47 protein-coding genes and 1 pseudogene (1 of these 48 running past the window's edge) are annotated in these 57,671 nt (G+C 56.6%); 18 read left to right on the top strand and 30 right to left on the bottom strand.

Translation table 11 applies throughout. The annotated features are described in order from the left end of the window. Positions 1-312, top strand: partial view of a copper/silver response regulator transcription factor gene (locus tag C5687_RS12870; RefSeq protein WP_059386697.1) — the 3' end only. It extends 372 nt beyond the left edge of the window; only the last 312 of its 684 coding nucleotides appear in the window; its start codon lies beyond the left edge, outside the window; its stop codon occupies positions 310-312. Beyond that, on the top strand, positions 302-1,756 hold the full coding sequence (locus C5687_RS12865; protein ID WP_104557064.1) for a Cu(+)/Ag(+) sensor histidine kinase: 1,455 nt from the start codon (positions 302-304) through the stop codon (positions 1,754-1,756). The genes C5687_RS12870 and C5687_RS12865 overlap by 11 nt, the downstream gene beginning before the upstream one ends. A gap of 3 nt (positions 1,757-1,759) precedes the next feature. Here the strand turns inward: C5687_RS12865 and C5687_RS12860 are convergent, their stop codons facing one another. Beyond that, entirely contained in the window at positions 1,760-2,665 is a 906-nt protein-coding gene (locus tag C5687_RS12860) for a LysR family transcriptional regulator (protein WP_104557063.1), read from the bottom strand. A 117-nt stretch (positions 2,666-2,782) separates the two neighbouring features. Between C5687_RS12860 and C5687_RS12855 the strand changes: the two genes are divergently transcribed. Next, the gene (locus C5687_RS12855) at positions 2,783-4,186 is read left to right on the top strand and encodes an MFS transporter (protein ID WP_104557062.1); all 1,404 of its coding nucleotides are present in this window, start codon (positions 2,783-2,785) and stop codon (positions 4,184-4,186) included. A 91-nt stretch (positions 4,187-4,277) separates the two neighbouring features. Here C5687_RS12855 and C5687_RS12850 read toward each other — a convergent pair whose 3' ends face one another. Genes C5687_RS12850 through C5687_RS12840 form a run of 3 tightly spaced genes read right to left on the bottom strand, consistent with a single transcriptional unit; the run spans position 4,278 to position 6,988 of the window. Continuing rightward, positions 4,278-5,273 carry a DUF2891 domain-containing protein gene (locus C5687_RS12850; protein ID WP_104557061.1) on the bottom strand — a complete coding sequence of 332 codons (996 nt, stop codon included), beginning with the start codon at positions 5,271-5,273 and terminating at the stop codon, positions 4,278-4,280. A gap of 9 nt (positions 5,274-5,282) precedes the next feature. After that, positions 5,283-6,269 carry a DUF979 domain-containing protein gene (locus C5687_RS12845; RefSeq protein ID WP_047958615.1) on the bottom strand — a complete coding sequence of 329 codons (987 nt, stop codon included), beginning with the start codon at positions 6,267-6,269 and terminating at the stop codon, positions 5,283-5,285. Next, a complete protein-coding gene (locus tag C5687_RS12840) occupies positions 6,266-6,988 on the bottom strand; it encodes a DUF969 domain-containing protein (protein ID WP_104557060.1) in 723 nt (240 codons plus the stop codon). The genes C5687_RS12845 and C5687_RS12840 overlap by 4 nt, the downstream gene beginning before the upstream one ends. A 198-nt stretch (positions 6,989-7,186) precedes the next feature. On the opposite strand from C5687_RS12840, the gene C5687_RS12835 reads away from it, so the two are divergent. Then, positions 7,187-7,732, top strand: coding sequence for a winged helix DNA-binding protein (locus tag C5687_RS12835; protein ID WP_047958616.1), 546 nt, complete (start codon positions 7,187-7,189; stop codon positions 7,730-7,732). A gap of 2 nt (positions 7,733-7,734) precedes the next feature. Here the strand turns inward: C5687_RS12835 and glgX are convergent, their stop codons facing one another. From glgX to treZ, 3 genes are read right to left on the bottom strand one after another with little or no spacing between them, the layout of a single operon-like run. Then, positions 7,735-9,807, bottom strand: a complete 2,073-nt coding sequence (gene glgX / locus C5687_RS12830; protein WP_059386692.1) for a glycogen debranching protein GlgX — start codon at positions 9,805-9,807, stop codon at positions 7,735-7,737. A 15-nt stretch (positions 9,808-9,822) separates the two neighbouring features. Continuing rightward, a complete protein-coding gene (treY, locus tag C5687_RS12825) occupies positions 9,823-12,291 on the bottom strand; it encodes a malto-oligosyltrehalose synthase (protein WP_104557059.1) in 2,469 nt (822 codons plus the stop codon). Continuing rightward, positions 12,288-14,075, bottom strand: a complete 1,788-nt coding sequence (treZ, locus tag C5687_RS12820) for a malto-oligosyltrehalose trehalohydrolase (RefSeq protein ID WP_104557058.1) — start codon at positions 14,073-14,075, stop codon at positions 12,288-12,290. The genes treY and treZ overlap by 4 nt, the downstream gene beginning before the upstream one ends. Before the next feature lie 132 nt (positions 14,076-14,207). Here treZ and C5687_RS12815 point away from each other — a divergent pair, with 132 nt between their 5' ends. The 4 genes from C5687_RS12815 to C5687_RS12800 all read left to right on the top strand — a co-directional run bounded on the left by C5687_RS12815 (position 14,208) and on the right by C5687_RS12800 (position 17,607). Next, entirely contained in the window at positions 14,208-14,735 is a 528-nt protein-coding gene (locus tag C5687_RS12815) for a GNAT family N-acetyltransferase (protein ID WP_104557057.1), read from the top strand. A gap of 77 nt (positions 14,736-14,812) precedes the next feature. After that, positions 14,813-15,565 (top strand): 5'-nucleotidase, lipoprotein e(P4) family, encoded by a 753-nt coding sequence (locus tag C5687_RS12810; RefSeq protein ID WP_104557056.1) that lies wholly within the window; start codon positions 14,813-14,815, stop codon positions 15,563-15,565. Positions 15,566-15,707: 142 nt separating this feature from the next. Beyond that, entirely contained in the window at positions 15,708-16,694 is a 987-nt protein-coding gene (locus C5687_RS12805; RefSeq protein ID WP_104557055.1) for an MBL fold metallo-hydrolase, read from the top strand. Position 16,695: 1 nt separating this feature from the next. Continuing rightward, positions 16,696-17,607, top strand: a complete 912-nt coding sequence (locus C5687_RS12800; RefSeq protein ID WP_104557054.1) for a LysR family transcriptional regulator — start codon at positions 16,696-16,698, stop codon at positions 17,605-17,607. Here the strand turns inward: C5687_RS12800 and C5687_RS12795 are convergent. After that, positions 17,598-18,482, bottom strand: a complete 885-nt coding sequence (locus C5687_RS12795) for a LysR substrate-binding domain-containing protein (RefSeq protein WP_095440646.1) — start codon at positions 18,480-18,482, stop codon at positions 17,598-17,600. The two genes, C5687_RS12800 and C5687_RS12795, sit on opposite strands and share 10 nt — an antisense overlap. A 113-nt stretch (positions 18,483-18,595) precedes the next feature. On the opposite strand from C5687_RS12795, the gene C5687_RS12790 reads away from it, so the two are divergent. Further along, entirely contained in the window at positions 18,596-20,086 is a 1,491-nt protein-coding gene (locus C5687_RS12790) for a UbiD family decarboxylase (protein ID WP_104557053.1), read from the top strand. A 25-nt stretch (positions 20,087-20,111) separates the two neighbouring features. On the opposite strand, the gene C5687_RS12785 is transcribed toward C5687_RS12790, so the two are convergent. Genes C5687_RS12785 through opgC form a run of 5 tightly spaced genes read right to left on the bottom strand, consistent with a single transcriptional unit; the run spans position 20,112 to position 24,218 of the window. Then, on the bottom strand, positions 20,112-20,537 hold the full coding sequence (locus C5687_RS12785; RefSeq protein WP_021240154.1) for an ATP-binding protein: 426 nt from the start codon (positions 20,535-20,537) through the stop codon (positions 20,112-20,114). Then, entirely contained in the window at positions 20,538-20,876 is a 339-nt protein-coding gene (locus C5687_RS12780) for an STAS domain-containing protein (protein WP_025756479.1), read from the bottom strand. Continuing rightward, positions 20,860-22,080 (bottom strand): PP2C family protein-serine/threonine phosphatase, encoded by a 1,221-nt coding sequence (locus tag C5687_RS12775; RefSeq protein WP_104557052.1) that lies wholly within the window; start codon positions 22,078-22,080, stop codon positions 20,860-20,862. The genes C5687_RS12780 and C5687_RS12775 overlap by 17 nt, the downstream gene beginning before the upstream one ends. A gap of 9 nt (positions 22,081-22,089) precedes the next feature. Beyond that, the gene (locus C5687_RS12770; RefSeq protein WP_008501670.1) at positions 22,090-22,989 is read right to left on the bottom strand and encodes a hypothetical protein; all 900 of its coding nucleotides are present in this window, start codon (positions 22,987-22,989) and stop codon (positions 22,090-22,092) included. Between the two features lie 11 nt (positions 22,990-23,000). After that, on the bottom strand, positions 23,001-24,218 hold the full coding sequence (opgC, locus tag C5687_RS12765) for an OpgC domain-containing protein (RefSeq protein WP_023327506.1): 1,218 nt from the start codon (positions 24,216-24,218) through the stop codon (positions 23,001-23,003). Between the two features lie 281 nt (positions 24,219-24,499). On the opposite strand from opgC, the gene C5687_RS12760 reads away from it, so the two are divergent. The 9 genes from C5687_RS12760 (at position 24,500) to C5687_RS12720 (ending at position 37,508) form a co-directional block, all read left to right on the top strand. After that, positions 24,500-26,317, top strand: a complete 1,818-nt coding sequence (locus C5687_RS12760) for a glycosyltransferase family 2 protein (protein ID WP_023344169.1) — start codon at positions 24,500-24,502, stop codon at positions 26,315-26,317. Beyond that, positions 26,314-27,633, top strand: a complete 1,320-nt coding sequence (locus C5687_RS12755) for a DUF3131 domain-containing protein (RefSeq protein ID WP_104557051.1) — start codon at positions 26,314-26,316, stop codon at positions 27,631-27,633. The genes C5687_RS12760 and C5687_RS12755 overlap by 4 nt, the downstream gene beginning before the upstream one ends. After that, positions 27,630-29,177, top strand: coding sequence for a DUF3131 domain-containing protein (locus C5687_RS12750; protein ID WP_025756484.1), 1,548 nt, complete (start codon positions 27,630-27,632; stop codon positions 29,175-29,177). The genes C5687_RS12755 and C5687_RS12750 overlap by 4 nt, the downstream gene beginning before the upstream one ends. Further along, entirely contained in the window at positions 29,162-30,556 is a 1,395-nt protein-coding gene (locus tag C5687_RS12745; RefSeq protein ID WP_104557050.1) for a DUF3131 domain-containing protein, read from the top strand. The genes C5687_RS12750 and C5687_RS12745 overlap by 16 nt, the downstream gene beginning before the upstream one ends. Then, positions 30,553-30,978 carry a globin family protein gene (locus tag C5687_RS12740; RefSeq protein WP_104557049.1) on the top strand — a complete coding sequence of 142 codons (426 nt, stop codon included), beginning with the start codon at positions 30,553-30,555 and terminating at the stop codon, positions 30,976-30,978. The genes C5687_RS12745 and C5687_RS12740 overlap by 4 nt, the downstream gene beginning before the upstream one ends. A 10-nt stretch (positions 30,979-30,988) precedes the next feature. Further along, on the top strand, positions 30,989-33,655 hold the full coding sequence (locus tag C5687_RS12735; RefSeq protein ID WP_104557048.1) for a hybrid sensor histidine kinase/response regulator: 2,667 nt from the start codon (positions 30,989-30,991) through the stop codon (positions 33,653-33,655). After that, complete coding sequence (locus tag C5687_RS12730; RefSeq protein ID WP_104557047.1) at positions 33,652-35,826, top strand: glycoside hydrolase family 2 protein; 2,175 nt, start codon at positions 33,652-33,654, stop codon at positions 35,824-35,826. The genes C5687_RS12735 and C5687_RS12730 overlap by 4 nt, the downstream gene beginning before the upstream one ends. Before the next feature lie 94 nt (positions 35,827-35,920). Next, positions 35,921-36,208, top strand: coding sequence for a VF530 family protein (locus tag C5687_RS12725; RefSeq protein WP_025756489.1), 288 nt, complete (start codon positions 35,921-35,923; stop codon positions 36,206-36,208). A 7-nt stretch (positions 36,209-36,215) separates the two neighbouring features. Further along, a complete protein-coding gene (locus C5687_RS12720) occupies positions 36,216-37,508 on the top strand; it encodes a glycoside hydrolase family 10-like protein (protein WP_104557046.1) in 1,293 nt (430 codons plus the stop codon). A 40-nt stretch (positions 37,509-37,548) separates the two neighbouring features. Here the strand turns inward: C5687_RS12720 and dsbG are convergent, their stop codons facing one another. The 17 genes and pseudogenes from dsbG to C5687_RS12635 all read right to left on the bottom strand — a co-directional run bounded on the left by dsbG (position 37,549) and on the right by C5687_RS12635 (position 57,415). Further along, positions 37,549-38,307: a thiol:disulfide interchange protein DsbG gene (gene dsbG / locus C5687_RS12715; RefSeq protein ID WP_104557045.1), complete on the bottom strand. Its 759-nt coding sequence runs from the start codon at positions 38,305-38,307 to the stop codon at positions 37,549-37,551. Between the two features lie 41 nt (positions 38,308-38,348). Continuing rightward, entirely contained in the window at positions 38,349-38,960 is a 612-nt protein-coding gene (locus C5687_RS12710; protein WP_104557044.1) for a DsbA family protein, read from the bottom strand. Positions 38,961-38,967: 7 nt separating this feature from the next. Next, the gene (locus C5687_RS12705; protein WP_104557043.1) at positions 38,968-40,992 is read right to left on the bottom strand and encodes a protein-disulfide reductase DsbD family protein; all 2,025 of its coding nucleotides are present in this window, start codon (positions 40,990-40,992) and stop codon (positions 38,968-38,970) included. Between the two features lie 48 nt (positions 40,993-41,040). Further along, positions 41,041-41,412, bottom strand: coding sequence for a hypothetical protein (locus C5687_RS12700; RefSeq protein WP_047958637.1), 372 nt, complete (start codon positions 41,410-41,412; stop codon positions 41,041-41,043). A gap of 87 nt (positions 41,413-41,499) precedes the next feature. Next, positions 41,500-42,060 carry an RNA polymerase sigma factor gene (locus tag C5687_RS12695; protein ID WP_082137933.1) on the bottom strand — a complete coding sequence of 187 codons (561 nt, stop codon included), beginning with the start codon at positions 42,058-42,060 and terminating at the stop codon, positions 41,500-41,502. Positions 42,061-42,065: 5 nt separating this feature from the next. Continuing rightward, positions 42,066-42,485 (bottom strand): hypothetical protein, encoded by a 420-nt coding sequence (locus tag C5687_RS12690; RefSeq protein ID WP_025756496.1) that lies wholly within the window; start codon positions 42,483-42,485, stop codon positions 42,066-42,068. Positions 42,486-42,615: 130 nt separating this feature from the next. Beyond that, positions 42,616-43,044, bottom strand: coding sequence for a WapI family immunity protein (locus tag C5687_RS12685; RefSeq protein WP_104557074.1), 429 nt, complete (start codon positions 43,042-43,044; stop codon positions 42,616-42,618). 11 nt (positions 43,045-43,055) lie between these two features. Then, positions 43,056-43,727 carry a hypothetical protein gene (locus C5687_RS12680; protein WP_238380476.1) on the bottom strand — a complete coding sequence of 224 codons (672 nt, stop codon included), beginning with the start codon at positions 43,725-43,727 and terminating at the stop codon, positions 43,056-43,058. Between the two features lie 471 nt (positions 43,728-44,198). Then, positions 44,199-44,978, bottom strand: coding sequence for a hypothetical protein (locus C5687_RS12675; RefSeq protein WP_104557042.1), 780 nt, complete (start codon positions 44,976-44,978; stop codon positions 44,199-44,201). 70 nt (positions 44,979-45,048) lie between these two features. Continuing rightward, on the bottom strand, positions 45,049-47,643 hold the full coding sequence (locus C5687_RS12670; protein WP_104557041.1) for an AAA family ATPase: 2,595 nt from the start codon (positions 47,641-47,643) through the stop codon (positions 45,049-45,051). A 361-nt stretch (positions 47,644-48,004) separates the two neighbouring features. After that, positions 48,005-49,555: pseudogene (locus C5687_RS12665) on the bottom strand (methyl-accepting chemotaxis protein). Between the two features lie 89 nt (positions 49,556-49,644). Then, a complete protein-coding gene (locus C5687_RS12660) occupies positions 49,645-50,661 on the bottom strand; it encodes a LacI family DNA-binding transcriptional regulator (protein ID WP_095440632.1) in 1,017 nt (338 codons plus the stop codon). A 28-nt stretch (positions 50,662-50,689) separates the two neighbouring features. Then, complete coding sequence (locus tag C5687_RS12655) at positions 50,690-52,096, bottom strand: sucrose-6-phosphate hydrolase (protein ID WP_104557040.1); 1,407 nt, start codon at positions 52,094-52,096, stop codon at positions 50,690-50,692. After that, positions 52,096-53,466 carry a sucrose-specific PTS transporter subunit IIBC gene (locus C5687_RS12650; protein WP_059386675.1) on the bottom strand — a complete coding sequence of 457 codons (1,371 nt, stop codon included), beginning with the start codon at positions 53,464-53,466 and terminating at the stop codon, positions 52,096-52,098. Before C5687_RS12650 ends, C5687_RS12655 begins: the two co-directional genes overlap by 1 nt. Positions 53,467-53,533: 67 nt before the next feature. After that, positions 53,534-55,051: a carbohydrate porin gene (locus C5687_RS12645; protein WP_047958642.1), complete on the bottom strand. Its 1,518-nt coding sequence runs from the start codon at positions 55,049-55,051 to the stop codon at positions 53,534-53,536. A 173-nt stretch (positions 55,052-55,224) separates the two neighbouring features. Next, on the bottom strand, positions 55,225-56,115 hold the full coding sequence (locus C5687_RS12640) for an aminoimidazole riboside kinase (protein ID WP_104557039.1): 891 nt from the start codon (positions 56,113-56,115) through the stop codon (positions 55,225-55,227). Positions 56,116-56,203: 88 nt separating this feature from the next. Next, positions 56,204-57,415, bottom strand: coding sequence for a diguanylate phosphodiesterase (locus C5687_RS12635; protein WP_104557038.1), 1,212 nt, complete (start codon positions 57,413-57,415; stop codon positions 56,204-56,206). Between the last annotated feature and the right edge of the window lie 256 nt (positions 57,416-57,671).

The raw sequence follows: 57,671 nt of genomic DNA, 5'->3' as shown, positions 1-57,671 counted from the left end.
GAAAGCCAGCTTCAGGCGGCAGACCTGACGGTTGACCTCGTGTCGAGAAAAGTGAGCCGGGCCGGGAGTCGCATTCAGCTCACCAGCAAAGAGTTCAGCCTGCTGGAGTTTTTCCTGCGTCATCAGGGCGAGGTGCTTCCCCGCTCCCTGATTGCCTCCCAGGTGTGGGACATGAACTTTGACAGCGACACAAACGCAATAGATGTCGCGGTTAAGCGGCTGCGCGCAAAAATCGATAGCGATTTTGAACCCAAACTGATCCAGACGGTGCGCGGCGTGGGCTATATGCTGGAGGTGCCGGATGCCCGTTAAGCTTCCCGGGCGCCCTTTTTCTCTCGCCCTGCGGCTGACCTTTTTTATCAGCCTCTCCACGCTACTGGCCTTCTTCGCCTTTACCTGGTTTATGCTGCATTCCGTCGAAAAGCATTTCGCCGAGCAGGACGTCAGCGACCTGCAACAAATCAGCAGCGCGATGCACCGCATACTGCAGTCCCCGGCCGATCCCGATCAAAAGAAAATCAGCAAGCTCAAAGAGTCGCTTGCCGGCTACCGCAACGTTGCCGTCCTGCTTCTTGATCCGCAGGGCAATACCCTGTTTAGCTCGGCACAAGGCGCAGCATTACGCCCGGCGATGAATACGGCGAACTTTAGCCAACACCGTCAGGCACAGGATGTGTTTCTCTGGACGGTTGATGGCCCGGACATGGCCATGCATGCCGGGTCCGACATGAAGATGGAAACCTACCGGATTATCGCCTCTTCAGGAACGGCGACACTGCAGGGCAAAACGCAGAACTACGTTATGCTGATCGGGCTCTCCATTAATTTTCATCTTCACTATCTTGAGGCGCTGAAAAAGAACCTGTTCGCGATTGCCGCGGTGATTAGCGTGCTGATTGTGCTCATCATTCGCATCGCGGTTCGCCAGGGACATTTACCCCTGCGTAACGTCAGTAACGCCATTAAAAATATCACCTCGGAAAATCTGGACGCGCGTCTGGAGCCGTCTCGCGTGCCCGTTGAGCTGGAACAGCTGGTGATTTCGTTCAACCAGATGATGGGGAAAATTGAAGATGTCTTTACCCGGCAGGCCAATTTTTCCGCCGATATCGCGCATGAAATCAGAACCCCCATCACCAACCTGGTGACGCAAACGGAAATTGCGCTGAGTCAGCACCGGACGCAAAAGGAGCTGGAAGATGTTCTCTACTCCAGCCTGGAAGAGTACAACCGGATGACCCGGATGGTCAGCGATATGCTTTTTCTCGCGCAGGCAGACAACAACCAGCTGATCCCTGACCGGGTGCTGTTTGACCTCGGCGCGGAGGTGCGAAAAGTTTTCGAGTTCTTCGAGGCCTGGGCGGAAGAACGCCACATCACGCTCACCTATCACGGCGTGCCCTGCCTGATAGAAGGCGACCCGCAGATGTTCAGAAGAGCCATCAATAACCTGTTATCCAACGCCCTGCGCTATACCCCAACAGGGAAAACGGTGACGGTCTCCATCAGCAAACGGGGTAACGACGTTGAGCTGATCACAGAAAACCCCGGCACGCCGATCCCGCAGGTACATTTGTCGAAGCTTTTTGACCGCTTTTACCGCGTCGATCCGTCCAGGCAGCGTAAGGGGGAAGGCAGCGGGATTGGGCTTGCGATCGTGAAATCCATCGTCACCGCGCATCACGGAAAAGTCCACGTCGAATCGGACGCGGTGTCGACGCGCTTCATCCTCACCGTACCGGGAAAAGGGCTCTGAGCGTCAGCAAACCGTGCGGCACACCTCAAGGACCTTTTCCCTGAGCCAGCGATGCCCCGGATCCCGCTCCATACGCGGATGCCACATCTGTGAAACCGTAATGGTGCGGGTCTTAAACGGCAGCTCAAAGACGTGTACGCGCTCAGACATCGGCTGATTGAGCAGGTACAGCGCCGGTACCATGGCAATCAGATCGGACGCCAGCGCCACGGATAACGCCGTCGGAAAACCGGGCACTACGCTTGCGACCTTGCGTTTCATCCCCCGTTCCGCCAGCGCCTCATCGACAAAACCGCGTAACGAGCCGTCAGGCGAAGCCAGCACATGGCCCCAGGCAACGTAGTCACTCAGGGGGACCTCCGGCTGTAATGACAGCGGATGCCCCTTGCGCACCGCGCCAACGAACCGGTCCTGAAAGAGTCTTTGCAGACGTATTTCAGGCCCCATATTGCCCTGAACGCCAATCTCCAGATCGACAAGCCCCTCCCGCAAATAGCGCGACGTTTTTTCAGGTTTCGGCGAGAAACGAATACAGACCCCGGGCGCAACGCTCGCCACCGCGGCAATCAGCAGCGGTCCAAACGCCACCACAAAACCATCGTTCGCGCGGATGGTGAACAACCGCTCAAGGCTTTCCACCTTCAGCGTTTCAGTGGAGGGCTGGAGCACCGCCCTTGCCTCATACACGGCGCTTCTGGCGCGGTCCCGGGTGGCTTCTGCCCAGGGCGTCAGGGCCATATGACGCCCGGCCCGCACCAGAATAGGATCGCCGGTCACCTCCCGCAGCCGGCTAAGGGTACGGCTCATGGCGGAGGTGCTCAGGTTTAAACGTCGCGCCGCACCCGCCACGCTGGCTTCTGCCAGCAAAATATCGAGCGCAACCAGGAGGTTAAAATCAGGATCGGACACGGTGAATCCTCAGATATGGCGTTACATGCAATGATAAAGTGCAATTGCTGCGTCTTCCGCCCTGTATAGCGCATGAATATAGTTTCGTCATCAATATTCTTCTCTGGAGTGACGACGATGACGCTATTTTCAAACCATCCCGGCGATGAAGGTTTACCCGGACATGAACGCGCCCGGGTCCTGGCCGCCGTCATGACCACCACGCTGATGGGCGTGTTTGACGGGACCATGATCAACATTGCGCTCCCCTCGATGGCTGAGGCCATGGCGGTTCCCGCGAATATCGCGGTGTGGTTCGCCAACGGTTATCTGCTCTCCGCAGCGATGACGTTAGCCATCTTCGCGGCACTGGCTGCACGCGTGGGCTATCGACCGGTCTTTCTGGCCGGGCTTACCACCTTTACGCTCACCTCCCTCGGCTGCGCGCTGGCAACCACGCCGGAGATGTTAACCGGGATGCGAATTCTGCAGGGCGTCGGCGGCGCGGCCACCCTCAGTATCGCCCCGGCGATCCTGCGTTCCGTTTTCCCGGGTCGACTGCTTGGCCGTATTCTGGGGTTACACGCCCTGCTCATCGCCTCCAGTACGGCAATTGCCCCGGTTCTCGGCGGAACAATACTGGACGCCCTGAGCTGGCAGTGGCTGTTCGCCATCAACATTATTCCGGGCAGTATCGCTCTGCTGCTGGCATGGCGGGCCCTGCCGCGGGCTTCGGCGACTGACCGATCGCCCTTTGATGCACCGGGCGCCGTGCTTTCAGCCGTGCTGTTAGGTTCCGCGATCATGATGGCCGACAGCCTTCAGCACGTGACGCAACACCTTAACCGGGCCGCCGTGTGCTGGGGCGTACTTGCTCTGGTGAGTGCCCTCACCTTTATCTGGCATGTCCGTCGCGCGCGCAGTCCCATCCTGCCGCCCGTGATGTTCAAAAATGCACGTTTCACCCTCGCCGCGCTGACCTCGCTGGCGTCGTTTGTGAGCCAGGGGATCACGTTTGTCGCGCTGCCGTTCCTGTTTCAGAGCGTCTATGGCTACAGCCCGATGGTTTCCGCGCTGCTGTTCACCCCGTGGCCGATTGGCATTGTCCTCATCGCGCCGCATGCGGGGCGCTGGGCAGATACGATTTCCGCACCGCTGATCTCGACCCTCGGGCTGATGATTTTTATCGGTGGATTGGTCCTGCTGGCGACGTTGCCAGACAGCCCTTCCGCATGGAATATCTGCCTGCGCAGTCTGGTTTGCGGGATTGGGTTTGGCTGCTTCCAGAGCCCCAATAACCGGGAGATGCTCTCTAACGTGGCGCGGGAATATGCCAGCTATGCCTCAGGGGTGTTGTCTATCGTCAGGACGTTTGGCCAGTGTCTCGGCGCCGCCGCGGTGGGCGTACTGCTGGCCGCGACGGCGGGATGGGACCATCAACATGCCATCCAGGTTGCACTGTGGATAGCCGTCATCGCCTCGACGGGATCGGTGTTGTTTAGCCTGAGCAGGCTGCGCCCGGCGGTGAGGGCATCAGCCTGATTCGCCCTGCGGCGCTATGCTTGCACGGACCTACGGGTTTTATAGGCCGGGTAAGCGCAGCGCCACCCGGCAAGAAAGACGGCGCAATGGTTTACTCCAGCGCCAGCAGCGCAAAGCTCGCCAGCCAGTGTCCCCCGCTGTAGTGGCTGCCCACCACATGTCCGACGCTCGCCGTCAGGTGTTTCGCCACCGCATCACGCAGCGCCGATTGCGCCGGGTGGCTGGCAGGAAGCGCTTTCGCAATGTGCTTCATGCACCACGCGCGGCTGAGGTTTAACCCGTCAAGATGGGCAATTTTCGGGTCGGTACGATCGCTCACCTCTGCCGGGTTCATCAGTGCCGCAACGGAGCCAACATCCGGCAGAAACGCGTCAAACCACGCCGGGAAGTCCTTTGACACCTTGCTCATCAGCAGCGCTTCCGTCAGCGCACCGGAAATATACTCATCACCGCCGGGTTCGTAGTGGGCCGGATAGCGTGTGTCGGCAAGATAAAACCGCTCGGCCGAGGACAGAATAGCCTGCTCAAGCGCGCTGTCTTCTACGGCTCGGGCATAATCGAGCGCCAGCGCGAGCGCAAATGCAGTGTTGTAGTGCGTCCCGACGCGGATCGGATAGGTGAGCTTAGCAAGATAATCCACCAGCCGGTTGCGAATATCCTGGGTGAGCGGCGCCAGCGTCTGATACCAGCCTGCGGCCTGTGGCAACGACGACTGTTTCAGCTCCTGGGCCAGCGCCAGCAGCCAGCCGTAGCCATACGGTCGCTCAAACGAGGCGCGGAACGGCGCGGTAAAATAGGCCAGCTCCTTCGCCACGTTCTCTTCGGTCATGTGCTCGTCAAAAAGCGCGACGATCGCGTCCCGGCACGGTAATTCTGGATAGAGGCGTACGCAGCGCAGCAGCAGCCAGTAACCGTGCACCGCCGAATGCCAGTCAAAACAGCCGTAGAAAATCGGGTGCAGTTCACGCGGCGGCAGAACGTCACCATCATCATTAAGCAGGTGCATGATGTGGTTCGGGTATTCCTGGCGCAAATAGGTCAAAGGCATGCGGGCAAACGCGTCGGCCTGATGTTGCGTTAATTCCATGACAGCTCCTTAGCGAAACACGAGGAAATACATTAAGAACACGTTCACCACCAGCAGGGTTAACGCGGTCGGGATCTGGATCTTGATCACCTGATATTTGTCTTTCAGCTCCAGCAGCGCGGCGGGAACGATATTGAAGTTCGCGGCCATCGGCGTCATCAACGTGCCGCAGTAGCCTGCATACATGCCAATCGCCAGCAGCGGCGCAGGGTTGCCGTGATGCACGTTGATCAAAAACGGCAAGGCGATACCGGCACTTAATACCGGGAAGGCCGCAAAGGCATTACCCATAATCATGGTAAACAGCGCCATACCCACGCAGTAAATGACTACCAGCATAAAGCGGTTATCCGGGTTCACAAACAGGCTCACCACCTTTTGCACCGAGTCACCCGTGTTCGCCACCACAAAGACCCCGCCAAGCATGGCCAGCATCTGCGGCAGGATCACCGCCCAGCCAATGGTATCGACAAGGCGACGAGACTGGCGAACCGCATGCAGCGGCGTGCCTTTGGTCAGCCACCAGCCGGTAAGGATCGCCGCAACGCAGGCCACACAGAGCGCCGCCAGGGTAAGCTGTTTCTGATCGAGCAGGAACACGCCGCCAACCGACACCCCTTTCAGGAACAGGGTGCCGATCACCGTCACCACCGGGATCATCAGGGCGGGCAGGAACAGCCAGTTCTTGAGTCTGTTCGAAGAGGCGACGCGCTCCTCCTCGGTGGACATTTTATAGTGCCCTTTCCCGACCAGGCCAAAGCCCGCCAGCAGCGCGATAACAATGACGCCGCCGCCGATAATCCGGTACGCCAGGGATTTACCCAGCTCCTGCACCATCAGGTCGCCAAACAGGAAGATCCCGCCAAACAAGAACCAGAACAGCGCGGTGGTAAAACGCTTTGGATTGGCGCGATCGCGAAGGGTCATCACGACCAGCAGCATCACGACAAAGCCAATCAGGTAATACACGCGATTAATGGAGATAAGTGTCATCATTGCGCGGTCTCCTGCGTACCCTGTTCGGCGCGCCAGGCCATGACGTCGCGACGGATACTGGCATCGAGGCGCAGCAGACGCGTCATATGAATAATCAATGCCGCAATGGCGGTTGGAATGGCCCACAGGCCGATGTGCAGCGGTTCGATGCCCTCAATGCCGTTTTCCTTCAGGAACGCGTCAATCAGCAGCACCGCGCCAAAGGCAATAAAGATATCTTCCCCGAAGAAGACCGCAATGTTGTCACACGCGGCGGCATGGGCTTTGATTTTGTCTCGGATGTGCTGCGGGAGTTCGCCGTATTCGTTCAGCGCCGCCCCTTCGGCCATCGGCGCCAGCAGCGGACGGACCGTCTGAGCATGACCGCCCAGCGACATCAGCCCCAGCGCGGCGGTGCCTTCACGCGCCACAAAGTAAAGCATCAGAATGCGCGCCGAGGTGGCGCTGGCGATCTTCGCCACCCAGGCCTGGGCGCGCTCCTTAAGCCCGTAATATTCCAGCAGACCAATTACCGGCAGGATCAGAATGAAGGTGGCCAGCGAGCGGCTGTTCACGAACTTCTCGCCGAAGGTCTCCAGCAGCATGCCGAAATCCATACCGACCAGCAGACCCGTCGCCAGCCCCGCGACCACGACCACCAGCAGCGGGTTGAAGCGCAGTGCAAAACCAATGACCACGATCGGTATCCCGATCAGCGGCAACAGCGTAGTACCGTCCATAACGTTTACCCTATCGAAAGTGAGCGTTGCGCGCCGACGGCTATTTTTTTAATTTGCGGCGAGCGATGTTGTGTTTTTCGTCAGGTTTGGCAAACCTGCGCTAAAAAGCTATATCTGAACCTCAAAAACATGTAAACAATTTATCAATAAAATGTTCTTATTTTATCGATGAGTTTACATTTCTGGCTAAGGAACGTTATGACTTCAGAAAAGAGTGCTAGCCCCCATCACGACGATATCAACGACGGCCGGATCGTCTCCTCCCGCCATCTGGTGTCCGAGCGCTGCGCGGAGCTGTCAGAGCTGGAATACGCGCTGATCATGACCAGCAACGCCTTCAACAAATGGATGGTGCGCTGCATGACCGCAGCGGGCGAGCCCGACATGGGCGCCTTTGACGTCTCGCTGCTGCATCACGTGAACCACCGCGATCGCAAGAAAAAGCTGGCCGATATCTGTTTCGTTCTCAACGTGGAAGATACCCACGTGGTGACCTACGCTCTGAAAAAGCTGGTCAAAGCGGGCTACGTGACGAGTGAAAAAGCGGGCAAAGAACTCTTTTTCTCCACCACCGAGGAGGGGAAAGCGTTGTGCATGAAGTACCGGGACGTTCGGGAAGCGTGTTTAATTGCGATCCACGCGGAGAGCGGAATTGCCGGGAAATCGATTGGGGAAACCGCGCAGCTGTTACGCACGATCTCCTCCCTGTATGACACCGCCGCCCGCGCGGCGGCATCACTCTGAGGCTAAGGGCGTCTGAACAGGGTAATGCTGCGTCCGGCCAGTGCGTACTCGACGGTTTCGGTGATCGCTGTCCCCGTGGCGTCATCCGCCGTGGAGAGTTCCAGCACCCATCCCCCTTCGCCAAACTGTGGGATCTGGAACGGCACGGTGCCTTCAAACGGATTGAACAGCATCAGCACGTCGTGCCAGATGCCCTCCTCCTGCTGAAGATCCGGCCTGCTGATGGAGACCCCGAGCGTCGAGCCTTCATCCCACTGCTCTGCCTGCTGCGGACCGCCGCCGGCATTGAACCAGCGGATCTCCAGCCCGTCGCGCCAGCTTTCGCGACGCAGCAGCGGCTGCAGCGCGCGCAGGGCGATCAGCCTTTGGGTAAACTCGCGCAGCGCGGTGTCGTTTTCAGAGAGTCCCTTCCAGTTGATCCATGAGATCTCACTGTCCTGACAGTACCCGTTATTATTGCCCTTTTGCGACCGGCCAAACTCGTCCCCGGCCAGCAGCATCGGCGTACCGTGAGACAGCAGCAGCGTGGCCAGGAAATTACGCTTCTGCCGCTCCCGGGTGGCGATGATGTCCGGGTTACCGGTTGGCCCTTCCTCGCCGTAGTTGTACGAGCGGTTATCGTTGTGGCCGTCGTTATTGTCCTCACCGTTGTCGGCATTATGCTTCTCGTTGTACGAGACCAGATCGTTCAGCGTAAAGCCGTCATGGGCGGTGATGAAATTGACGCTGGCCCACGGGCGACGCCCGCGCAGATCGTACAGGTCGCCGGAGCCGAGCAGACGCGCGGCAAAGTCGGTAGAGACGTTATCTCCCTTCCAGTACTCGCGCACGGTGTCGCGGTATTTGTCGTTCCACTCCCCCCAGCCCGGCGGGAAACCGCCGACCTGATACCCGCCAGGACCGATATCCCAGGGCTCACCAATCAGCTTCAGTCGGGATAACACCGGATCCTGGGTCATGGCGTCAAAAAACCCGCCGCGCGGATCAAACCCTTCGGGCTCGCGACCCAGAATTGTCCCGAGGTCAAAACGAAAACCGTCGATATGCATCGATTCCGCCCAGTAGCGCAGGGAATCCATCACCATCTGCAACACGCGCGGGTGCGAGGTATTCACCGTATTCCCGGTACCGGTGTCGTTGATGTAATACCGGTGCTGGTCCGGCAGCGTGCGGTAATAGCTGTAGTTATCAATCCCTTTAAACGAGAGCGTGGGGCCAAGTTCGTTGCCTTCCGCCGTGTGGTTATACACCACGTCCAGAATCACCTCGATGCCCGCGTCATGGTACGCGCGCACCATATCGCGAAAGCCCTGGATCCCCGCGGGTCCGTAATAACGTGACGCCGGGGCAAAAAAGCCCAGCGTGTTGTAGCCCCAGAAGTTCTTCAGGCCACGGTCAAGCAGGTGTTGATCGTCCGGGAACCAGTGAACCGGCAGCAGCTCTACCGCGGTGATGCCCAGGCTCTTGATGTAGTCGACCGAGGCTTTATGCCCCATCCCCTCAAACGTGCCGCGCTGTTCGGGCGGTATGGCCGGGTTGAGCTGGGTAAAGCCTTTTACATGGCTCTCATAAACGACGGTATGCGGCCAGGGGACGTTTGGTCGGTTAGTGTCCTGCCAGTCAAAGGCATTGGGGTCGATGACCCGGCATTTCGGCGTAAACGGCGCGCTGTCGCGCGTGTCAAAGCTCAAATCTAACTCGTCGTGCCCCAGCTCATAGCCGAAATGGGCGTCGTTCCAGTCGATATCGCCCACCAGTTCACGGGCATAAGGGTCAATAAGCAGCTTATGCGGGTTAAAGCGATGACCGTTTTCCGGATCGTAAGGGCCGTAGACGCGATAGCCGTACAGCGCGCCGGGCTTCAGATCCGGTACGTAACCGTGCCAGATCTCGTGGGTATACTCCGGGAGTTCCAGCCGGGCGATTTCTGTTTTCCCGGACGGATCAAACAGACAGAGTTCCACCCGCTCGGCGTGAGCGGAGAACAGCGCGAAGTTGACCCCCTTCCCGTCATAATTCGCCCCCAACTGCTGGCCATGACCGGCCCGAATTTCAAACGTTGTATCCTTAGCCATTTTCGTTCTCCACGATTATTCGCAGGTAAGCAGAACCAGTACACATCCCTTTTCTGACGTTAAATCCAGCGTCTCTTGCAGAATGCGGCTTTCACCGCTGAACAGATCCCGATAGCGCTTCCCGGCCAGTTCTGCAGGGATTGCTACCGTGGTATTCACCCACAGCCTGTCGTGACAGGTGATGTCAAACACCAGACGCGGCACGGCAACGATCAGCGCCTCATCGTCCTTAACGCGGGCATAAACAATCAGATTCTCCTCACGCTCACCGGTCACCTTAAGCGGCAGCCAGTCACCGTAATGGAAAAGTGAGGCGTAATGCGGTCGAAGCCGTAACAGCGTGGCGGTAACGAACTGTTTTACCCTTCCGTCCCGCCAGCAGGCCGGGTCGTTAAACACGCGGGCATCCGCCGCGCTGAGGTGTCTTTCCAGGGCCGGGAAGTCCGGCTCCCGGCGGTTATCCGGGTCGACAAGGCTAAAGTTAAGCGCCTCGCTGCCCTGATAGATATCCGGCACACCGGGTGCCGTCAGCTTGATCACCGTCTGGCTGAGGCTGTTCATCAGCCCGGCGCGGATAAAGGGCTGCATCGCCTTGCTGAAATCCTCCAGAAACGGGCTGTTGTCCGGGGAAAGCAGGTGCCGCGAGTAGCTCAGCACCACGCTCTCATAGCTCTCGTTGCTGTCGATCCAGTCGGTGCGCTGTTTCGCCTCGCGCAGCGCTTTCTCCAGGAAACCGAGGAAACGCGATTCCAGTGATTTAAGCCCGTCCACGTCGTCGGGAGACAGCGTGGCAGGCCAGACACCCGCCAGCGCCTGATAGATCATCCAGGTGTCAGCGGCGTTCGGCGCGGTACCGTCATTAAGGAAACGCACCTGGGTCTGGTTCATCTGTCGCCAGCGGGCCAGGTTTTCCCCCCACTGGTCCGGGGCTTCCGTCAGGGTGTAAAGACGCGCCCGGGCATCTTCCCCGCGCTTGGTGTCGTGCGTGGAGGTGCCGAGCAGAGCGTCGGGCTGACGGGCAAGACGAATGCGCATCTCCTGGTGAAAGCGGGATAGCGAGAACGCGCGCGGCGTCGGGTCGGCGCCCACTTCATTCAGCGCCAGCTCCAGGTTGTGGCGAAAGAACAGCGTGTCTTCAACCGACTTCGCCATCAGCGGCCCGGTAAGCTGCTGGAAGCGGGTTCTGAACAGCGCGGCGCTCTCGCGGCAATCCTCCGGCAGGTCGCCGGTAAGAATGCGCACAATCAGGCTGAGCGCCGCTTCAGAGGTCTCCACGCTGGCGACCACGCGGTTGAGCAGCGCCACGTCCGGCGTGGTTAACCCCTCGCGAGTGCCATAGGTGCGGTACACCGGAAAAGCGATAAGCAGTTCGCGCAGCGCGTGGCGGATATCGTCACGCGGCAGCGCAACGTCATTGCGCTTGGCCAGGTCAGCCGCAATCGTGAGCAGCGTGGTGAATTCACCCTCAAAATTGCGATCGGTCATCAGGCCCTTAGCGTCCCGCAGTTCAGCGTGGCGATCGACCGTGCCCCCCAGCGTCTCGTCGTGGATTTTTTCCAGGCGCGGCAGGTTAGCGTCGTCGACCAGCACCTCCGCCAGCGAGGCGATAAACTCATAGCCGGTAGTGCCGGAGACCGGCCAGTCTGTGGGGAGCTGTTCTCCCTTCGCGAGAATTTTTTCGACCGTAATGTAGCAGTCGGGGCCGGTTGCCTGCCGCAGGCGCTGCAGATAGCCCAGCGGATCGGCCAGGCCGTCGATATGGTCAATGCGCAGGCCATCCACCACGCCCGCATGGACCAGTTCAAGAATAAGCCGGTGCGTGTCGTCGAAGACCGCCTCATCTTCAACCCGAACGCCAACCAGCCCGGTGATTTCAAAGAAGCGTCGCCATGAGAGCTGTTTTGGCGCTTCCCGCCAGGACATAAGCCGCCAGCTTTGTGCGTCGTGCAGCTCGGCAATGCTCTTCTCCTCGCTGTACGTGCCCGGGTTGAGCGGGTATGCGGCGTCATAGTAGACCAGGGCGGCTTTTTTTGTGACAGGGTCACGTTTTAGCGTGATGGCTCCCTTCTCCAGCTCCACCTCAAAGGTATCGCCAAGAAACGGCAGCGTGAGCGGTCGCGACCAGTCGATATCAAAATAGCGCGCGTAGCGGCTCTGCGGGCCGTATTCAATCACATCCCGCCACCAGGCGTTTTCCAGCGAGGTGGACATATGGTTTGGGACAATATCCAGAATCAGCCCCATGCCGGCCTGCTTAAGCGCCGCGGTCATGCGGTCAAACCCTTCTCGTCCGCCGATGGCGGGGTCAATTTCATTCGGGTTGGTCACGTCATAGCCGTGGGTAGAGTCTTTTGTTGCGGTAAACACCGGCGAGGCGTAGAGGTGGCTGATACCGAGATCTTTCAGGTATGGCACCAGCGCGACGACGCGGTCAAAGGTCATTCCGTTACGGAACTGAATACGGTATGCGGCGGAAGGGATCATAACGATGCTTCTCCATCAGCAAAGCGAACAACAATACTGTTCGGCGGTAAAACGTCGTCTACGTCCGGCCAGGCAAAGCGCGTCTCCCCCGCGAGCGCGGGCAGCCCGACGGGTCGGGTTCCGATATTCAACGCCAGAGAGAGTGTCCCCGACGGGAAGCGCCAGCTCACCGCCACCATGCCGGGGGCCGTCACGACCACCTTGCCTTCAACGGCGCCCCCCTGTTGCAGCAGCGGAACAATATAGCGATGACGCAGCGTGAGCAGGTGGCGCGTAAAACGCAGCCAGGTTTTGCCCTCGTCGGTGGCGATTTTATGCCAGTCGAGTTTTGAGCGGAGAAAGGTGTTCAGGTCATTCGGATCGGGTACGGCGTCATCGTGCCCCGCGTGGCCGGTAAACTCTTTCGCGCGCCCTTCCCGCACCGCCTTTGCCAGTTCGCCGTGAAAATCGGTGAAGAACAGGAACGGGTGCGTTTCACCGTACTCCTCGCCCATAAACAGCAGCGGGATATGGGGGGAAAGCAGCAGCGCGGCCAGCAGTACCCGCGTCTTGTCAGCGCCCGCCAGGGAGATGAGCCGCTCGCCCTGGGCGCGATTCCCGGTCTGATCGTGGTTTTGAATAAAATCGACAAAGAACTGCGGCGGCTGCGAGTGGCACTCCACCCCGCGGGATTCACCGGTTTGCAGGGACACTTCGCCCTGGTAGACAAACCCTTCGGCCAGCGCCCGGGCGAATTTTTTCTCCGGTTCAAAGGCAAAATCCTGGTAGTAAGCATGGGTTTCGCCGGTGGCAAACACGTGGGCAGCGTTGTGAAAATCATCGTTCCACTCGGCGGTAAACAGGGGCGTGTGGCCCTGTTCATCGCGCGGATGCAGGAAAATCACGTTGCGGCTGTCTTCCGTGGTCAGATGAACGTGCCGGTGCGGGATCGCCTCACGGATCTTCCCGGCTATCTCCACCAGAACATGCGTATCCGAGGCGTCTTTAATCTGGTCGATGGCATCAAACCGCAGGCCATCCAGATGATATTCCGTCAGCCAGTAGAGCGGCGCGTCGGTAATATATTGCCTGACCGGCTCCAGCTCATAGGCGATGCCGTTACCCCAGGGCGTCGTGCGCTGTGCATCGAAAAACGCTGGTGACAGCAGGGGCAGATAATTCCCTTCCGGGCCGAAGTGGTTGAGCACGATATCCAGCACCACGGAAAGCCCCAGCCCATGCGCGGCATCAATAAACGCGTGGAAATCCTCCGGTGTGCCGTAGGCGGCGTGCGGAGCATACAGCAGTACGCCGTCGTACCCCCAGCCGCGGGAACCGCCGGACTGGGAGACGGGCATCACTTCAAGCTGGGTGATCCCGAGCTCTGCCAGGTAAGGCAGCTTGTCGATGGCCGCCCGGAAGGTGCCCTCCGGGGTAAAAGTGCCGATGTGCAGTTCGTAGATGACCGTCTCTTCCCATGGCCGTCCGGACCATTCCGGGTTAACGGGCTGCCAGCGCCGGGGATCGATAACCACGGAAGGTCCCCTAACATCCCCCTTTTGCGCGCGCGACGCGGGATCGGGCACCGTCATCCCGTCCTGCAGGACAAACTGATATTCTGTCCCGTGTGTGACGCCGGGTACGTCTGCCTGGAACCAGCCACACCCCGTTGCCGTCATTGGCACGTCGGCGTTGGCCAGACGAAGCGTAAGTTTTTTCTGTCCTTCTGCCCAGACGCGAAAACGTACAACGTCATCGGAAATAAACTCAGCACCCCACTGCTTTTGAAATGTCCTGAATTCCATTCATTGTCCTCGAATGACCCACATTTTACGCGGAATGAAGTACAAGCTTAGTTCAGGATTAAAAGTGCGTGAGCTCAGCGGATTTATCCGCTTCGTCTATTCTTTATGAAATAACTCACTACAGAGAATACTATGCAGATTCGAAAAGGATTAAATACCGACCTCGTTCGTCTTGAATGTTGTGACTTTTCTTTCACCATAAGCCACATTGCCCGAGAGCCGTTTATCCACTGTGATTTGCATATCGAAGCCGTTGCCGAGCCCTGGATAAAAACCTACGAGCTCGACATACAAACCCTTGAAAATCACTGCGTTAATCCGGACGCCATATTTCTTATCGCGGAAACGGACGACGGTGAAATAGCCGGATTTATTACCGCGTCAGTCGGCTGGAATAAATTTATTTCAGTGGATTATATTGCCGTTGAGCGCACCAAACGCAGAACCGGCGCTGCGCATAAATTAATGGCCGCTGCGCACGTGTGGGCCCGCAGCGTAAACGCGCCGGGATTACGGCTTGAAACACAAAATGTGAACGTCTCTGCCTGCCTGTTTTACCGTCACTACGGATTTACCCTGGGCGGATACGATCGTTATCTCTACAACGCCCTACCGGAAAAAGACGAGGTCGCTCTGTTCTGGTATTACATGCTGGTATAGCGGCGCGGCATTCATCAATCTGTCATTAAATTTCACTACCCTTTCCGGATTTTAAACAAGGCGTTGAGGAAAGAAGTGTGAATTTTATGGCGAAGGCAGTACTGCTGGCATTACCTGTTCTGAGTGCGACGGCAACGGCCGCTGAGAGCAATCTGTGTGAACCCAAAGCGTACGAAATGGCGCTGCGCTATCAGCAGAAATCGGCTGAGATTATGGCCCTGCAGCTACAGACATATCGGTTTGCCACCGAGCGTTTCAATGAAAAATTAAAAAATCTGCAAACGCCCGAAAATTACGCCGTGGTGATGGATCTGGACGAAACGGTACTGGACAACACGCCTCTGCTGGTGCGCGACACAGAGCAGTGCCACGACTATACAAAATGGGACACCTGGAGCGACTGGGAGAAACAGGGGAAACCCGGTTTGATCCCGGGGGCGAAAGCGTTTCTTGACCACGTGAATCAAAGTAAGGTCCGTATCTACTATGTCTCGGATCGCATGCAGGAAAACAAAGCCGATACGCTCAATACCTTAAAAGCCCTCGGACTTCCGCAGGTCTCCGACGAAAGCGTGCTGCTGGATACCGTCAGCAAGGAAGAGCGTCGCCAGAGCATTCTCAAAAAGCAGCAGATCGTGATGCTGTTCGGCGACAGCCTGCCGGATTTCGCGGTGCAGTTTAAAAACAAAAAACCGAGCGAGCAGCAGCGTGAACTGGTTGAGGCCAGCGCGGAACACTTCGGCAATGACTGGATTGTGCTGCCTAATACCGCTTATGGCTCATGGTCCAAAGCCACGCCGGACAGATGGAACGCACCGCTGGAAAAATAATGTCTTACGGGCCGGGAAAGCTATCGTGCGCCTTCCCGGCCCTTCGGTTTCCTATCCATCCCGTTTATAGGTCCTATCATTTCTGGGCAGCTTCTTATAATTTTACGGAGCAGTAAGATGAGCACTTTCAAAGGAGACTCGTATGCTTACCGTGAAAAAACTTGCTCTTTCCACGCTGATTTCCAGTTCACTGCTTTTTTACCCTCTGCTACAGGCCTCTGCAGAAACGCCGCAGCACGTCGTTAAACAACCGGCGGGCGGTTACAGCGTGCAGGTCGGCGATGTTCTGGTCACCTCGTTTACTGACGGAACCGTCGCGCAGGATCTGCACACGCTGCTGCGCCGGACAACGCCGCAAAACATTGATGCGCTGCTCGCGAAAAACTTTCAGACCAACCCGGCTGAGGTGTCCATCAACGCTTTTCTGATTGCGATACCCGGACATAAAATCCTGGTGGATACCGGCTCGGGCCAGCTCTTTGGTCCTGATACCGGTGGACGTCTGGTTGAGAGCCTCGCCACGCAGGGAATAAAACCCGAGGACATCACTGAAGTCCTGCTGACCCACGCCCACTCCGATCATGCGGGCGGCCTGGTGAAAGACGGCAAGGTAGTGTTCAGCAACGCGCGCGTTTTCGTTGGCAAACCGGACATCGACTTTTTCTTTAACGACGACAATCAGAAGAAAACCGGCTACGGCAAGAACTACTTCGATGTCGCGCAGAAGACCTTAAAACCCTACCTTGACGCGGGTAAAGTGGTGCCGTTTAGCGGCACATCGGAGATTCTTCCGGGGCTTACCGGCACGGTTCATCCCGGGCATACGCCGGGTTCAGCCTTCTACACCCTGGAAAGTAAAGGCGAGAAGATCACCTTCGTGGGCGACATCATTCACGCCGCGGCGGTCCAGTTCCCGCAGCCTGCGGTGACCATCACCTACGATGAAGATGAGAACAAAGCGGCAAGCGTACGCGAGCAGGCGTTCGCTGACTTTGTGAAAAACAAGGACCTCATTGCCGCGCCTCATCTGCCGTTCCCGGGCATCGGCTATGTGACGAAAGGCGAGAAAGGCGGCTATGCCTGGGTCCCTGTGACCTATACCAACCGGGACGCCAGCAGCGCGAAATAAGATGACGCGGATATCTGACATGGATATAGACCTGCTCCTGACGCTGGACGCCCTGCTTCAGGACAGGAACATCACCCATGCGGCCGCGCGGCTGGGCATCAGCCAGCCCGCGTTGTCCGCTCGTCTCGCGCGTCTGCGCACGCTGTTTGGCGAACCGCTGTTTATCCCCTCCCCGCATGGACGCGGGGTGTTACCCACGCCGCGCGCGGAAGCGCTTAAGCCCCAGGTGACAGGCGTACTGCGCGGCATCAGCGCGATGTTTGCGCCCACCGCGTTTGACGCGCAAACCAGCAGCCGGACATTTGTCATCGCGCTGCATGAAAACCCGGCGCTGATGCTCGGCACCGGGCTGCTTAACCAGGTGGTTACCGATGCTCCCGGTATTCGCCTGCGCTTCGCCCTGCCCGAGATGGCCGAACTGCCGCAGCAACTGGAGAACGGCGATGTGGATCTCTACATCGGCGTAAGCGCGGGCGCCCATGACGGGTGGGTGAGGCGCAAACTCCTCGACGACGCGTTTGCCACCGCCCAGCGAAAAGGCCATCCGCGCGGAACGGGTCCGCTGGATCTGGAAAGCTACTGCGCGCTTTCTCATCTGGTGGTGTCGTCGGCGGGGGATCCGTTCACCGGCTTTGTCGATCAAACCCTCGCCGGGCTGGGCCATCAGCGGCACGTCGCCATGTCCACGCAGAGCTACGCCGTGGCGCCTGCGCTGGTTGCCGGTACCGACCTGGTATGCACCCTGCCGGAACGAATGCTGAAGCAGTTTGCCAGCACGCTGGATCTCTTTGCGCCGCCGCTGCCGCTACAGCCGATTACCATCAACATGTACTGGCACCCGAAAAACAGCCATGACCCGGCGAACGCCTGGCTGCGCGAGCAGTTGCTGCGGGCGGCTGGACGTCAGGTGTGATCGAGCGTAACCAGAAACTTTTTAAGCACCTCTGAGCGAATAATCCGGTGGCAAACCAGGGTGAGCTCGCTCTCCCGTAGTCGGTCGAGGATGTCCACGTAGACGACGTTCTCAACGCTCACCGCCTTTGCCGACGCGGGAAGCAGCGCCAGCCCAAACCCCGCCGAAACCAGGCTTATCACCGTGGGCACGTCGGTCGCATTTTGCACCACGTCCGGCTGAAAGCCCGCTCCGCTGCAGGCGTCATAGAAGTACTGCTCCAGCCCCATTCCCTCCGGGTCGCGCAGGGAGATCCATTTTTCGTCTTTCACCGACGAGAGCGTCAGCGCGGAGGACCCGGCCAGCGGATGCTGACGATAAAGCGCCAGCACCGTTTTCTCCGAGGTGAACGACCGGCTTTGCAGATCGTCCGGCAGCGACGGCAGCGGCGCGCGGATGATGGCCACATCCAGCTGGTTGCTCTGCACGGCGGCGTAGAGCGTCTGCACATTTCCCGTTATCAGCGACATGGTAATGGCGGGCCAGCGGCGGTGCATCTGGCGCAGCGCAGCGGGTAGCCTGCCGTCAAACATCGCGCTCGACACGCACCCGAGGTTTAACACACCTTGCTCGCCCCGTGCCGTTTGTCTGGCGTCCAGCACCGCCTGTTCGGTCAGCGAGATGGCAAGCCGGGCTTTCACAAGAAATGCTTCGCCCGCGGGCGTCAGGGTCAAGCGGCGGTTCGCCCTGCTGAAAAGCGTGACGCCTAAACGTTCCTCCAGGGCCTTTATCTGCTGGCTAAGCGCCGGTTGCGCCATGTTCAGACGCTCGGCGGCCCGGTGCATATGGAGCTCTTCGGCCACGACGATGAAGTGGCGCATCTGACGAAACTGCACGAGACGACTTCCTTTATTGATATAAATTTACTTATCAATTTAACAGTAATGATGCAATTGATGGTATTGGTCATTGCCATAAAAATGGAGGTATTCAACCGAGGGAGGAAAATATGGAAAACCAGATTAACGATCTCCGCAGCGCCATCGCCTTACTACAACGCCACGAAGGGCAGTACATTGAAACCGATCATCCGGTCGACCCCAACGCGGAACTGGCGGGCGTCTACCGCCATATCGGCGCAGGCGGCACGGTCAAACGTCCGACCCGCACGGGCCCGGCCATGATGTTCAACAGCGTAAAGGGCTATCCGCACTCCCGCATCCTGGTGGGCATGCACGCCAGTCGCGAGCGTGCGGCGCTGCTGTTGGGCTGTGAGCCTTCGGAACTGGCAAAGCACGTCGGCCAGGCGGTGAAAAAGCCGGTTGCGCCGGTTGTCGTTCCGGCCTCGCAGGCCCCCTGCCAGGAGCAGGTCTTTTATGCTGACGATCCTGACTTCGATCTGCGCAAGCTGCTTCCGGCTCCAACCAACACGCCGATTGATGCGGGTCCGTTTTTCTGTCTGGGGCTGGTGCTGGCAAGCGATCCGGAAGATAGCTCGCTGACGGATGTCACCATCCACCGCCTCTGCATTCAGGAGCGTGACGAGCTTTCCATGTTTCTTGCCGCCGGGCGCCATATCGAAGTCTTCCGCAAAAAGGCGGAAGAGGCCGGAAAACCGCTGCCGGTGACGATCAACATGGGTCTCGACCCCGCCATCTACATCGGCGCGTGCTTTGAGGCCCCTACCACGCCGTTTGGCTACAATGAGCTGGGTGTCGCTGGGGCGCTGCGCCAGCAGCCGGTTGAGCTGGTGCAGGGCGTGGCGGTCAAAGAGAAAGCCATCGCGCGGGCGGAAATAATCATCGAAGGTGAACTGCTTCCAGGCGTGCGCGTGAGAGAGGATCAGCACACCAACACCGGCCACGCGATGCCGGAGTTCCCGGGCTACTGCGGCGAGGCGAATCCCTCCCTGCCGGTGATCAAAGTGAAAGCCGTGACCATGCGAAACCACGCCATCCTGCAGACGCTGGTGGGACCGGGGGAAGAACATACCACGCTGGCCGGGTTGCCAACCGAGGCCAGCATCCGTAATGCGGTTGAAGAGGCAATTCCCGGATTCCTGCAAAACATCTATGCCCATACCGCGGGCGGCGGCAAGTTCCTCGGGATATTGCAGGTGAAAAAACGCCAGCCGTCAGACGAAGGACGTCAGGGCCAGGCGGCGCTTATCGCCTTAGCCACCTATTCGGAGCTGAAGAACATTATTCTGGTCGACGAAGACGTGGATATTTTCGACAGCGACGACATCCTGTGGGCGATGACCACCCGCATGCAGGGCGATGTCAGCATCACCAATATTCCTGGGATCCGCGGCCACCAGCTGGATCCGTCCCAGTCGCCGGATTACAGCACCTCAATTCGCGGCAACGGCATTTCCTGCAAGACGATCTTCGACTGCACGGTGCCGTGGGCGCTGAAGGATCGCTTCGAACGGGCACCATTTATGGAGGTTGACCCACTCCCGTGGGCGCCAGAGCTGTTTGCTGACAACACGAAATAGAAACAGCACGCGTATGGCCCGCAGGTCATACGCTGATTTTCTTTTCAAGCGTGGCAATATTTTCACCCGCCGCTCGCTCCACCGAGAAACGATCGACGCTCAGCAAAATGAGCATCAGCCCCCTGCCGCTCTCCAGCAGCGGCGAGATTTCACAAAAACGGTCTCGCCTGGCGGCCTCAAGCCGCGCCAGCGGAAACGCGTCACCCGCGTCGGTAAAAACAATGCAGACGTCGCTGTCGCGGATATCGAAACGTACGCTGAATGTGCGCGAGGCATCCTCATGCAGCGCGTGCCGGATGATATTCGTCGCCACCTCACAAACGGCGAGATCGAGCGCGAAACGCCACTCATCATCTACGGGAAGCGCGCTCAGCCGCGCTTCCAGCCAGCCGGCCAGCGGCGTCAGGGAACCGAGCACCGCCGGAAATTCTGCCTGCACCGGCGTCTGCATCTACTGCCCCAGCTGCGCAAGCGCGCTGCTTTTGTCCGGATAGATGCGGAATATGCGGTCCATGCGGGTCAGGGTGAACATATTCATGATCCCAGGGTTCAGAGAGCACAGCGCCATGTCGCCTTTCCCGTTCATCAGCTTAAACAACGACACCAGCATTCCCAGCCCGCTGCTGTCGATAAAATCCACTTTGCTGAAGTCGACAATCAAAGCCTTGCGATCGTCGCCAATTTCTTCCGTCACGGACGCTTTAAACGTCGCGGCAACGGAGGCATCCAGCCGCCGGACTGCGGGCGTGAGAATGTTGGCATGCGGTAGTCGTTCAGTGTGAATAATCATTCTGTTCTCCCTGACGCTCGATCACGAGCAGTGAAACGTCATCGGTTAAGGCGGTCGGTTCATCACGATTTGCGTTGCGCCAGCCGGTCAGGTGGTCACCGAACCGCGCCAGGAGCTGGTCAACCGGAAGTCGGGCATGGTCATGAAGCCAGCGTTCGAGACGCTGCGGGCCAAACTGCTCGCCGCTGACGTTCTCACACTCCGTAATACCGTCACTGAATAAGCATAAGCGATCCCCCGGATTGAGGGTAAACGCGACATCCTCCCAGCTCAGGTCTGGGATCAGGCCGACCGGCGGGCCGCCATCGCCCACGGACGTGACGGCGCTGTCTGCGTTCACAATGACGGGAGTAGGATGCCCGGCCTGACACAACACCCCTCGTCCGCTCTCGGGGTCGATCACCCCGTAGATAATGGTGAAATAGCTGGTAATGTCGCTCTCTTCACTGCAAAAGCGGCTGTTCAGGATTCCGATCACCTCCGCAGGCGACTGAATGCCGCCCTGATCGGTAAACAAAAAACGGTCTACCACCCGGCCATGTAAGAACTGACGCGCCACCGCGAGGGACATCATCGCGGCCCCCACGCCGTGACCGGACACATCCACGCAATAGAACCCAATGTGAGAATCGAGTGGAAAAATATTGAACACATCGCCTGAGACCCACGCAGACGGCATGAAAAGCCAGTCGGAAAAGTAGTTCCCAAAGCGTAAGCGGTGCGAAGGCAGCACAGAGTGCTGAACGCGCGCCGCGAGTTCAAGATCCTGTTCAATCTGATGCAACGCTTCACTCAGGCGTTTGTTGTGCGCCGCGAGGGTCGCTTCCAGCGTTAAAATACGGACCCCGGCGTGCAGACGCGCCCGCAGTTCATCCTGCTCGACCGGCTTGCTTAAAAAATCATCGGCTCCGGCATCAAAGCCCTGCGTTAAATCCCCGGCATTTTCGCGTGCCGTGAGCAGAATGACATAGACGTAGTGGCCAAACTGACGGTTGCGGATGGTCTGACAGAGCGTGAGTCCGTCCATTTCCGGCATGTCCCAGTCGCTTATCACCATGCTGATCGGCTGGCTGGACAGTATTTCCAGCGCGGCGACGCCATTTTCCGCCTCGCTCACGATATACCCCCACTGGGTGAGCATTCGGGAGAGTAACCGACGATAAATCAGCGAATCTTCAACGATTAACACGTGCAGCGCCGACATACATCCCTCCTAAAGCGGTAAGAACCAGATGAGGCTCACGGTCCCTTCCCTGAATTTTGCATTCCCGTTGCCGTGCCCCGGATAGCGCGTTCCCGCATAGTTCGCGTACTGGATGGAGAACGAACCCGGCGTATAGCCGGCATAACCGAAGCTGTAGCTGTAATCGCCGTTCCAGGGCTGCTGCTGGCTGCTGTCCGGGAACCAGAATGCCGTCGCGCGAACGAAGAAATGTTGTTTGAAGGTGTAGCCGCAGCCGCCGAGCATGACGTTTTTATTTTTGCGGATGTCATCGCTGCTGAGGTCGTAGTAGCGTGGCACCCAGCTGTACCCGACCTGGCAAATGATGGAATCCCCTTTATTAATCAGGAGCGTGTTTTCGACCGGTTTCGGTAGCGAAAACTTATAGGCCAGTGTGAAGGCGCCCTGTTCAAAATAGGTGTGTCGTCGGCTGCCCGATGTCCAGAAATGGTTATCGCCGTAGTTGCTGTAAACCAGACTGACGGTGTTGGCGTGCCAGTCATCGTAGCCGAAGCTGTATCGAAAATCGGCGGTGTAGCGGCTGGTGTCTCTGACCGGCAGTCGGGACGTAATGTTGGCAAACCAGAAGCTGTAGGGGGAATACTGAAGGCTGAGATTCAGCGTCTGGTTAATCTTTTTCTTTTCCGTGGCGGTGTCTGAACTGTTAGGAATGCTCATCCACTGCTCTTTCAGTCCCGAGCTAAAGCTCAGCGCACCTGAGAATTTCTTATCGTTACCCGAGAACAGGCGCCCCCAGCGGCTGGTAAAGACGCCAGCCTGAACAGGTTCACCGTTCTTATCGCGCAGGGATTCATTTTCACTGCTTTTCGCCGCCTCTGCGGCGGGGATCGCGGCGAGCAGCACGCCCGCCAGAAGCCATTTTTCGCGCATAACCGCCATCCTTAGTTAGGTATCCAGCGTGCGCCGACGTCGTATTTTGCCATCAGCCACAAAATACCCAGTGCCGCCGCATGCACTAACGTGTTCTCTATCCAGGCATGTCGCCATAAGTCGAAGGTGATGAACTGGCTCACCAGCAGCACCACGTACACATGCAAAATAAAGGTATAAAGCGAGTGCTGGCCGAGCGGGATCAGGAACCATCCCAGCAGGCGATTGAGCGGCGTCCAGCAATACGTCAGCACCAGGTAGACGGTGACCATCAGGGCGATATCGTTTAACACCCTCACCGGGCCCAGCCCGTTCTTCGCCGCCCAGGTGTGATAAAACGAATTGAAGCTGTCAGGCGGGATGACGTGCATCAGCAGCGCGGGCGGCATAAACGGGTTGGTATGGTTCTGGGCGACAAATCCCAGCACCAGCGACACCATGACCAGCGCCACTACCACCCCTTTCCCCGGAGGCGTCCGGGCGAAAGAGAGCAGTTCGGCTTTATACCAGCCGCTGGCCATGCCCAGCACAAAGATGAACTGCCAGGCGAGCAGCGGGAAGGCAAATTCGAATTCCGACGGCGTCAGCCGAAGCGGCCAGCGCTGCCACAGGCTGTACACCAGCAGCGACAGCCCCAGCAGCCACCAGACTTTTCCTTTCTGCAGCATCCCCAAAAATAGCGGGCTGAGTAGCAGTAAAAAGATATACAGCCCCAGAATTTGCGTCTGATGAGGGCCAATCTGCAAATAGAGGATAATGTTGAACCAGGTCTCTTTTATTTGCGGCGTAACCGGATAAAGCGACCAGCTTTCACCCGAAAAACGGTCGGTAAAATGGGTGACCTCGAAAACGTTAATATGTGGAATATAGGCCAGGAGAATAAAGGACACTATGATAATGATATTTACACGATATATTTTCCATGCCCTGAGATAAAGCCCCCAGGAAACCGTGAGCAAAACCACTTTTTGCAGACGCGCGCGGTTCAGCATGCCAAGCATAAACCCTGAGAGAATAACAAAACCTTCTGCACCGGTTGTTAACCCAAAACGCTCCCAGGAGAATATATTAAATACCGACATCACCTCCGTATGCGCCACGACCATCATGACGAGGGCAATGCCGCGCATAAAGTCGATTCTCAGGTCCCTGGCACCTGCAACGGCATACCGCCATGCTGTTGATTTAGCGTCATCTTCTTGCGCTACCGACGGCGCAACATGGCTCATAGGGTGTCCTTTGCCTGAAAACGAAAATTAAGGTCTAAATAAAGTAGATAGCCTAAAGGAATAGTAACCGCAATTTATCGACGGCCGATGAAACATCATTAAGCAGAATTTAAGCTGAATTAACCACCGCTAAATATTAATAAAAACGTGGCTGGACACTTTTATTCGGCGTTCTACACTTATCTTAAATCTTGTTTAATCGCTATTTTCTTTCGCTTTTGGGCAACTGTCTGCGCAGCAGAATGGGTCTGCATTTTCACGGAATCAGGAACGCCGGAACTATGGATTTTTATTTTTCCCGTTTTGAACATCGTCGTCCTCCGGAACCGTTAACAACACCGCGCTGGGTCATGTTCACCTGGCAGGTGTTAGCGGTCGCGGCGCTTATTCTGGGTGCCAATTATATTTACTGGCGCTGGACCGCCTCCCTGAATACTGACGCATTATGGTATGCCATTCCGCTGGTCCTCGCCGAAACCCTGGCGTGGATTGGCACCGTGCTGTTTACCATCAATTTGTGGAAAGAACAGGATCCTCCTCAGAGTCCGCCGCCCGGCGAAATTAACGAATGCCTGTCGCCTGAGGAGGCCGTAGAGCCCCGTCCCGTCAAGGTGGATCTGTTCATTGCCACCTACTCGGAAGACACCGAGCTGGTCAGGCTGTCCATTCGCGATGCCCTGAAGATGACGTACCCGTTCCCGATTGACTACCGCATCCACGTGCTTGATGACGGCCGCCGCCCGGAGATGAAAGCCGTTTGTGAAGAGGAAGGCGTTAACTATATCACTCGCCAGACCAACATCGGCTTTAAGGCCGGCAACCTGCGCAACGGCCTTGAGCAAACCGACGGCGATTTTATTGTTATCTGCGACGCCGACACCCGGGTATTTCCCACCCTGCTCAGCCATACGCTGGGCTACTTCCGCGACCCGGACGTGGCCTGGGTGCAGACGCCGCAGTGGTTCTTCGATCTTCCGGAAGGGGAAAATCTGTCGCGCTGGGGCCAGCGAAAGGCCGGAAAAGTGGGCTACGGTCTGGGCTGGCTGATTCAAAAGTGTGTTGGCCCGATCACGATTGGCCGCGACCCGTTTTTTAACGATCCGCGCATGTTCTATGACGTGATCCTGCGGCGGCGCAACTGGGCGAACGCGGCTTTCTGCTGCGGCGCAGCGTCCATTCACCGTCGCGAGGCGGTCATGCAGGCCGCGCTGAGAAGCTATGTCTGGTCCGTCGAAGAGGAGATCCATCGTCATACGCGCGACATTCGCGATGAGGAGACCCGGGACGCGCTGCAGAATGCAATGCGTCCGCACGTGGCGTTTGACACCGAGCTTACCCCCTACAAATTCCACGTCTCGGAAGATATTTACACCTCGGTGCTGCTGCACGGCGACGCCGCACGACGCTGGCGCTCGGTTATGCATCCGCGGGTTGAGTCGAAGATGCTCTCTCCGCAGGATATGCTCACCTGGATGATCCAGCGCTTTAAGTACGCCGCCGGCTCGCTGGATATTTTGTTCCATGACAACATCTTCAGCCGTCGCCGCTTCAGGCTTTCACTCCCCCAGACGCTGATGTATGCCACCACCTTCTGGTCTTACATGGCCTGCGTGTGGAACACGGTGTTTTTGATTTCACCCATTATCTATCTATTCACCGGCATTCCGCCGGTGTCCGCCTGGTCGACGCCGTTCTATCTCCACTTTCTCCCGTTTTTTATCTTCTCTGAACTGGCGTTTATGTTCGGCACCTGGGGGATCTCGGCCTGGGATGGCAGAGCCTCATACCTCTCCTTCTTTTCCATGAACCTGCGCGCGCTCAATACGGTGCTGCGGGGCGAACAGATCAAATTTCACGTCACGCCAAAAGAGCGGCAGACGGGCCGTTTTCTCTACCTGGTGAAGCCGCAGATTGCCATCGTGGTGCTGACCCTCGCAGGGCTTATCTGGGGCGGTATTCAGGTGGCGCGTGGACAGGTGGACGACCCCTCCGGCTACGTCATCAATATTTTCTGGGGAGGAGTGAACATCGCCGCCATGCTGCCGCTGATTTTCGCGGCCATGTGGACGCCCGCTGAAGAGGACGAGGTCACCCAATGAGGATACGTGACGCCCTGCTGCCCGCGCGCAGCTACCTCACCATTTTGCTCGGCTTCCTGATCGGCTTTGCCATTGTGGTCTGGGTGGAGAAACAGATGCCCACGCGCGTGGAAAGCAGCGGCGGCATCGCGCTCAGTAAAGACTTCCCGCCGCTGCCCACAAAACGGGCGCTGACCTATGACGAAGCCATCTGGGCGCGGGTCGCCTGGCAATACTACGTGAACAATACCCAGCCAAACGGCCTGGCGAATGCCAGCGACGGTGAACCCTGGCTGAGCCTCTGGAGCGTGGGAAGCTACCTGTTTGCGACCGCTGCCGCAGAGCAGCTCAATATCATTTCCGCCGATGAGTTTGATGAGAGGGTCAGCACCGCCGTGTTCACGCTGGGGCAACTGCCGCTCAATGACAAAGGTCTCCCCGCCGCCTATTACCATGCGGACACGCTCAAGATCCTTGGCAAACCTGACGCCTCCGCAATTGGTCTTAGCCGGCTGCTGTCGGCATTACAGACCCTGCTCTGGCGCTATCCCCAGCACACGGCGGCCATCCGCGATTTGTTGAGCGTGTGGCGCACCGCGGCGCTGATTGAAAATAGCACCCAAAGCCAGGCGGCGGTGCCGCTCCACCACTGGACGCTGGCCGACGATGAACAGCGGGACACTTTTGGCTACCGTCTCTATGCCAGCCATACGCTGCGTCTGATAGACAGCGCGGCAGGCCTCGCGGTGACCAATCCCCCTGAAGGGCAAAAGATGATCGATCTGGATGGCGTAATGGTGCCCGATGAAGGGCTTCGCACGCCCTGGGGCAAGCAAACCTCGCTGATCAGTCTCCCCTATCTGTTAACCGGGCTTGAGCTGGGCTTTGATGCGCAGAGCGCTGAAATTGCGTGGCGGATTATGCAGATCCAGCAGCGGCGTCATGGCCTGCGCACGCCAAAACCCCCCGTCAGCACGGATTATGCCGAACCCGCGCCGGATTACGTTAACGATCTGCCGGACAGGCAGCCGGTACAGGCCCGCAACTTGCGCGACGAGGTGCCGGAGAAAGTGGCGATTACCTCCACCCGCACCGCGTTTGCCTGGTATGCCCTTTTCCGCAACAGCTGGAGCGAAGCGCTGCGCCAGCAGGTTCTGGCGCTTCAGGTGCCGGGTAAAGGCTGGCAGCGCGGGTTAAATCTCAACAACAGCGTCAATGACGTCGTGGACGCCGATACCAACGCCATTGTGCTGGAAAGTCTGTCTTACATCGCGCATGGCCAGATGCTCTGTCTGGCCTGCCTCTACACATACCCCTCAGCAGGAGCAACGCCATGAAGCCACGATTCCCGATCCTTTTCCACCTGCTCACGGGAATAACGATCTGCTGGCTGGCGCTATCGACCGTGCGTGCGGATACCGAGCTCCCTGCATCAGGTTACTCCCCGCGCAGCGGCGAGCTGACCGCCCGAGAGATGACCATCGCGAAAAACGCCTGGCAGTATTTCGTCACCAACTATCAGCCCACGACGGGTCTGGTGAATGCGGTCAACAAATATCCCTCCACCACCATGTGGGACAGCGCCTCCTATCTGGCCGCCCTTACGGCGGCGCGCGAGCTGGGGATCATTGATAAAGCGGAATTTGACCGCCGGATGCTGAAGTTTCTCGCCACGTTAAACACCCTGGTACTGTTTCGCAACGAGCTGCCCAACAAGGCCTATAACACCATCAGCGGCCAGAAGGTGGACTACACCAACAAGCCCGGCGAAATTGGCTTCTCGGCACTGGATATCGGGCGAATGCTGGTCTGGCTGAAAATCATCAAGGAGCGTTACCCGGAATACGGCAACAGCATTGATAACGTGGTGCTCGGCTGGGATTTCAGTCACGCGATCGACCCCTGCGGCACGCTGTACGGGGCCTATCTGGAGAACGGCCAGCCGAAGTACGTTCAGGAAGGTCGACTGGGCTATGAAGAGTACGGCGCGGCCGGTTTCCAGCTGTGGGGGTTCAATACCTGCAAAGCCAGCAGTCCGCAGCCTTACGAGCTGGCCGAGATCTACTGCGTGCTGGTTCCGTACGATACGCGCGACCCGCGCAACACGTCGCAGCATAACTACGTGGTGACGGAATCCTACCTGCTCTATGGGCTGGAGTTCGGCTTTGATAAACCGACCGACCGGGATAACGCCCCGCGTGACTACTCCCTGACGTGGATGAAAAACTTTGCCGACCGCGTTTATCAGGCTCAGGAGAACCGCTATACCATTACCGGCGTCCTGACCGCGCGCTCCGAGCACCAGCTCGATAAGGCCCCTTACTTCGTCTATGACACCGTCTTCAGCGACGGGTACAACTGGAACACCATTACCGATAAAGGCCAGTTCGTCCCTAACGCTGCCGCGATTTCGCTGAAGGCGGCGCTGGGCATGTGGGTGCTGTGGAACTCCCCCTATACCGACCGCCTGCTGAACACCATTGAGAATGCCAACGAAGAGGGAAAAGGCTACTACGAAGGGCTGTATGAAAACGGCGACGGGCCGATCAAAGAGTTCACCGCGAACAATAACGGCATCATGCTGGAGGCCCTGTTGTTCAAAAAAGAGGGAAAACTGCTGGCCTTCAACACCGACAACCCGAAGAGCAAGGATTTTGCCCCGTCGCTGTGGGATCGAAAGCTGCTCGATCAGTTTGAAGAGAACAACGCGCTGCGCAGCCGCCCGTTCCTTGCCAGCACCCCGGCCGTAAAAAGCTGGTGCGACCGGACCGGCGTCACGCAGCGCACCAAACCCGCCTGCCAGGCCTGTCAGTGCGCGTCATGCAGCGTGGACGAGCCCGTTAAACTGCCTCCGGTGACTGCGCAATGCTTAAAACCATAGCCAGAGGTCTTGCGGGATTACTCCTTGCAGGCGCGATCGTCTTTGCGCTGTTTGCCCATCAGGGCGCAGGCTGGCGCTGGCTCATCAGTGGCGGCTGGCACTCGAGCGCGCGTATTGCCGCCCTGACGCCGGAAGAGCAGACGTGGGCGGCGATCGCCTGGCGCTATTTCGTCAATAACACCCAGCCGCAAACCGGGCTGGTCAACGGCAGCGACAAACAGCCCCGCGTCACGCTCTGGCAAATGGGCGATACGCTTATCGCCCTGCTGGCGGCCAAAGAGCTGGGGCTGATTGAGGAGGTCGAGTATGACGCTCGCCTGACGCGGCTGATGGGCACCCTCAACCGCCTGATGCTGACCGAGGCCCGGACGCCCGGGCGACTCTATTCCAGCCAGACGGCGACGCCGATCGACTTTAGCGGCAAGCCCGTTAAAAATGGCTGGTCCGCGCGCGACATGGCGCGTCTGATGCTCGCCCTGCGCCTTACCGCAGAGCGGGAACCGCAGTACAGCGAATACCTCGATAAAATCATCCTGCGCTGGAATTTCTGTCCGGTCATCGACGGCGCAGGCGAACTGTGGTCATCTTCCCTGCAAAACGGCCAGCCGGTGGTGCGCGAGGAGCTGCGCCTGGGCGAGAGCGAATATGCCGCAACGGCGTTTCAGCTGTGGGGGTTTTCCCCGGAGAAAGCGTTTACGCCCCCGGCGCACCACGTCATCATCGCCCAACGGCGTCTGGCTGTTGATGCCCGGGATCCGCGCACCACGTGGCAGCCCTCCCTGATCACCACCCTTCCCTATATGCTGCCGGGCCTGGAGTTTGGCTGGGAGCCCGAAGGCGTTGCGGCCGATCGGCAAAAGCACCTGCGCAAGCAGGCCGAAAACGTCTGGCTGAGCCAGAAGAGCCGCTGGGAGACCGATAAGATCCTGACGGCCAGGGCAGATTTCTCGCTCCCGCAGGCGCCCTGGCATATCCAGGATACGGTCTGGGGAAATGGCTATGCCTGGAACTCTGTCGGTGACGATGGCCGGGACTACACCCGTTTCGCACAGGTGTCGACCAAAGCGGTCTTTGCCCTGTGGGCCCTGTGGGACACCCCGTACACCGAAGTGCTGATGTCGGTGACAAAGCATCTTAACGATCCGCAAAAAGGCTGGTACGAAGGCCGCCAGGAAGCCACGGGCGATACTAACGCTGCGCTCACCCTTTCCACCAATGCCACGGTGCTGGAAGCCCTGTTCTTTAAACACAACGCGGGCCCCCTGTTTGACGCCCGCCGGGCTAAAAAAGAGAGCTACTTTACGCGCCGTGTGGCAGATGACTATACGCCCGTCGGGCACTGTATACCGGGCGAAAATGCCGTAAGGAGGACGCCGTGAAATTTTACCGCGATCTGTTTGAATCCAGTCTTAACCGCGTCTTTCCGGATAATGATAAAACGGCGTTTTTTCAGACGTTCTATGACGCCTTCGTCCATATGTCACCCGAGACGGAGCAGCATTTTTCTCGCCTGCCGGATAGCGAGGGTCAGCAGACTCTGTTTAAGAGTTTCTTCGCCATGCTTGCGGTAGACGGCGCGTTAATCGTGCCTGATTTTCTCGAGTGCCTGGCGCGGGAGCAAAGTGACGACGGTCTTCACCTCCCGCCGCGTTTTTTCGCCCTGTGGCGCGAAGCGATGTTGAACGCGGTGAGCCTGCGCGATCCGCAGTGCGACGATGAGATCCTGACGGCCTGGGCCATGGCGATCGCGCCCGGGCTGGAATACCTGCGCCGACAGGCAGAACTGCACTACCGCGCGTAGGAGGATCACGATGAGCGCATTCACGTACGATCTTAACGCGCTGCCGGCCGCCGTCATGATTTATGACCGCGAGGAACGCCTGCAGGCCTGGAATCACAACGTGGCCCTTTTTTATCCGGTCATTACCCCGTGGCTGAAGGTGGGTACAACGCTGGAGTCGCTGGCGGAACGCTTTATCGACGCCGTTTACAACGTAGATCCCGGCCTTCGCCTGACGCTGCGCGAGTCGATCGTGCGCAACTGTCGGCAGGATAAACACTGCGAAGTGCGGCAGGCAGGCCAGCGGCGGATCTTCGTCCAGCACCAGCGCCTTGCGGACGGTGGCATTGTCAGCCTGCACAGCGATGTCACGGAGCTGGATGAAGCACAGCGGGCACGTCATCAACTGCATGACGATTTTCTGCTGACGGCGGAATCCATCCATATCGGGATCTGGGACTGGCAGGTTTCTGGAGACACGCTCCAGGTCAACGATACCCTGCTTGCCATGCTGGGCCAGTCGCGCACCCAGTGGCGATATCCGGTGCGTTTTTTGCTCAATCAGGTCCACGAGAACGATCGCGCTGCGCTGCGCAAGGCGCTGCACGCGTCGAAGCAGGATCATCGTCCGGTCTTTGAATGTGAAATTCGCGTGCATCACCCTACCGAAGGTCTGCGCTGGATGCTGCTCTCCGGCCAGGTGGTCACGCTCTCCATTGAGGGAAACGCCGAGCGCGTGATTGGCACGCTGCAGGATATTACGCGCCGTAAGGAGGCTGAAATTCAGGCGTTCGCCTCAGCCATTGAGGCACAAAAAGCCAATGAGGCAAAAAGCGCATTCCTGGCGAATATGAGCCATGAAATTCGCACCCCCATGAACGGCATTATTGGCATGACCCAACTGTGCCTGGATACAGCGCTCAGCGCCGATCAGCGCGATTACCTGACGCTGGTGATGAGTTCTGCCCAGTCTTTGCTGCATATCATCAACGACATTCTCGACTTTTCCCGGATTGAAGCCGGTAAAGTGGAGCTGGAGGCGGAGCCCGTCCCGGTCCGCCCCTTCATTCAGTCGCTTATTCGCCCCCACATGCCGGGGGCGAGCGAAAAAGGCATTGAGCTGCTGGTCGATATTGCGCCCGACGTTCCCGACGTGCTGCTTGTCGACGGCGCGCGGCTGCGCCAGATCCTGACCAATCTGCTGGGTAACGCGCTGAAGTTTACCCATCAGGGTGAAGTTATCCTGATTGTTGAGCCCGCGGATAACACGGATCGATGGCGTTTCCGGGTGTGCGACAGCGGCATTGGCATTCCGGCAGATAAGCAGAAAGCCATTTTTGAAGCCTTCAGCCAGGCGGATAACTCTACCACCCGCCGCTATGGCGGTACGGGGCTCGGGCTAACCATCTCTGCGCGACTGGTCGCGGCGATGGGCGGCGAATTAACGGTCTCCAGCGAGCCGGGGAAAGGCAGCGAATTTTCCTTCGTGCTACCGCTTGCGGCCCAGGCGCCTGGCCCGGAGGAACGCCCTCATAGCCATCGCTTTAACGGGGAGCCCGTGCTGGTGGTTGATGATAACGCGACCAACCTGCGGCTATTGGCCGCCATGCTCAGCCAGATGGGGTTGAAACCCACCTGCGTTAATAACGCCAGCGAGGCCATCAACCGGGTTAAAACGGGAACGGCATGGCCCCTGATCCTGCTGGACGCGCAGATGCCGGATATGGACGGCGTGTCGCTGGCTCTCGAACTTTCGGTGCTGCCGCAGGTTGCTGAGAGCCATATCATCATGCTGAGCTCCATGAGCCGACATTTTGATATCAATATGCTGAAGCGGATCGGTATCCAGAACTACCTGCATAAACCTATCGCCCAGAATGAATTGCATCAGGCGATTGCCGCGGCGTTTGAACGTGCGCCAAAGACGGTGAGTGAAAGCGCGCCCGCAGCCACCGTCGCGCCGGACACCGCCGGGCTCAGGGTCCTCCTTGCGGAAGATAATCTGGTCAACCAGAAGGTCGCCGCGCGCCTGCTTGAGCGGCTCGGGCACACCTGTCAGATCGTCGATAATGGCGTCGCACTGCTGGAACGCTGGCGCGCGGGCGTGTGGGACGTTTTGCTGATCGATCTTCAGATGCCAGAGATGGACGGTGAGACCGCCATTCGCCTGCTGCGTGAAGAAGAACGCGCCCGGCCCGGCCCGGCTCAGCCCACCGTCGCCATGACCGCACACGCCATGCAGGGGGATAAAGAGCGCTGTTTTCAGATGGGTTTCGACGGCTACATTGCCAAACCCATCAGCCAGGAGCGTCTCGCTGAGGAGATTGCTCGCGTGCTCCCGCGCCACGATGACCCTTCCGCCTTCCCGGATGAAGCACGTCTGCTGAAGCAGTGTGCTGACGACCCTGCTCTGGTCCAGGAGCTGCTGGCCCTGTTTGGCGAAGGGCTGGAGGAGGCCATGAAGGCCATCACCCTGGCTATCGACAGCGACGATCGTGAAGCGCTGCGCCGCGGCGCCCACAAGCTGCGAGGAGAAGCCGTCACGCTGGATTTCGGGCGACTCGCCCGTCAGCTGCAGGCGCTGGAGAGCGAGGCGCACACGCTGGAGGGGCAACAGCTTGCGGCGCTAAACCAGCAGCTTCATAAGGAATCGCTGCGCCTGATGGCGTGGCTCAACGCGCGCGGGGTAAACGCATGATCGCTCGCAACTGCGCGCTGCTCATTGCCCTGTTGACCACCCATACGGTGGCGAACTCTGCGCCGGTCAGCTGGTCTCTGGCCGGAGAATGGCAGGTTCAGGACGCCAATGATAGCGCGCGTCCTGCCGCATCAGGCTGGCGCCCGCTTCAGGTCCCCGCCAACTGGTACAGCGCCGGGTACGATCACCAGGGCGCGCTGTGGTACAAGCACGCGTTTTCCCTGCCCGTGCAGCCGCCCGATGTAATGAGCACTCTGGTGTTTGACGGCGTCGACTACCTGGCCGAGGTCACCCTGAACGGCCAGCCGCTCGGCCAGCATGAGGGCTATTTTCAGCGCTTTTCGCTGGATGCCAGTCAAGCGTTACAACGTCACAACCGACTGGTGGTCAGGGTGGACAGCCCTTACGAAGATCCCAATAAGATCTGGCCGCTGCATAAAACGGTCATGAAGGGGATCCTTAACCAGCATGACACGCGTCCCGGCGGGGCCTGGTCGCCGCAAGGACAGGACGCCAACTCGGGCGGCATCTGGGCGCCGGTGAGGCTGCATCTTAGCCGAGGCGCTACCCTGGATGAGACCATCCTGCGGCCAGACTGGTCACAGGGGCTGATGCACCCCGCGCTGAAAGCAGACATTCGCTATCGCGCGCTCGGTCAGGGCCCGGCGACCGTGCGTCTCACCGCCACGCCCGCCAACTTCAGCGGCAGGCCCTATCAGGCTGACTTTCCGGTTACCCTCGAAAGCGGCGCCCATTCCGTGCAGCTGACGCTGCCCATGCCGAAGGCAAAACTGTGGTGGCCCGTCGGTACCGGAAAACCCCACCTGTATACCATTCGCGTGGCATTGCGGGATGAAAACGGCCTGATGGATACGGCGGTCACCCGCACCGGGCTGCGCAAGATCGTCGAGCAGCCCGACAATAAGGGCTGGCTCATTAACGACAAACGCCTTTTCATTAAGGGCAGTAATTACATCGGATCCCCCTGGCTCAGCACCATGACGCGAGAAAAATACCGTCGCGATCTTCGTCTGGTGGAAGCCATGAACGCCAACGCCATACGCGTGCACGGACACGTTGCCGGACGTGCGTTGTATGACGTGGCCGATGAGATGGGCATGATGATCTGGCAGGATGTTCCGCTGCAGTGGGGCTACAACAACAGTGCGGCTTTCACGGAAAATGCGGTTCGCCAGACGCGGGAGATGATCGAACAGTTCGGTAATTCCCCCGCCATCATCGTCTGGGGCGGGCATAACGAACCGCCGTGGAACTCGCCGTGGATGGAAAAACGCTTCCCGGACTGGAATAAAGATCTGAATCGCGAGCTCACGCAAAAGGTGGCGGATACGCTTGCCGAAGATACCTCGCGCATCGTGCACCGCTTCTCCGCCGTTGAGGAGCATTACTGGGCGGGCTGGTACTTTGGTACCGTACGGAACCTGCTTGCTCCGGCCAAAACGGGGATCATCACCGAGTTCGGCGCGCAGGCGCTTCCCCGCTTGTCGACGCTAAAAACCATCATCCCGGCGGCGTCACTCTGGCCCAAAACGACCGCCGCTGACGATCCCGGCTGGACCGTCTGGAAATACCATAATTTTCAGCCCTTCCAGACCTTTAAGTTTGCCGGTATTTCGCGTGGGGACAACATTCAGGCGATGATCCGCAATACTCAGGCGTACCAGTCGCAGCTGGTGGCCACGGCGGCAGAGAGCTATCGTCGACAGCGCTACCAGCCGGTGACGGCCCTGTTCCACTTCATGTTTGTAGAAACCTGGCCCTCCATCAACTGGGGCGTAGTGGACTACCTGCGTAAGCCTAAAGCCGGGTTCTACGCCTTAAAACGCGCCTACCAGCCTGTTTTGCCGTCTATTGAACCCGTCACGGCGCAGTGGCAATCCGGCGCGGCGGCGACCGTGCGTCTGTGGGCCATCAACGACACCTGGAAACCGTGCCGCGAATGTCGTCTGAGCTGGCACATCACCCAGCGCGACAAGCTGCTGGCAAAAGGCACGACGACGATGACGATCGCAGCAGACTCAGGAACGATGGTAAAAGCGGTCACTGCCACGCCCGTGGGCCAGGACGACGTGTCGATTCGGTTTAAGATTGAAAACAGCGCGGGAAAAATTGTCGGCGAAAATCAGCGCACGGAGTCCGTCATAAAGTGAGCGAGGGGAAAAGGAAAATTGCCGCTTCCCCTCCTTTCTTGTACCCTTTCAGCGTTTACCCCAATCCCCTAAAAATCGAGACATCCGGACGCCTATGACTGCACATATTTCCAAAGATCCTTTGCATGGCGTAACGCTGGAGATGATGGTCAACGCCCTGGTGGCGAAATATGGCTGGCACGAACTGGGCGACCGAATCAAAATTAACTGTTTCAGAAAAGACCCCAGCGTTAAATCGAGCCTGAAATTTCTGCGTCGTACCCCGTGGGCGCGCGCGGAGGTTGAAGCCCTGTATCTGGACTCTCTCAACGATGAGGGACACGCAGAACAGGAAGCGCCCGCCTTTAATCCCTGGGCCAACAGTCGGATTATCAAGAGCTAATACGCAAATGACGCGACACGTAAAACGGACTGGTGCGCTGGTTGCCTGCGCACTTTTACTTGTAAGTTGCTCCTCAAAACCGCCAAAGTCACTGGTTACCCCCCTTCCCACCGTCAGCAAACCGACGCAGCAGGCAAACGTGCCGATGCGCGGGATCTGGCTGGCGACCGTCTCGCGTCTCGACTGGCCCCCGGTGGCCTCGGTGAACGGCCGCAGCGCGGACCAACGCATCGCGATGCAAAAGCAGGCGCTGATCGCAAAGCTCGACAACCTTAAGCACCTCGGCATTAATACGGTGTTTTTCCAGGTGAAACCCGACAGCACGGCCCTCTGGTCATCAAAGATTTTGCCGTGGTCAGATACGTTAACGGGCAATATCGGTGAGTATCCGGGATACGATCCGCTGCAGTTTATGCTCGATGAAGCGCACAAGCGCGGCATGAAGGTCCATGCCTGGTTCAACCCTTACCGCGTGTCGACCAATACTAAACCGTCCACCATCGCCGCCCTGAACCGGACGGCCTATCAGACCCCGTCCAGCGTCTATGTCCAGCATCCGGAGTGGGTGCGCATCTCGGGCGACCGCTTTGTGCTCGACCCGGGCATTCCCGACGTGCGGGACTGGATCACCAAAGTGGTCACCGAAGTGGTGGCGAACTACCCGGTAGATGGCGTGCAGTTCGATGATTACTTTTATGCAGAATCGCCGGGATCCGCGCTCAATGATTCCCAGACCTGGCGGCAGTACGGCCAGGGGTTTACCTCCAAAGCCGACTGGCGAAGACACAACACGCAGCAGCTGATTGTCCAGGTCTCCCGGGCGATTAAACAGACAAAGCCCGACGTGGAGTTCGGCGTCAGCCCGGCGGGCGTGTGGCGTAACCGTTCGTTTGACCCGGCAGGCTCCGACACCCGCGGCGCCGCGGCCTATGATGAATCCTACGCCGATACGCGTCAGTGGGTTCAGCAGGGCCTGCTGGACTACATCGCCCCGCAAATTTACTGGCCCTTCTCGCGGGATGCTGCGCGCTACGACGTGCTGACCAGATGGTGGGCCGACGTGGTGAAGCCGACCCACACGCGCCTGTACATTGGCATTGCGTTCTACAAGGTGGGTGAGCCGTCGAAAAATGAGCCAGACTGGACGGTTCAGGGCGGCGTGCCGGAGCTGAAAAAACAGCTCGATCTCAACGATTCGCTGCCTAACGTTAACGGCACCATCCTGTTCCGGGAAGATTACCTCAACCGCCCGCAGACGCAGCAGGCGGTGAATTACCTGAAGGGACGCTGGGGTGGCTGAATGACAACCAGGCAGAAACGCCCTGTTTCTGCCTGGCTATTTACGGCTTCGGCCCGAACATCGCCTCAAGCTGCTGCGCATCCGGCATACCGACCACCTGCTGCAGCTCATTTTCCGCATTCAGATAATAAATGGCTGGCGTGGCGTTAGCGCCCAGGCTGTCCATCAGCGCCTGGTGCTTCTGCAGTATCGCTACCGTTTCGCGGGAAGCCTCACCCTCTGGCTTCGGCAACTTTTTCCCACCGGAAAGCTCGTATTCGCGCCAGGCCGCCACCGGATCTTTCGCATTGAGGATCGCGGCGGCGTTACGTCCGCTGTTGGGGTTGAGGAACGCCACCAGCAGCGTGTTGAGCTGAACCTTGCCCGCCTTCACCCACGGCTGCGCCTCGGACCAGAACTGCTTGCAGTACGGACAGAACGGATCGGCAAAGACAAAGACCTTACGCGGGGCGCTATCCGCCCCTTCCTTCAGGGGATGTGCCGCGTTGAGTTTTTTCCACATCTCGCGCCCCATCGGGGCGTAGATCTCTTTCTGGAAGTAGCCTTCGCTAAGGTTCTTCCCCTTGTCGTCATAAAGATAACCTGAGATCACGTGCTTGCCGTCCGGCGTTATAAACAGCGTGACGCCCATGTCCTGATACTGCCCCAGCCAGGCTGGCGCCCCGCCGGGTGCATCCAGCTTCTTGATGATTTTAATGTTCTGCTGCTCGCTGAAGTGCTTCACCACATCCGGTATGGCTTCAGCCGCCTGTACCAGCCCTGACGTCGCCAGCGCCGAAAGTAACAGTAATTTTTTCATTTCCCTCTCCGGTTTGTCGGGGGCATTCCGCCCCCTTCAGGTTAGCGGTTTTTCAGTGCGTCACTGACCATTTCATCGAACTGTTCGAACGGCACCCAGCCGGGAAGCAGTCCCTCGCCGATAAGGGTGGCGGGCGTGCCCTGGATCCCCATTTTTTCCGCGACGATCAGGCTGCGCTTGATCGTCAGCAGGCTCTCGTCATCCGGCGTCGTCACGTTCACGCCCGCCCGCTTCTGCGCCTCCTGAATGCTGGCCTCATCGTGGTACCCCTTTTTCGCCATCAGGGTATGGTTGAGTTTCATAAACTGCTCAGGATGCGCACGCCAGACGGTTAATGCGTCTCGCGCGGCGGTGAGCGAACTTTCCGAGCGGAAAGGTAAAAACTTAAAGACTACCGCCACGTCCGGATGTTTTTCGACAATGTTCTCCAGATACGGATCGAATTTTTTACAGTACGGACAGTTGTAGTCGGTAAACACCACGAGGGTGAGCTTTGGATTTTTCGCGCCGATGCGCGGGGAGTTCGGGTCGTTAAACAGGAAATCAGCGATCATCTGCTGCGCGCGCTGCTCCTGGTCCGGCGTCAGCGGCTGGGCCGCGAACACCTGAACCGGGGCCAGCAGAAACAGAAGCGTAATAAGGAGTGTTTTCATCGTACAGTTAGCCTTTTGCGTTGTTCAGGGTGGTGAACAGGGTGCGTTTGTCCAGCAGCGGCGAGAGGATTTCGCCATCAGGCAGGCCGGGGCCATACACCGCGTTAAACGGGATGGCGTAGCGGTTTCGCTTCGCCAGAAACGCCGCGATGAGCGCGGACGGCTGGCTCCAGTCTCCGCGCAGGGCCACCACGTCCGGCTGGCGCAGTTCGGCAACGATCTCCGGCTGATTGAGCACCCGATGTTCGTTCACCTTACAGGTCACGCACCAGTCGGCAGAGATATCCACAAACACCCGTTTCCCCTGCGCCAGCGCCTGCCCGATGGCCTCTTCGCTGAGCGGCTGCCACGGTATGGCCTGCGCGGTATTTTGCGCCGACGCGTCAGGCGGCGCGTTAAGCAGCCCGCGCACCTGATATCCGCCGAACGCCGACAGCGCGATAACCACGAGCCAGAACAGCGGCGAGGCCGTTTGCCGCTTCATTGCGAACAGCGCCAGCGTGACGGCGACCAGCATCAGCAACACCACCTGAGTGACCCTGTCGCCCAGATGCAGGCTCAGCAGCGTCGCCAGCCAGAGGCTGGAGGCCAGCATCATCAGGCCGAGAACGACTTTCAGCGTGTTCATCCAGCGGCCGGGTTTTGGCAGCAGCAGGGCCGTTTTCGGCACCAGGGCGACAAACAGCCACGGCAGGCTCATACCCACGCCGAGCATCAGGAAGATGAGCCACAGAGCATGCAGCGGCGCGCCAAGGGCAAAGGCAACCGCGGTACCGAGGAACGGCGCGGAGCACGGGGTCGCCAGCAGCGTGGCGAACATCCCTTCACAGAAGCTGCCGCCAATCCCCGTCCCTCCTGCCGTTGCCAGCCGCCCGGCGACGGCAGAAGGCAGCAGCATTTCAAAGACCCCAAACAGGTTCAGCGCAAACAGGAAGGTGACGGCGACCATCAGACCGATAAACCACGGGTTCTGGAACTGAATGCCCCACCCCAGTGATGCGCCGGCCAGCTTAAGCGCGGTGACCATCGCGGCCAGCAGCATAAAAGAGGTCACGATCCCGGCGCTGGTGGCCAGAAAGCGCAGCCTGATCGTGCGGCCGTCCGAGCCCGCGTGCAGGATGCTGTTGAGCTTCATGCCCATCACCGGCAGTACACAGGGCATCAGGTTCAGGATCAGCCCGCCCAATAGCGCAAACAGCACCATTTTGCCGATCCCGTCCACCACTGAAGTCTCTTCGGGCGTTGTCCCAACGGTCATGGTGGTTTGCTGCGCGCGATCGCCATTGGTCAGCACAAACGACAGCGCTTTGCCCTTCAGCGAGGCGGGCTTATCGCCCCATTCATCGGTGACGGGGACCGTTACCCGAAGCGTATTGCCGTCGTGTTTAATGACCGGCTCGCCGGGCAGAATGTCACCCTCCAGTGGGTCAAAGTAGATCCCTGGATTATCCCATTTCCCGTCCGTCGTCCCCGTCACCACCAGGTTGCCGTCAGAAAGCCAGGCCGACAAATCGGCGGAAACGCCGGAGGTGTCCGGCACGGCGCGCATCGCTTGCCCGAAGGCGCTTCGGAAACCCTCATCCGCAGCCTGGGTAAAATCGAGGTGCAACGGGTAGTCCGTCAGCAGACAGACGTTGCTGCACGTAGAGAGCGTGAGCGTCCCGTCGAGCGTGTCGCCCCTTACCCCGTCGAGCGTAATCGGGATAGTGACCTTGTCGTGATAGCCCTGCGTGGTCATGCCGGAGATATCGAAGCGCGACGGAACCGGCCAGGACCAGCTATCCGTTACGCCGTCCGGCCAGCTGATTTTCGGCGCCACACCGCCCTCGCCCGGCGATCGCCAGTAGGTTTTCCAGCCGGGTTTTAGCTCAACGGTGAGCAGGCCCTTAATGTGCGTTTGTTCCCTCTCCGCCTGAAAGCGGATGCGGGCGTGATCGTTTTGGGGGGAAACCAGCCAGCCGGTGTCCGCCGCATGGGCAATGCCGATGCAGGACAGCCACAGGAAGACGAATCCCCTGAAGAGGTTAACCATGTTTTACTCCGTGAACAGTGAAAAATTATCGTGCGGTGACGATGATTTTCACTCACGGAAAACGCAGTTTTTCAGGTGTATTCGGGGAGGCGGTGCCTGAACGGGCTGTTCGACGGGCGCAAACGCCCGCCCTTGCGTAACCAGCTGCAGCAGCGCGAAGAAGATAATAATGGCCGGTAGCGCACCGTCGAAGAACAGCGGCTGCGCGCAAAGCAGCGAGTGCGCGCCCAGCTGACAGGGCGACGGGCCGGGCTGTTCCGTATCGCTGTTTTGCGCCGGGGCGTCAGCTACCAGAGAAATTTGCGGATCCAGTCCCTGTAAAAAATGGTTGAGCATCACCGCACGCTGCACGAGGCAAAGCGCCATCGCCAGACAGGTGATAATCAAAAGCCATTTTCCGAGGAGCTGACGGTTGCGCATAACATTCCAGAGTAAGAAGACGCCCCGATCATAAACCATAGTGATGAATCTACAAGTACCGGAAGTGTAAGGTTTTGTCTGTCGCCGCTATTCGCCCGTTAGCGCGTCATAGACGTCCCGCAGCCGGGTGCGCAGAAACAGTACCGCCTTATGCTTGCGGGATAACAGCGCCTGTTCGCTGGCGCCGGTCTCCTCTGCCAGCATTTTAATGCTGTAGCCGTGGAGCTCGGTCTTTTCAAACACCTCCCGCTGCGGCGGCGGCAGTTCAGACAGTGCCTGCCCCAGCTCTTCCCACAGCAGCGTTTTGAGGTACTCCTCCTCCGGCGTGTGCGGTACGCCAAACAGGGTTTCGGCCAGCTCGTCCTCCGGGAAACCCTCGTCGTCATCGCCCGTAAAATAGCCGGAGAGCGAGACCTCGCGCTTTTTACGCGCCCGGTCGGTCATCTCGTTACGCGCCGCGCGGAACAGCCAGGCGGCGACGTTTTCGACCGGCTGTTCCACTTTCATCAGCTGATACGTCACTTCCTGCAGAATGTCGTCGGCATCATCACGGACGGACGTCCGTCCGCGAATGAAGGCTCTCAGCCGGGCGCGGCAGGCATTGAGCGCCGACATCAGCATGGATCCGCCCGCCTCCCCGGCTTTCATTTCGCTCACTCTGCTTCCGGCGCTTTTGGCGTGGCGTCGTCGCGCTTATCGTCACGATGCCCGTGCCAGCCGCAGTGACCGCGTCCGTGGCGACCAAACCCTTCGCGACGCTGCTGAATAAACGCCTCACGCTGTTCGGGCGTCATGTTCATCCAGCGCTCGTGCATGCGGCGGTGCGCGCCAAACATCCCCGGGCGGAACCCCAGTCCACCGAACAGAATGCGGCTCAGCACCAGAATGCCCAGCGCCTGCCAGAATCCGATGGCCTTCACGCCAAGGATCGCCGGAAGCAAGGCGTTCCACAGGGACATCACCAGCAGGCCGAGCACGATGAAAATCACTGCGCCAATGACTAAGCCCTTGCCCATACGGTGGCGACCAAATCCGCGCCCGTGACCTCTGCCGTGCATTTCAAAATCTCTCATGGTGTTTACCTCGTTTACCGAAACTGATTATGGCTTGTGATGAGGTAGACGGATGAGGGAGGGAAATATTGCTGGGGTGAATGAAAATTTTTTGTGCTGTCGGATTTGGAGTCATAGCGGTTAGGGGGAATCAATCCCCCCAATTAATGATCTCGTCCAGTCCAGAAAGCAGTGCCGGAAAGTAACTCTCATTAATATGCAAACTGTCACTTACCACTACACTTTCGGCAGGGTTTTCCGGTCTGAGCGTTAATGTTAACAACACGCCCCGCCCAAAAGATGATGGCGAAAATATAAGGTTTAATTGGTTTTCCGTGCTATCAAAGACGACCTCCTGAGGTTCGCCACCTTTCACTAAACTTATATGTAAAGCTGTGAGTTTATCTTTAAGTGCACTAAGCTCGCCGACATTAAAAGATGCCCGATACTGAGCCTGCAGTTCAGGGAGGTTGTACTCCACATAAGTCTGGATCCAGTCATACTGCGGTACGTCAGGGGTATTCTCTCGTTCAAAGGGAGTGACCCGTAAAGTTTTCCTGTCGTTAACAATTTCAATCATATCCACCCCCATTACTTGTATAAAAAATGAGTTATTGTCCAGTCTTTCTCGCGTACCAGGACCTCTATCATATATTTTTTATAGAAATAGGTTCCTTTTTTTGCCCGATTTTCCACAAGCTTATAAATCTCAGATTCATATCGGAAAAGCCCTGAAGCCTTCTGCGGATCGGGTGTTCTTTTACCGTATCGAATCACTTTTTCCTGGAGTTGTAAGGGGACGTAGCGCCCCGGATTCAGCATATGTTTAGCGGGGGTTGCTGTCATCTTAAGGGCTCGTGCAGATAAGCCCATTTTTAAGCGCCCACGCAAGAGACTGACCGTAGCCTCACTGAGTTTAACGGTTAAGGCGGTTTTGACACCACTTTCCAATATTGCTTTACCTGTACGAAAAAGACGAAATGCACCAAAGGCGATTAAAGCCAGATCAGTTGGGTCAAACAAAGGGGCTTCTAATGGCGCCTCTTCTAACCTGATAAACACCCCATCAGCATCATAAATCTGCCATAAACCGGGTGCCTGAGCGACGGAAAAGCCGATACACATTCCACTTTCATCATCTACGATGGGTTGCGAGTTCAGTGGAGGATTACGGGGGCGAAATTGAAAGTACTCACCCGACGGTAGAATTGAACGAAACTCGTAATAGCGTCCGGGCTCATCTGTAATTAATCCAATATCCATTTCCAATTTTCCTTTTGGGTTAATGCTGCGGTCATCTTAATGGACGTTATCGCTTCATTCCACTTTTCATGACGTTAACTTTATTTGCACAGAAAATGAACGATTCGTTGGGCTTACTGAGAGGATGTGTACACCACAATTGGTGTAGTCCTGACTGGTAGGCCTACTCCATTACACCCGCAACTAAAAAGGCTATTCCAAATCTTTTGAACCACTTCAACATAATGAAATAAAAGGGTTTATTTCCTGAAGCGCCCACACATTGACCACAGCACTACATATAGCCCCGCTTAAGCGGGGCTTATGCCTTGAGTGGGCAAAAGTATGATTAGCACATTTAGCAAACAAAGCATATAATTTAGAACTTGTGCTTAGAATGAAAACTGGCACTGAAGTCGCTTATACGCACAGCTTCGATTTTACGGTGCAATAGTAGTTAGAGACTAGCACCGCAAATACTTTTGTTAAGTTTTAGTCAAGTGGAACATACTCTAACTCATTTACACTAAGGCCCTGATCTCCAGCCTCAGCACCGCTTTCTAAGATGTCTATTTTCATAATAAATTTAGGAAGGCCAAATTTTTTCAAAAAACCAGTGGCAATACCTTTCGCTGTTTCATCAAACTCTAAATCTAATCCTTGAAAATATCGAGTTGATAACATCGTAGATAGAGGAAGTCCATGACGATAAAGAAGTGTATCTTTATGACTAGTTACCACTGCAAGGTTAAGAGGAACACATACCGCTCTTGTAACTTCAGAAAAAGGAATGTAAGAACCTCTACGATAAAAATAATGTTCCATCTCTACTGAACATAATGACCCCTTAAGAAAGTTTGTTATTTCTTCATAGTCATAAAGTAGATATTGTGAGCGTGGTGCATTTTTAAGTATTTTTTTTGCTTGAGTTACTTTCATTGCGCTGAAAGTGGTTTTCCTCCAGTCACGTTTCTTTGCTTCTAAAAAAGCAACCCCGTTGATCGATGTACCGTCCTTATAGCATATGTTTACTACTAATGCTATGTCCCCGAAGTTATTCTCAAAAGTACCTTTAAGTTTATATGCTTGCCAGTTAATATTACTTTTCAGATCCCTACCTATCAAATTAAAACGATGGAACTCAGTCCTAAAATCACTAAGCAAGCTTCGTGTAATAAAATCCTCATCCCATTCATGGCCAGAGTGGTTACTAATAGATTTTCTTATTACTTCCTCTATTCTACCAGTAAACTCATTTAATCTACACTCCATAAAAACCCCTTTTTTAAGTTATAAGATCTAGATGATTACATTTAGTAGTTTCTTACACTGTTTATTTTAGTCACGAATTCCTCTTCCTAGGTTTTTCTTCAAGTTCATTTAGGAATTCAAAGAAAAAATTAAGATCAATTTCAACCTCTTTTACACTAGTGTAAGGATCTCCAATTGCAGCAGCACTGTCATGCCCTCTAAAATAAGTACTGCATTTGGACATGGCATAATCAACTCTATCTATATCAGACTGACAAATATCAATTAATCTTGCTAGTCGTTGCGTAGAGACACCACGTTCAAAACGAGTAACCACCTTATTGAGTAATTTCTCCTCAACCAATCTTTCCCACGCCTCGCGTAAATAGCTATAAAACTGACAGCAAGCATCACGCAGTTCGGTTGTTGTTGTTTCCTCCTTTTTCTCTAACCGTTTTATATCTTGCAACTTTACTCTTAAAAAACCATATCTTGCCCGAGTAGTCATAGCTTCCCAAGGAGCTGAGTTTTTAACTATTCCGGCGAATTTACGAGACCGCTCAAGTGCTATAGTCGAGTATTCAGTTGCAGTCCCTTCAGCCACCTCTAACAATAATTTGTAGAAAACTATATTGTGCGTTAATATCACGACCTGACGTTTTTGCGATTCTAATACTAATCGCTTAGCCACCCGACTGCTCCATTCATGACTTAGTGAGTTAACTGGATCGTCAAATATAACCGCTGATTTTCTAGAATCAGCTTTCATTTCGGCTAAGAAGCTTGCGATAGCAATACATCGTTGTTCTCCCTCACTAGCAACTGAAAGTGCGCCAATAACGTTATTATTCTCATCTGCCAAAGATAATTTAAATTGTTGAACACCTGAGCGATTGCGAGATTCAACTTTGACTCTAAAACGATCAAATCCGAAACTCTGTAGTTCATCATTGAATGCAGAAACGAGCGGCTCAACGACACCTGTTCTATAGATACTTGATGAAAGTGTTGAAATTGTGGTAGTACCACATTGAGAAAGAATGGAGTTGAGTTTTTTAATATATTTATGACGTCTCAAATTCCCCACAATGATTTCGCGACAATCAAATATATATTTTCTATCTTCCAGATTAATCAGCTCAATTTCCTTAATTTGAATGAAATTATTCAATTCCTCATCCGACTCAATAACCAATAGCTTTGCATTAATATCTTCAATTATATTTTTTATCTTTGCAATAATGTCTAACATTAATGGAAGATGTGGTAAATTCAACTTTCCAACTAAGATATCTCTTCTTTGTTCAAGTTTTGAAATCATACTAATGACTTGATCTCCCAAACTTTGAAACTCATTATTTAAAAGAGAAATCGCTGCACCGTAGGGAGTAAGTTCAAAAGAGAGGGATGAAATATTATTTACAGCATCATCATATTCACCTTTAGCCAACATCGCTTCTCGCTCCGATTGATCATTTAGGTATTTGTATAACGCCTCCATTTTGCTTTCGCTTTCATCACTTATTTCCTGAAAACATATGGGGCAATGCTCCCCTGTAGCCATCGGAAAATGTTTTTTTTCATCATGCTGAATAAAATGCTGTGTTGCCTGCCATATTTTTTGCCAACTTACACCAGCAATATTATTAAAAGGTAAATTTTGAAGTGTGGTTTTACGTAACTCGTCACATATATTCGCAGTTTTTTCTTTCTCTGCTTTTAATTTCCCGAGCAACTCTATAGCTTTATCACCTAGTGACCTTGCAAGCTTATCGCAAAATAACACAAGAGGTTCTAGCGTTGCTTTCGTTTGCTGCAAATTTTTTCTTAATGTTTGTGGGGTTTGCGACCTGAAATGGTAAATTTCCTTTTTTAAAGGTTCTATCATTTCTAACTCTTCAAGCGTGATACAATGTTCGTTTATTTCATCTTCAAGTGTATCAGCAGAAAGACCACTTAAAAAATTAGCTGCAGCACTAGATGATTTTAAACCGTCCAACTTGATAAAACCATTGCTTCCCATTGTATCTTCTTCAAGATAGGCTCTGACACTATTTACGGCCTTAACTAACTCGGCCAATAAATTTAAACCTATTGGTTTAAATCCAAGCGCATCTTCCTTATTGATATAATGATTAGCTGAAGAACCATCAAACACCCTTATTGACTTAAGGGCTTCAATACTGGAACTATTATTATCCCATAAAAAAACCTCATCTAATCCATTGACTGTTACACAAATCTCTGCTTGCGGTGGAATTTGTTCCTTTGAAAAAACATTACCCAATATTTGAGGGCTGTCCCCTCTGGTTAGACATGTATTTTTTAAGATGCTTGAATAGCTGGATTTACCGGCTCCATTATCACCATAAACAATAAACAACCCTTGCCCTGGAAAATTTATAGTTTGGTTGTCAGCCAGCAACCCAACACCTTTAACATTACATAGAGTTTTAAGTGAAACTTCATTTTGCTCTGAAGTAAACCCTGTAAAGTCCAAAGGTTGTATAGCCCTTTCATAGACTTCATCTCTTTCAAGAAGTCCATGCTCAATTTTTGCTATTTTCAAAATAATACTCAAGCATTCTTGATCTAATGTACCATGAGTCAACGATAATCTTATAGCGTGTCTCCACCAAACAGGTTTTCTTTGAGACCATTCAGCGATACTCTCGATAGGTGTCATACAAATTCCTTTTGTGTTCTATTTTGTAAACTAAAACTATTGTAGTACGACGACTATAAAGCAATACGACAGATTAATTAATGATTCCCATCTAAAAAACGAGTTAAGTATGATGTATAGCAAATTTTTGGCATCACCTTTTCAATAGCAAACTTATAATAATCACCATTAACAAAAAACAGGATTTTATAAGATAAAAACGACGATTGACTTTTTAGCGATTAGCCTGTCTTGTCGACCAATGCCTAACCACTGACGCTCTGGGTATTACACTGCATGCTGATGGCCGTTTGGCTGGTCTTTATCCCTCATGGCTGCGTCGTAGACAAAAAAGGCCCCCTCAGGAGCCTTACATCATCAATCAAGCCTGCACCGGCAAACTAAAACTCGAAATACTCCGCGATAGCTGCTGCGCCTGCTCTTCCAGCGAAGCCGCTGCCGCGGCGGACTGCTGCACCAGCGCGGCGTTCTGCTGGGTCACGCCGTCCATCTCGGTCACCGCCTGCCCGACCTGGCTAATCCCCCGGCTCTGCTCTTCCGAGGCGACAGAGATCTGCTCCATCAGCGTATTCACCTTATTGACCGACGAAATAATCGCGTCAATCACCGCACCTGAACGGCTCACCAGCTCCGCACCGTTTTTCACGCTGGAAACCTACTGGGCAATCAGGCTCTCAATGTCCTTGGCGGCCACCGCGCTTTTCTGCGCCAGGGTGCGCACTTCGCTGGCCACGACCGCAAAGCCACGGCCCTGCGTGCCGGCGCGCGCCGCTTCAACCGCCGCGTTCAGCGCCAGGATGTTGGTCTGGAAGGCGATGCTGTTAATCACGCTGGTGATGTCTTCGATGCGCTTCGAGTTCGCGGCGATGGTATTCATCGTGTCGATGACTTCGCGGGTCACCGCTTCACCGGTGTGGGCATTTTTCACCGCGTCCTGCACCAGTTTTCCGGCCTGGAACACATTGTCGGTGTTGTTCGCCACCGTCGCGCTCAGCTCTTCCATGCTGGCCGCTGTCTGGGTTAATGCGGAAGCCTGCTGTTCGGTACGTGACGCCAGGTCAATATTCCCGGAGGCAATCTCCTGAGCTGCGTGCGTCACGGTATGGCTCGCATCGCGCACCTGGGCGATGGTCGCAAGCAGTGCCTGACGCATCTGCTCCATCGAGCTCATCAGATGATCGATTTCATTATGTGCGCTCCCCTTCACCGGCACCGGAATGTCCAGCTTACCTGCCGCAATCTGGCTGCAGTGCTCGCGCGCGAGGTTGACCGGCGCGAAGACAAAGCGCTTCATCAGCAGACTAACGGCGATGATCACCACCACAAACAGACTGGCGATTGCGGCAATGATCGCCAGGCCAGAGACGAAGTTACTGCTCGCATCTTCATTCAGGCTTTTGGCATATTTCTGGTGCACGGAAAGGACCTGGTCGAGAACGATCTCGTACTGGCGATCGAGGCGGGACACTTCCGGGATCAGCGCGTCAAATTTGGCGACATCGTGTGCCGCAGCGGCATCAATCAGCGGCGCAAGCCCCTGGTTGCGGTAGTTCTGCCAGGCATCCTGATAGGCACTCACCAGCGGCGCTTCATCGCTCAGGCGCGGTGACGCCATAAAGGCCGCAAACGCGTGGTCCGCTTTGGTCAGCGCCTCTTTCACAGCGGTCAGCTTTGCTGCTCCGTCCGCCGCGTTGCCCGCTTCCACCATCTTCACATACTCCATCACCCGAACGCGCAACGTACGGCTGTGGTTGATGGGGTCAATAATAGACAGCACCACCTGAATCTCTTTGTTGACGTTATCCAGGGAATTATTACTTTTAATGATGAGGCCAACGCTGGTGACAGTGCTGACAACAAAGAAGAAAAGCAGCGAGAACAGGACAATCAGGGACGACTTTTTCAACGACATAAACCAATACCTCAAGGAGAATTATTCCTTATGGTTATCGGCGCTTCCAAAACTTAAATTAATTAAAGTTATTGAAGTATCGAACCGGGCTATTTCGCTGACTTATAGCGTCGCTGCAGGGTGGCATTGAGCTTGCGCTGCAACGGCTGCGGCGTCTCCCCTTCGATTAATTTGCTAATCAAATCAAAGCAGTGCCACGCCAGCTGGCGGTTATCCTGGCGAATGGTATCCACGGGGATCGTCAGCGAATCATAGAGATAGTGATCGTCAAAACTGGCTAACCTGATATCGCTTTGCAACAGGTTATGTTGGCCCATATAGCGCAACACCCCTTCCAGCAGCCCGCAGGCGGCAGCGAACAACGCTTTCGGCGGACGTCCCAGCCGGGCGCAGAGTTCGGCAAACATCTCGTAACCGGAGCTCGGGTGATAGTTGCCGTGAATGATCCACTCCGGACGCAGTTCCACACCGGCATCACGCAGACCTTGTTTGAACCCTTCCAGGCGGTCGCGCGTCGGGGATAAGCGGGGCTGGCCGCCGAGGAAGTAGAACTCATCAGGATGCTGGCGCGCTATATCTGACACCAGTTCCGTCGTCGGGGTAATAGAGTCGGTGATCACCAGCGGCAGCGCGCTGTCGTTGATGTGGCGGTCAAACAGGACCACCGGCAACTGCTCGCTCAGCTTATGGTAGTCCGCGTCGTTAAGCATGCTGGAGGCCACGATCAGCCCGTCCACCTGCCGCGCCACCATGTTGTTCACCACCACCGTCTCCTGCCCCGGGTTTTCATCGCTGCAGGAGATCAGCAGCTGAACGCCTGCCTCGCGGCACAGCGTTTCCAGCTCGTGAGAAAAGACGGCAAAACCGTAGTTGGTAATCTCCGGAACCACCAGACCAATGGTGTGGCTGCGGTTATCCCGCAGCGAACGGGCGTGAATGCTGGGCTGATAGTGGTGCTCTTTTGCAATCGCCAGCACGCGCTCGCGCGTCTCTTCCGCCACGCGAAGCTCTTTGCTGCGACCGTTCAGGACCAGGCTGGCGGTGGCTTTGGACACCCCCGCCAGCTCCGCGATGTCTTTGATGGTGACGCGTTTTGTTTTTCTCACAACGACTTAGATCCGGCTGCCAAAACCCTCATTCTATCATGCAGGTGCGCAACGACCAGTAGCGTAATGTGATGTCGGACGCACCTTCGAATCGCACCCGGGCCGGATGGACAGGAAAATAGCGGCTGCTCATCACCCCTTCGCCGTGGTTGATGAAAACTTCAACGCTGGAGCGGTCGCACAGAACGCGTAAATGACGGACGTCGCCCTGCCAGTAGCGGGTCAGCGTTTCACCGGTTTCCAGGCTCGCGCGTTCCAGACGCAGGCCCTGCCCATCGACGCTGAGGCGCAGCGTGCCGGCAAAATCGACAATCACCTGCGAAGTGCTCAGCTCAAACTCCAGGCGCGTCGCGTCAAGTACGGGCGCGGCGCTGGCGCGCCCCTGCCAGTTGTGTTCATCTTCGCGCAGCGCCTCCAGCTCACGCACCGGGGTCTGCCAGAGCCTGCCGTCGCGATACTCTAATTCTCGCGGACAGGTCATCTGGTGCATCCAGCCGTGCGCCCGCGTGGGCTGCAGCATCTCTTCCCCGTCCGGTACGCCCATCCAGCCGATCAGAATACGGCGACCGTCTTCCGCCAGCGTGGTTTGCGGGGCGTAGAACTCAAAACCCGCATCCAGTTCGTGCAACTCGCCGTGATCGAACGTCGCGCGGACATAGTCAAACTCCCCGTTCATCCAGGTTGCCGGATAGGTATTGAGATAGCGATGCGGCTCGCGCGCCAGCCCCTGCGGGCAGCAGATCAGGACGTGCGTCCCGTCGAGGGCAAACAGGTCCGGGCACTCCCACATATACCCCGCATCCGACAGGCCGTTGACGCCGTGACCGGCGATCTCCCCACAGGATTGCCAGGCGTGCAAATCAGCTGACTTAAACAGCAGCACCTTGCCGCGCTTTTGCACATCCTGTGCGCCAAGCACCATGTACCACATCCCGTCGTGCTGCCACACCTTAGGGTCGCGCACGTGGCCGGTGTAGCCTTCCGGCAGCGCCAGCACCGGTCCCAGCTTCCTGAAGGTTCCATCCAGCTGTTCCACGGCCAGGCACTGCCAGGCCGTGCGGCTGCCGTCATCAAACTTGACGTTGCCGGTGTAGCACAGGGTCAGGACGCCCGCGTTATCCACGGCGCTACCGGAATAGCAGCCGTTGCGGTCATACTCTTCATCCGGCATGAGCGCCAGCGGCTCGTGCTGCCAGTGCACCAGATCCACAGAGCTCCAGTGCCCCCAGCACTTAAAGCGGTGCTCGCAGTCCAGCGGGTTCCACTGATAAAACAGATGGTAGCGGCCAGCAAACCAGATAAACCCGTTCGGGTCGTTCATCAGCCCCGTCACCGGCGCGGGGTGCCATTGCGGATAATGGCTGTCCGCGAGCGCCCGCGGCTGACCTTGCATAACGGCCTGCAGGATCGCAGGCCAGCGGGAAGGTAACGTCATTATTCAGAGTCCGTTTTATATTTCAGCAGCAGTGAGACGGTAAACGCCACGCCGAAGGCAATCACCATGCCGATAATATAGTTCAGCAGCGAGCTGGCCTGCACAATGGCCATACCCGGAATGGCAGTCAACCCGACGGCGGTCATGTAGACATGCACCGACACCACCCAGGCACCGCCCACCGCGCCGCCAATCAGCGCGGCGATAAACGGCTTAACGAAGCGCAGGTTGATACCAAAAATAGCCGCTTCGGTGATGCCCAGCATCGCAGAAAACGCCGACGGCAACGTAATGGCTTTGATTTTGGCGTCATTGGTTTTGAACCACACCGCCAGACATGCACCGCCCTGCGCCACGTTCGCCATGGCCCAGATAGGCAGCAGGAAATTAACGCCAATCGATGGATTGCCCAGCAGCCCGGCTTCGATGGCGTGGAAGCTATGGTGAATACCGGTGATCACAATCACCGAGTAAAGTCCGCCAAACAGCAGTCCCGCCAGCCAGCCCGCGTGGGCGATAAGGGTGCTGAGAATAAAGGAGATGCCGTCCCCCAGGGCGCGCCCTGCCGGACCGATAATCAGCAACGCGATAAAGCCGGAGATCACCACGGTGAGGAACGGCGTCAGGATCAGGTCTAAGGCGTCCGGAATCACGCGGCGCAGGTTTTTCTCCACGATGCTCATAAACCAGACGGCCAGCAGCACCGGGAATACCGTGCCCTGATAGCCAATCATCGCGATCTCAAGGCCAAAGAAATTCATGGTGTGGAAACCCGACGCCACGCCCCAGGCGTTGGTCAGCGCCGGATGGGTCAGAATGCCGCCCAGCGTTGCGCCAAGATACGGGTTACCGCCAAATTCCCGCGCGGCGGTAAAGCCGATCAGAATAGGCAGAATGATAAACGCCGCGGAGCTGCACATGTCCAGCATGATGTAGATAGCGTTATCCGCATTGACCCAGCCGTAGGTTTTCACCATCCCGAGCAGGCCCATCAGCAGACCGGACGCCACAATCGCGGGAATGATCGGCACAAAAATGTTGGAGAGCAGACGGGCAATGCGCTGGAACGGGTTAAGCTTGCGCGCCGCCAGATCCGCAGCCTCAGATTTACTGGATTCGCTGATCCCCGCCGCCCGGATAAACGCGGCGTACACTTTGTTAACCACGCCCGTACCAAAAATCACCTGCATCTGCCCGGCATTACGAAAACAGCCTTTTACGCCGTCGACCTTGCCGATAGCCTGCTGATCGGCAAGCGCGTCATCGACCAGCACCAGACGAAGACGCGTAGCGCAGTGCGCCGCGCTGGCGATGTTCTCTTTGCCACCGAGCAGCGGAATAAGCGCGCGGGCGATATTATCAAAATCCATAGATACCTCTGCCTGACTTCATTTTTATGATGTTTAAACCGCTCCCGCCAGGCGGGAGCGGGATGGGTTAAAACCAGGTTTCCATCTGGACCCCAAAGTTCCATTCCCCGCCGGCGTTGAAGCCGCTGCTGCCAAAGGCATCATCGCTGGCGTAATTGTCCAGTTTGCTGCTCCAGTCCATCCAGGTGGCAAACAGGCGCAGCTCAGGACGGCTAAAGAAGTCGCCGATCTTGCTCGCTTTTAACGTCGGTGCAAAGGTCAGCTTGTAGAAACTGCCGTTGACGGCGTTACGGTCCTTATAGCCTTGCGGATCTAAATCCATGTACTGATAGCTGCCCTCAAACGCCAGCGCGAAATTCTGCGTCACCTCTTTAATCAGACGGGTGTTGAGCGTTACCCACTCATAGCTATCGCCTTTGACGTAGCGGTCTTTACTGCTTTGCGCCAGCACGGCAGGCGCAATGCTCCAGCCACCACCGATGGGCGTGACACCGTAACTTGCAAAGCGCCAGGTATCCGCTTCAGACAGCAAAGCGCCGTCAGAGCCGATGCTTTTCACCTCTGCACCCAGCCCGTGACCATACAGCAGCGCCGTTTTGGCCGTCCCTTCACGCAGGCCATAGAAGCTCTCATTATGTAACCCCACCAGGGCATGCACGCCGGTATTGGCGGCGTCCGTCTTGATTAGATCACCGTTGGTGTCTTTGCGGTCGTCGTTATCTTTCGCCCGCAGGCCGCTCACCATCAGCTGGAACGGGCCGGCGAAGTGGTTCATGCTGAGGATATAGTTCTGAACGTTGTTGTCGGTCTGCTCCACGCTGCCGAAGTTGCGGCCATAGATGGAGAAGTTGCTACGCAGCGAATCGTTCCATTTCACGTCGTAGACGCCGCCACCGGTACCGGCCAGGAACACCACGTCGGAATCCAGCCAGTGGATGTCAAAGTTGTCGCGGTCAAAGCGTTTACCCGCCCAGAAGGTACTGCCCTTCAGCGCGCCGGTAAAATCAGGCAGGTTGCCCAGCTCCGCGAAGGCCTGACGAATATTGAGATCGCTGGTATCGGCAGACCAGTCGTTATAGGTTCGCTGACCGTCGGCCAGCATCGCTTTGAAGCGCGTGGTCGCCCCGTTATCCAGGGTTTGTTTATGTTCCAGGTTCAGTTCAACGTAGGTATCGGCTTCGTTACCCAGACGCCCTACTGCGCCGCCGGTTTCGCCGGCTGGCGTCAGGTAAGGACCACTTTTGCTGCTGGAGGCGGCATCGTTCATCAGCAGGCCCGAACGGGCATAGCCGTGAAACTCAAACCCGCCGCTTTGATCCGCCTTCTTCTCCAGCGCGGTAGTGCGCTGCGCCACCTCCTGGGTTGTCGTTTGCGCCTGCTGCTGAGCGGCCACCAGCTGCTGTGTTTTTTGTTCTGCCGCCGTGGCGCGTTTCTCCGCCACCTGGGCACGCGTTTCCGCGTCCTGGAGGCGCTGCTCCATTGCGGCAAGGCGCGCTTCGATACTGGACATATCGGTCTGGGCAAAAACAGAGGTACTGCCGGCCAGCATGCCTATCATCACGGCAAGTCTGCGTTTTTTATACATTTTGTCGCATCCCTAAAAGAAGTCATTAAACGTGCTAAATTGCTAAACCGGTTTAGGTTGTTGATACTAAACCTGTGAATTTTGGATCGGCAATCTTTTTTGCTAAACCGTTTTAGTAAGTGTGATCGAGGCGACAATTCAGGCCGCCGACTGGCGGCCAGTGAAGGGAGGAATTACAGCTCGTGCTGCCAGGGCAATGCAGTCATTGCCCCTTTGGCGGTAGTGGCTAACGCGCCGCAGCGCTGGGCCAGGGCGATAACCGGCGTCAGGTCCTGCCCGTCGGACAGGCCGTAGAGAAGGCCCGCCACGAAGGCGTCCCCCGCGCCGGTTGTATCGACGCACTGAACGGGCGTGGCCGGATAGTGTTTTACGGTACCTTCATGCCAGGCCGTCACGCCCATTTTACCCTGGGTGACCAGCACCAGCCGCGCCGGGCAGCGCTGCATCAACGCCTCCAGACCGTCGTTTACCTGCGCGCAGCCGGTGAAAAAGGCCAGCTCTTCTACCGAGAGTTTTACCACGTCGGCGCGTTGCAGGGCTTGCTCCAGGCAGCCATGCAGGGCGTTCTCATCCGGCCAGAGATCCGGGCGAATATTGGGGTCGAAACTGACGTAACCGCCCGCCTCGCGGATGGCGGCCATTGCCTGAAACGTCGCAGTACGGCTCGGCTCTGCGCTGAGCGCGATGGAACAGACGTGCAGCCACTCCCCGGCGCTGAACGCTGGCAGATCGGCGGGTTCCAGAAACAGATCGGCGCTCGGGCGCACCATGAAGGTAAACGAACGCTCGCCGTGGTCGTCCAGATCGACCACCACCGTCGAGGTGCGGTGTGCCGGGTCAAGGCGCATCTGCTTAACATCGACCCGCTCCTTCGCCAGCGTCTGATACATAAAACGCCCGAAAGGATCGTCGCCAACCCGGCCGATAAAGGCGCTCTGGCCGCCCAGTCGGGCAATCCCGACTGCAACGTTTGCCGGTGCCCCGCCAGGACATTGCAGTAGCCGGCCTTCTCCATCCGGCAGCAGATCCACTACCGCATCGCCAAGTACCCAGATTTTTTTCATGTGACCCTCTAAGCTAAACATTATTAAACCGTTTTAGCTATTTAAGCACAGGCCAGGCAAAGGGGAAATAACGGGAAGGAAATTTGGCTTAACGCATCAGATGCGGCCAGTGAATATCACCGACGCCATTCAGCTGCGGACGGGCAAACAGAAAGCCCTGGAATCGGCGGATCCCGGCAGATTCGAGCCAGCACCACTCCTCTATCTTCTCGATCCCTTCGGCCACCAGGGTAATTTCAAGGTCGGAGCAACAGCTGATAATGGAGCGCACAATCGCCTGCTTCACGCCGCTGAGGTGGATATCGCTGACGATTTCCCGGTCGATTTTAATTTTATCCGGCTGAAAACGGGTCAGCAGAGAAAGACCGGCATAGCCGGAACCGAAATCATCGATCGCCAGGCCAACCCCCTCACCGCGAAGCTGCTTAATGGCGCTGTTGAACTGGTTGAAACCGGAGATCATCTCGTTCTCAGTGACTTCAATAACCACCTGCTCCGGCTGCAACCCGTGTTGTTTGATCTGATTGACCAGAAACTCGACGGCACCAGGCACATTCACCAGCGACATGGGCAGCAGGTTGACCGCAATTTTATGGCTGCCAATGCCCAGTTTTTCCGCCAGCGCAAAGGCATACGCCTTTGTCTGGAGATCAACTTCGTAGATTTTGTCCGGGTCGAGGGTGCTGAAGAAATGCTCCGGGCTGCCGCCGTCGTTGCCGCGTATCAGGGCCTCGAGGGAGCTGATCTTTCCTTCCGATGGCTCGACAATGGGCTGAAGCGCAAACTGACAAGGCTGACCGGCAATCAGGCCCAGGCTCTCACCAAAGGGTAAGGTTTCGGGGGCGAGTGTCCATTTTTCTGGGACGTAGCGTGTTCCCGACGAAGACGGGCGTTTGCCGGTGATAAACGTCTGGATAAATTTGAACACCCGATCGTCAGAGGTCAGATAGCTGTCCAGCTTGCTGTAATGCAGAACCGACTGCAGCACCTCTTTCGGCGACTGGGTTTGCAGATCGAACAACAGCATGCCGACATTTTCGAAGCGCCTGCGCGGACCATAGTCCCGCATCAGTTCAACCACCCCGCTGTGACGCGGGTCCTGACGGATGGTATGGAACAGCCTGACCACGCTCTCTTCGGAACCTTCGAGAATTTGCAGGACATCGCTCCCTTTAGACAGGAGTACACCGGTAATATTCAGCTTTGCGTTGCGGCCCCTGGCGCGCTCGACCAGCTCCCGCAGTTCGGTGGACGGGTGAGATAAATTTAACTGGCTTCGGTAGATTAGCGTCGTCAGCACAAAAGGGGTTCCGATGAGAAAGGTGCCTTGAAGCTACTGTTTAACATACTTAATCAATGCGACCTAACATATTCACGCCACAAGAGGTGTGTTTGGATATCGAAAATGATAGTTCGTTAAAGTTACCTGGCTTTGTCTGGTCTAAGGCAACGTAACTTACCGAAAACCTCGAGCCGGTTACTTTGCCAGGTATATACTCACCAGTGCCGGCAGGTTGAAGGGATAGAAAAAATTAAACTGTCGGCGATCGTGGCAA

The organism is Enterobacter sichuanensis (genome assembly GCF_002939185.1).
GTDB lineage: Bacteria > Pseudomonadota > Gammaproteobacteria > Enterobacterales > Enterobacteriaceae > Enterobacter > Enterobacter sichuanensis.
Note: the sequence above shows the minus strand (reverse complement) of the source record. Positions and strands in the feature narration are given on the sequence as shown.

Excerpts from the sequence above, each read along its gene's own strand:
- C5687_RS12865 (WP_104557064.1), top strand. The coding sequence starts at position 302 with ATGCCCGTTAAGCTTCCCGGGCGCCCTTTTTCTCTCGCCCTGCGGCTG.
- C5687_RS12855 (WP_104557062.1), top strand. The coding sequence starts at position 2,783 with ATGACGCTATTTTCAAACCATCCCGGCGATGAAGGTTTACCCGGACAT.
- C5687_RS12850 (WP_104557061.1), bottom strand. The coding sequence starts at position 5,273 with ATGGAATTAACGCAACATCAGGCCGACGCGTTTGCCCGCATGCCTTTG.
- C5687_RS12845 (WP_047958615.1), bottom strand. The coding sequence starts at position 6,269 with ATGATGACACTTATCTCCATTAATCGCGTGTATTACCTGATTGGCTTT.
- C5687_RS12840 (WP_104557060.1), bottom strand. The coding sequence starts at position 6,988 with ATGGACGGTACTACGCTGTTGCCGCTGATCGGGATACCGATCGTGGTC.
- C5687_RS12835 (WP_047958616.1), top strand. The coding sequence starts at position 7,187 with ATGACTTCAGAAAAGAGTGCTAGCCCCCATCACGACGATATCAACGAC.
- glgX (WP_059386692.1), bottom strand. The coding sequence starts at position 9,807 with ATGGCTAAGGATACAACGTTTGAAATTCGGGCCGGTCATGGCCAGCAG.
- treY (WP_104557059.1), bottom strand. The coding sequence starts at position 12,291 with ATGATCCCTTCCGCCGCATACCGTATTCAGTTCCGTAACGGAATGACC.
- treZ (WP_104557058.1), bottom strand. The coding sequence starts at position 14,075 with ATGGAATTCAGGACATTTCAAAAGCAGTGGGGTGCTGAGTTTATTTCC.
- C5687_RS12815 (WP_104557057.1), top strand. The coding sequence starts at position 14,208 with ATGCAGATTCGAAAAGGATTAAATACCGACCTCGTTCGTCTTGAATGT.
- C5687_RS12805 (WP_104557055.1), top strand. The coding sequence starts at position 15,708 with ATGCTTACCGTGAAAAAACTTGCTCTTTCCACGCTGATTTCCAGTTCA.
- C5687_RS12800 (WP_104557054.1), top strand. The coding sequence starts at position 16,696 with ATGACGCGGATATCTGACATGGATATAGACCTGCTCCTGACGCTGGAC.
- C5687_RS12790 (WP_104557053.1), top strand. The coding sequence starts at position 18,596 with ATGGAAAACCAGATTAACGATCTCCGCAGCGCCATCGCCTTACTACAA.
- C5687_RS12785 (WP_021240154.1), bottom strand. The coding sequence starts at position 20,537 with ATGCAGACGCCGGTGCAGGCAGAATTTCCGGCGGTGCTCGGTTCCCTG.
- C5687_RS12780 (WP_025756479.1), bottom strand. The coding sequence starts at position 20,876 with ATGATTATTCACACTGAACGACTACCGCATGCCAACATTCTCACGCCC.
- C5687_RS12775 (WP_104557052.1), bottom strand. The coding sequence starts at position 22,080 with ATGTCGGCGCTGCACGTGTTAATCGTTGAAGATTCGCTGATTTATCGT.
- C5687_RS12770 (WP_008501670.1), bottom strand. The coding sequence starts at position 22,989 with ATGCGCGAAAAATGGCTTCTGGCGGGCGTGCTGCTCGCCGCGATCCCC.
- opgC (WP_023327506.1), bottom strand. The coding sequence starts at position 24,218 with ATGAGCCATGTTGCGCCGTCGGTAGCGCAAGAAGATGACGCTAAATCA.
- C5687_RS12760 (WP_023344169.1), top strand. The coding sequence starts at position 24,500 with ATGGATTTTTATTTTTCCCGTTTTGAACATCGTCGTCCTCCGGAACCG.
- C5687_RS12755 (WP_104557051.1), top strand. The coding sequence starts at position 26,314 with ATGAGGATACGTGACGCCCTGCTGCCCGCGCGCAGCTACCTCACCATT.
- C5687_RS12750 (WP_025756484.1), top strand. The coding sequence starts at position 27,630 with ATGAAGCCACGATTCCCGATCCTTTTCCACCTGCTCACGGGAATAACG.
- C5687_RS12745 (WP_104557050.1), top strand. The coding sequence starts at position 29,162 with ATGCTTAAAACCATAGCCAGAGGTCTTGCGGGATTACTCCTTGCAGGC.
- C5687_RS12735 (WP_104557048.1), top strand. The coding sequence starts at position 30,989 with ATGAGCGCATTCACGTACGATCTTAACGCGCTGCCGGCCGCCGTCATG.
- C5687_RS12730 (WP_104557047.1), top strand. The coding sequence starts at position 33,652 with ATGATCGCTCGCAACTGCGCGCTGCTCATTGCCCTGTTGACCACCCAT.
- C5687_RS12725 (WP_025756489.1), top strand. The coding sequence starts at position 35,921 with ATGACTGCACATATTTCCAAAGATCCTTTGCATGGCGTAACGCTGGAG.
- C5687_RS12720 (WP_104557046.1), top strand. The coding sequence starts at position 36,216 with ATGACGCGACACGTAAAACGGACTGGTGCGCTGGTTGCCTGCGCACTT.
- dsbG (WP_104557045.1), bottom strand. The coding sequence starts at position 38,307 with ATGAAAAAATTACTGTTACTTTCGGCGCTGGCGACGTCAGGGCTGGTA.
- C5687_RS12710 (WP_104557044.1), bottom strand. The coding sequence starts at position 38,960 with ATGAAAACACTCCTTATTACGCTTCTGTTTCTGCTGGCCCCGGTTCAG.
- C5687_RS12705 (WP_104557043.1), bottom strand. The coding sequence starts at position 40,992 with ATGGTTAACCTCTTCAGGGGATTCGTCTTCCTGTGGCTGTCCTGCATC.
- C5687_RS12700 (WP_047958637.1), bottom strand. The coding sequence starts at position 41,412 with ATGCGCAACCGTCAGCTCCTCGGAAAATGGCTTTTGATTATCACCTGT.
- C5687_RS12695 (WP_082137933.1), bottom strand. The coding sequence starts at position 42,060 with ATGAAAGCCGGGGAGGCGGGCGGATCCATGCTGATGTCGGCGCTCAAT.
- C5687_RS12690 (WP_025756496.1), bottom strand. The coding sequence starts at position 42,485 with ATGAGAGATTTTGAAATGCACGGCAGAGGTCACGGGCGCGGATTTGGT.
- C5687_RS12685 (WP_104557074.1), bottom strand. The coding sequence starts at position 43,044 with ATGATTGAAATTGTTAACGACAGGAAAACTTTACGGGTCACTCCCTTT.
- C5687_RS12680 (WP_238380476.1), bottom strand. The coding sequence starts at position 43,727 with ATGGATATTGGATTAATTACAGATGAGCCCGGACGCTATTACGAGTTT.
- C5687_RS12675 (WP_104557042.1), bottom strand. The coding sequence starts at position 44,978 with ATGGAGTGTAGATTAAATGAGTTTACTGGTAGAATAGAGGAAGTAATA.
- C5687_RS12670 (WP_104557041.1), bottom strand. The coding sequence starts at position 47,643 with ATGACACCTATCGAGAGTATCGCTGAATGGTCTCAAAGAAAACCTGTT.
- C5687_RS12655 (WP_104557040.1), bottom strand. The coding sequence starts at position 52,096 with ATGACGTTACCTTCCCGCTGGCCTGCGATCCTGCAGGCCGTTATGCAA.
- C5687_RS12650 (WP_059386675.1), bottom strand. The coding sequence starts at position 53,466 with ATGGATTTTGATAATATCGCCCGCGCGCTTATTCCGCTGCTCGGTGGC.
- C5687_RS12645 (WP_047958642.1), bottom strand. The coding sequence starts at position 55,051 with ATGTATAAAAAACGCAGACTTGCCGTGATGATAGGCATGCTGGCCGGC.
- C5687_RS12640 (WP_104557039.1), bottom strand. The coding sequence starts at position 56,115 with ATGAAAAAAATCTGGGTACTTGGCGATGCGGTAGTGGATCTGCTGCCG.